At 59.5% G+C, this 57671-nt stretch carries 52 protein-coding genes (1 of these 52 cut by a window edge); 20 read left to right on the top strand and 32 right to left on the bottom strand.

The annotated features are described in order from the left end of the window. Positions 1-2: 2 nt before the first annotated feature. Genes BQ4436_RS08100 through BQ4436_RS08085 form a run of 4 tightly spaced genes read right to left on the bottom strand, consistent with a single transcriptional unit; the run spans position 3 to position 7830 of the window. The gene (locus BQ4436_RS08100) at positions 3-2639 is read right to left on the bottom strand and encodes an AAA family ATPase (RefSeq protein ID WP_070976281.1); all 2637 of its coding nucleotides are present in this window, start codon (positions 2637-2639) and stop codon (positions 3-5) included. Further along, on the bottom strand, positions 2640-3845 hold the full coding sequence (locus tag BQ4436_RS08095) for a metallophosphoesterase family protein (RefSeq protein ID WP_070976279.1): 1206 nt from the start codon (positions 3843-3845) through the stop codon (positions 2640-2642). Further along, positions 3845-4708 carry an SWIM zinc finger family protein gene (locus BQ4436_RS08090; RefSeq protein WP_070976278.1) on the bottom strand — a complete coding sequence of 288 codons (864 nt, stop codon included), beginning with the start codon at positions 4706-4708 and terminating at the stop codon, positions 3845-3847. Before BQ4436_RS08090 ends, BQ4436_RS08095 begins: the two co-directional genes overlap by 1 nt. Further along, entirely contained in the window at positions 4705-7830 is a 3126-nt protein-coding gene (locus BQ4436_RS08085) for a DEAD/DEAH box helicase (protein ID WP_070976458.1), read from the bottom strand. Before BQ4436_RS08085 ends, BQ4436_RS08090 begins: the two co-directional genes overlap by 4 nt. A 105-nt stretch (positions 7831-7935) precedes the next feature. Between BQ4436_RS08085 and putP the strand changes: the two genes are divergently transcribed. From putP to BQ4436_RS08070, 3 genes are read left to right on the top strand one after another with little or no spacing between them, the layout of a single operon-like run. Then, positions 7936-9522, top strand: coding sequence for a sodium/proline symporter PutP (putP, locus tag BQ4436_RS08080; RefSeq protein ID WP_070976276.1), 1587 nt, complete (start codon positions 7936-7938; stop codon positions 9520-9522). Positions 9523-9524: 2 nt separating this feature from the next. Continuing rightward, positions 9525-10160, top strand: a complete 636-nt coding sequence (locus BQ4436_RS08075; RefSeq protein WP_070976274.1) for an HNH endonuclease family protein — start codon at positions 9525-9527, stop codon at positions 10158-10160. A 30-nt stretch (positions 10161-10190) separates the two neighbouring features. Then, positions 10191-10676: a DUF2269 family protein gene (locus BQ4436_RS08070; RefSeq protein WP_070976273.1), complete on the top strand. Its 486-nt coding sequence runs from the start codon at positions 10191-10193 to the stop codon at positions 10674-10676. 3 nt (positions 10677-10679) lie between these two features. Here the strand turns inward: BQ4436_RS08070 and BQ4436_RS08065 are convergent, their stop codons facing one another. The 5 genes from BQ4436_RS08065 to BQ4436_RS08045 form a co-directional block, all read right to left on the bottom strand. Further along, a complete protein-coding gene (locus BQ4436_RS08065) occupies positions 10680-11582 on the bottom strand; it encodes a trypsin-like serine protease (protein ID WP_070976271.1) in 903 nt (300 codons plus the stop codon). Positions 11583-11621: 39 nt separating this feature from the next. Then, complete coding sequence (locus BQ4436_RS08060; RefSeq protein WP_070362655.1) at positions 11622-12440, bottom strand: trypsin-like serine protease; 819 nt, start codon at positions 12438-12440, stop codon at positions 11622-11624. 89 nt (positions 12441-12529) lie between these two features. Beyond that, the gene (locus BQ4436_RS08055) at positions 12530-14665 is read right to left on the bottom strand and encodes a DEAD/DEAH box helicase (RefSeq protein WP_070976269.1); all 2136 of its coding nucleotides are present in this window, start codon (positions 14663-14665) and stop codon (positions 12530-12532) included. Beyond that, positions 14662-15804: a HAMP domain-containing sensor histidine kinase gene (locus BQ4436_RS08050; protein WP_070976267.1), complete on the bottom strand. Its 1143-nt coding sequence runs from the start codon at positions 15802-15804 to the stop codon at positions 14662-14664. Before BQ4436_RS08050 ends, BQ4436_RS08055 begins: the two co-directional genes overlap by 4 nt. After that, complete coding sequence (locus tag BQ4436_RS08045) at positions 15801-16484, bottom strand: response regulator transcription factor (protein WP_070362658.1); 684 nt, start codon at positions 16482-16484, stop codon at positions 15801-15803. Before BQ4436_RS08045 ends, BQ4436_RS08050 begins: the two co-directional genes overlap by 4 nt. A gap of 113 nt (positions 16485-16597) precedes the next feature. On the opposite strand from BQ4436_RS08045, the gene BQ4436_RS08040 reads away from it, so the two are divergent. From BQ4436_RS08040 to BQ4436_RS08015, 6 genes are all read left to right on the top strand, one after another. Beyond that, entirely contained in the window at positions 16598-17569 is a 972-nt protein-coding gene (locus BQ4436_RS08040) for a DUF418 domain-containing protein (protein ID WP_070479474.1), read from the top strand. A gap of 15 nt (positions 17570-17584) precedes the next feature. Next, complete coding sequence (locus BQ4436_RS08035) at positions 17585-18469, top strand: trypsin-like serine protease (protein ID WP_070479472.1); 885 nt, start codon at positions 17585-17587, stop codon at positions 18467-18469. 84 nt (positions 18470-18553) lie between these two features. Next, positions 18554-19936 carry an amino acid permease gene (locus BQ4436_RS08030; protein ID WP_176754835.1) on the top strand — a complete coding sequence of 461 codons (1383 nt, stop codon included), beginning with the start codon at positions 18554-18556 and terminating at the stop codon, positions 19934-19936. A gap of 88 nt (positions 19937-20024) precedes the next feature. Continuing rightward, positions 20025-21074, top strand: a complete 1050-nt coding sequence (locus tag BQ4436_RS08025; protein WP_070362661.1) for a DNA cytosine methyltransferase — start codon at positions 20025-20027, stop codon at positions 21072-21074. A 9-nt stretch (positions 21075-21083) separates the two neighbouring features. Further along, complete coding sequence (locus BQ4436_RS08020) at positions 21084-21998, top strand: NaeI family type II restriction endonuclease (protein WP_070976266.1); 915 nt, start codon at positions 21084-21086, stop codon at positions 21996-21998. 142 nt (positions 21999-22140) lie between these two features. Continuing rightward, complete coding sequence (locus BQ4436_RS08015) at positions 22141-23139, top strand: L-lactate dehydrogenase (protein ID WP_070976264.1); 999 nt, start codon at positions 22141-22143, stop codon at positions 23137-23139. Between the two features lie 61 nt (positions 23140-23200). Here the strand turns inward: BQ4436_RS08015 and BQ4436_RS08010 are convergent, their stop codons facing one another. Both BQ4436_RS08010 and BQ4436_RS08005 read right to left on the bottom strand, forming a co-directional pair. Next, positions 23201-24013: a nucleoside hydrolase gene (locus BQ4436_RS08010; RefSeq protein WP_070976262.1), complete on the bottom strand. Its 813-nt coding sequence runs from the start codon at positions 24011-24013 to the stop codon at positions 23201-23203. Positions 24014-24022: 9 nt separating this feature from the next. Further along, entirely contained in the window at positions 24023-25231 is a 1209-nt protein-coding gene (locus BQ4436_RS08005; protein WP_070976261.1) for an MFS transporter, read from the bottom strand. A gap of 124 nt (positions 25232-25355) precedes the next feature. Between BQ4436_RS08005 and BQ4436_RS08000 the strand changes: the two genes are divergently transcribed. Next, a complete protein-coding gene (locus tag BQ4436_RS08000; protein ID WP_070976259.1) occupies positions 25356-25817 on the top strand; it encodes a hypothetical protein in 462 nt (153 codons plus the stop codon). 8 nt (positions 25818-25825) lie between these two features. On the opposite strand, the gene BQ4436_RS07995 is transcribed toward BQ4436_RS08000, so the two are convergent. Both BQ4436_RS07995 and BQ4436_RS07990 read right to left on the bottom strand, forming a co-directional pair. Further along, positions 25826-26425, bottom strand: a complete 600-nt coding sequence (locus tag BQ4436_RS07995; protein ID WP_070362667.1) for a hypothetical protein — start codon at positions 26423-26425, stop codon at positions 25826-25828. 54 nt (positions 26426-26479) lie between these two features. Beyond that, on the bottom strand, positions 26480-28045 hold the full coding sequence (locus tag BQ4436_RS07990; protein WP_070976257.1) for a carboxylesterase/lipase family protein: 1566 nt from the start codon (positions 28043-28045) through the stop codon (positions 26480-26482). A 102-nt stretch (positions 28046-28147) separates the two neighbouring features. On the opposite strand from BQ4436_RS07990, the gene BQ4436_RS07985 reads away from it, so the two are divergent. Together BQ4436_RS07985 and BQ4436_RS07980 are read left to right on the top strand one after the other, a co-directional pair. Continuing rightward, entirely contained in the window at positions 28148-29047 is a 900-nt protein-coding gene (locus BQ4436_RS07985; protein WP_070976256.1) for a hypothetical protein, read from the top strand. 560 nt (positions 29048-29607) lie between these two features. Next, complete coding sequence (locus BQ4436_RS07980) at positions 29608-33321, top strand: multifunctional oxoglutarate decarboxylase/oxoglutarate dehydrogenase thiamine pyrophosphate-binding subunit/dihydrolipoyllysine-residue succinyltransferase subunit (protein ID WP_070976254.1); 3714 nt, start codon at positions 29608-29610, stop codon at positions 33319-33321. An 84-nt stretch (positions 33322-33405) separates the two neighbouring features. Here the strand turns inward: BQ4436_RS07980 and BQ4436_RS07975 are convergent, their stop codons facing one another. Together BQ4436_RS07975 and BQ4436_RS07970 are read right to left on the bottom strand one after the other, a co-directional pair. Beyond that, positions 33406-34146 carry a type 2 periplasmic-binding domain-containing protein gene (locus BQ4436_RS07975; protein WP_141742279.1) on the bottom strand — a complete coding sequence of 247 codons (741 nt, stop codon included), beginning with the start codon at positions 34144-34146 and terminating at the stop codon, positions 33406-33408. 53 nt (positions 34147-34199) lie between these two features. After that, positions 34200-34751: a YflT domain-containing protein gene (locus tag BQ4436_RS07970; RefSeq protein ID WP_070976252.1), complete on the bottom strand. Its 552-nt coding sequence runs from the start codon at positions 34749-34751 to the stop codon at positions 34200-34202. A 60-nt stretch (positions 34752-34811) separates the two neighbouring features. On the opposite strand from BQ4436_RS07970, the gene BQ4436_RS07965 reads away from it, so the two are divergent. After that, positions 34812-35960 carry an Mrp/NBP35 family ATP-binding protein gene (locus BQ4436_RS07965; RefSeq protein WP_070479451.1) on the top strand — a complete coding sequence of 383 codons (1149 nt, stop codon included), beginning with the start codon at positions 34812-34814 and terminating at the stop codon, positions 35958-35960. Between the two features lie 11 nt (positions 35961-35971). On the opposite strand, the gene tatB is transcribed toward BQ4436_RS07965, so the two are convergent. Genes tatB through sigE form a run of 3 tightly spaced genes read right to left on the bottom strand, consistent with a single transcriptional unit; the run spans position 35972 to position 37412 of the window. After that, complete coding sequence (gene tatB, locus BQ4436_RS07960) at positions 35972-36391, bottom strand: Sec-independent protein translocase protein TatB (protein WP_070479449.1); 420 nt, start codon at positions 36389-36391, stop codon at positions 35972-35974. 10 nt (positions 36392-36401) lie between these two features. Then, positions 36402-36743 (bottom strand): zf-HC2 domain-containing protein, encoded by a 342-nt coding sequence (locus BQ4436_RS12580; RefSeq protein WP_070362675.1) that lies wholly within the window; start codon positions 36741-36743, stop codon positions 36402-36404. A 45-nt stretch (positions 36744-36788) separates the two neighbouring features. After that, positions 36789-37412 (bottom strand): RNA polymerase sigma factor SigE, encoded by a 624-nt coding sequence (sigE, locus tag BQ4436_RS07950; RefSeq protein WP_070362676.1) that lies wholly within the window; start codon positions 37410-37412, stop codon positions 36789-36791. Positions 37413-37514: 102 nt separating this feature from the next. On the opposite strand from sigE, the gene BQ4436_RS07945 reads away from it, so the two are divergent. Continuing rightward, positions 37515-38207 carry an O-methyltransferase gene (locus tag BQ4436_RS07945; RefSeq protein ID WP_070363543.1) on the top strand — a complete coding sequence of 231 codons (693 nt, stop codon included), beginning with the start codon at positions 37515-37517 and terminating at the stop codon, positions 38205-38207. Positions 38208-38279: 72 nt separating this feature from the next. Here BQ4436_RS07945 and glgC read toward each other — a convergent pair whose 3' ends face one another. Continuing rightward, entirely contained in the window at positions 38280-39503 is a 1224-nt protein-coding gene (gene glgC, locus BQ4436_RS07940) for a glucose-1-phosphate adenylyltransferase (RefSeq protein ID WP_070479448.1), read from the bottom strand. A 121-nt stretch (positions 39504-39624) separates the two neighbouring features. Between glgC and glgA the strand changes: the two genes are divergently transcribed. Continuing rightward, on the top strand, positions 39625-40782 hold the full coding sequence (gene glgA / locus BQ4436_RS07935) for a glycogen synthase (protein WP_070362678.1): 1158 nt from the start codon (positions 39625-39627) through the stop codon (positions 40780-40782). Between the two features lie 24 nt (positions 40783-40806). Further along, positions 40807-42195, top strand: a complete 1389-nt coding sequence (locus BQ4436_RS07930) for a GH32 C-terminal domain-containing protein (RefSeq protein ID WP_070479446.1) — start codon at positions 40807-40809, stop codon at positions 42193-42195. A gap of 21 nt (positions 42196-42216) precedes the next feature. Here the strand turns inward: BQ4436_RS07930 and BQ4436_RS07925 are convergent, their stop codons facing one another. From BQ4436_RS07925 to BQ4436_RS07900, 6 genes are read right to left on the bottom strand one after another with little or no spacing between them, the layout of a single operon-like run. Further along, positions 42217-43080 carry a methyltransferase domain-containing protein gene (locus tag BQ4436_RS07925; protein ID WP_070976250.1) on the bottom strand — a complete coding sequence of 288 codons (864 nt, stop codon included), beginning with the start codon at positions 43078-43080 and terminating at the stop codon, positions 42217-42219. A gap of 32 nt (positions 43081-43112) precedes the next feature. Then, a complete protein-coding gene (locus BQ4436_RS07920) occupies positions 43113-43280 on the bottom strand; it encodes a DUF3117 domain-containing protein (RefSeq protein ID WP_070362681.1) in 168 nt (55 codons plus the stop codon). Next, positions 43252-43608 carry a hypothetical protein gene (locus BQ4436_RS07915; protein ID WP_070362682.1) on the bottom strand — a complete coding sequence of 119 codons (357 nt, stop codon included), beginning with the start codon at positions 43606-43608 and terminating at the stop codon, positions 43252-43254. Before BQ4436_RS07915 ends, BQ4436_RS07920 begins: the two co-directional genes overlap by 29 nt. 9 nt (positions 43609-43617) lie before the next feature. Continuing rightward, positions 43618-44391, bottom strand: coding sequence for a glucosyl-3-phosphoglycerate synthase (locus BQ4436_RS07910; protein ID WP_070479444.1), 774 nt, complete (start codon positions 44389-44391; stop codon positions 43618-43620). After that, positions 44391-45227, bottom strand: a complete 837-nt coding sequence (gene folP / locus BQ4436_RS07905) for a dihydropteroate synthase (protein ID WP_070362684.1) — start codon at positions 45225-45227, stop codon at positions 44391-44393. Before folP ends, BQ4436_RS07910 begins: the two co-directional genes overlap by 1 nt. A 3-nt stretch (positions 45228-45230) precedes the next feature. Then, entirely contained in the window at positions 45231-46034 is an 804-nt protein-coding gene (locus BQ4436_RS07900) for an LOG family protein (protein ID WP_070362685.1), read from the bottom strand. A 115-nt stretch (positions 46035-46149) separates the two neighbouring features. Here BQ4436_RS07900 and BQ4436_RS07895 point away from each other — a divergent pair, with 115 nt between their 5' ends. The 3 genes from BQ4436_RS07895 to BQ4436_RS07885 all read left to right on the top strand — a co-directional run bounded on the left by BQ4436_RS07895 (position 46150) and on the right by BQ4436_RS07885 (position 49979). Then, complete coding sequence (locus tag BQ4436_RS07895; RefSeq protein WP_070362686.1) at positions 46150-47088, top strand: 2,3,4,5-tetrahydropyridine-2,6-dicarboxylate N-succinyltransferase; 939 nt, start codon at positions 46150-46152, stop codon at positions 47086-47088. A 93-nt stretch (positions 47089-47181) separates the two neighbouring features. After that, positions 47182-48612 carry an amino acid permease gene (locus BQ4436_RS07890; RefSeq protein WP_083329502.1) on the top strand — a complete coding sequence of 477 codons (1431 nt, stop codon included), beginning with the start codon at positions 47182-47184 and terminating at the stop codon, positions 48610-48612. After that, positions 48609-49979 carry an amino acid permease gene (locus BQ4436_RS07885; protein WP_070976247.1) on the top strand — a complete coding sequence of 457 codons (1371 nt, stop codon included), beginning with the start codon at positions 48609-48611 and terminating at the stop codon, positions 49977-49979. Before BQ4436_RS07890 ends, BQ4436_RS07885 begins: the two co-directional genes overlap by 4 nt. 13 nt (positions 49980-49992) lie before the next feature. On the opposite strand, the gene BQ4436_RS07880 is transcribed toward BQ4436_RS07885, so the two are convergent. The 7 genes from BQ4436_RS07880 to typA are packed head-to-tail and all read right to left on the bottom strand — an operon-like array spanning position 49993 to position 56872. Next, entirely contained in the window at positions 49993-50529 is a 537-nt protein-coding gene (locus BQ4436_RS07880) for a GtrA family protein (RefSeq protein WP_070362689.1), read from the bottom strand. A 30-nt stretch (positions 50530-50559) separates the two neighbouring features. Beyond that, positions 50560-51666, bottom strand: coding sequence for a succinyldiaminopimelate transaminase (gene dapC, locus BQ4436_RS07875; RefSeq protein WP_070479440.1), 1107 nt, complete (start codon positions 51664-51666; stop codon positions 50560-50562). A 6-nt stretch (positions 51667-51672) separates the two neighbouring features. Continuing rightward, positions 51673-51999, bottom strand: a complete 327-nt coding sequence (fdxA, locus tag BQ4436_RS07870; protein ID WP_070362691.1) for a ferredoxin — start codon at positions 51997-51999, stop codon at positions 51673-51675. A gap of 13 nt (positions 52000-52012) precedes the next feature. Further along, positions 52013-52390, bottom strand: coding sequence for a hypothetical protein (locus tag BQ4436_RS07865; protein ID WP_070479438.1), 378 nt, complete (start codon positions 52388-52390; stop codon positions 52013-52015). Further along, entirely contained in the window at positions 52387-53262 is an 876-nt protein-coding gene (mshB, locus tag BQ4436_RS07860; RefSeq protein ID WP_070976245.1) for an N-acetyl-1-D-myo-inositol-2-amino-2-deoxy-alpha-D-glucopyranoside deacetylase, read from the bottom strand. Before mshB ends, BQ4436_RS07865 begins: the two co-directional genes overlap by 4 nt. Then, the gene (locus BQ4436_RS07855; RefSeq protein WP_070479431.1) at positions 53246-54925 is read right to left on the bottom strand and encodes an ABC transporter family substrate-binding protein; all 1680 of its coding nucleotides are present in this window, start codon (positions 54923-54925) and stop codon (positions 53246-53248) included. Before BQ4436_RS07855 ends, mshB begins: the two co-directional genes overlap by 17 nt. Before the next feature lie 30 nt (positions 54926-54955). Continuing rightward, the gene (gene typA, locus BQ4436_RS07850) at positions 54956-56872 is read right to left on the bottom strand and encodes a translational GTPase TypA (RefSeq protein ID WP_070362695.1); all 1917 of its coding nucleotides are present in this window, start codon (positions 56870-56872) and stop codon (positions 54956-54958) included. A 181-nt stretch (positions 56873-57053) separates the two neighbouring features. On the opposite strand from typA, the gene BQ4436_RS07845 reads away from it, so the two are divergent. Next, on the top strand, positions 57054-57671 hold the 5' portion of the coding sequence (locus tag BQ4436_RS07845) for an Rv1157c family protein (protein WP_070976243.1). Its footprint extends 72 nt past the window's final position; only the first 618 of its 690 coding nucleotides appear in the window; the start codon lies at positions 57054-57056; its stop codon lies off the right edge, out of view.

Here is a 57671-nt window from a genome sequence, read left to right as displayed (position 1 = left end):
CATCAACTAGTCTTCAGCTGCTCAATTTCGTAACGGTTGTCGCTGGCCACGCCGTCGTAACGGTTGGGATAGCAAGTCAGCACAATGACCTGAGCATGCTTGCCCACCCTATTAAACAGTGCATTCATCAGTTGCAGGCGGTGCGGGTCTGTTGCCCCGAGGGCGTCGTCAATGACCACAGGAACCGGCGAGGTGCCGTCGCGGGCAACAAGCTCCGCTATCGCGAAGCGGGTCAGCAGTGCCAATTGCTCTTGCGCACCACCGGATAGCTCCTCGATCGGTAGTGACACACCCGCAACGTTTCGTCGAGTGATTTGTAGCTGGTCGTCTAGCTCAAATTCAACATCTCGGCCGAACAACGCCCCCGCGTACCCTTCGAGCGCCGCGGCGAACGGTGCCGCATAGCGCGCATTCGCTTCTTCGCGGTAGCGCTGCAGTGTGTCGTATAAGAGTTTGGTTGCCTCGGCGCGACGCTTCGTGCGGTGGTATTCAGATTCGGCAGCATCGAGGGTTGCTTCAGCGCGGTCGACTTTTTCTGCGATGCCAGAGGCCATCTCGAAATAGCTTTTCAGCTCCGCGATGCGCTTGTCGGCCGCTGTGTAGCGATCCTGCAGGTTCACTAAACGGGTCTGTGCACTCTCGAGGAGTGCCTGTGCCATATCAACATTCGCGTCCTTAGCCGCCGCCGTCACTTCATCCAGCGTGGCACGCGCGGTGCTAAGGCTTTCTGCAGCGGTTTGCTGTGCCTGATCCAACTCTTCGGATGTGATGCGTTCCTGTTCCACGCGCAGCTCTTCATCTGCGTTATGCACAGCTTCATCGTACGCAGAAAGCTTCGTCTCCAGTACCAGCAGCGCTTGTTGCGCTTTGCGGTCTTGGTGAGGTTCCAGCGTGGCGGCAGCTACTTCTGCGTCATGCTGTGCCGCTTGCAAGGCTGCCTCCGCCGCTTCGAACTCGCGCTCCGCTGCTTCGCGTTCCAACACCGTGGGGTTGTCGCCTAGGGTCGCTGCGTGTTCCGCGCGCAACTTCTGCAGTCGCACGTGGCGCTCCTGGAGCGCAGACAGGTCTCTGCCTGCGAGAATATCTTCTCGACGCCGCTTCGCATCCTCCACGTCCTGAGCAAAGGCTCGGTGCTCGTCACGCTTCGCACGCACTTCCGCAACGTCTTCGCAACCGAGCTCCGCGAGCACCTCTTCAAGCGCACGCTCGGCTGCCTCCACCGCGCCGTGTTCACCCACACTGTTGGCACCCGCGCGGTACGTGAGGTGGAATTCGCCGAATTGGAGGGTGGTGGCGTCGAAAAGCTCGATGGTGCGCTCCCCATCGACGTGTGTGGGAGCGTCATCGTGGACGAACGTGGCGTCTTCGGCACGCACGGTCAGCTTTGCGGTCGCCGCGGCTCGGATGGTGCGTTGGATTTTCACCTCGCTTGCAGCTTCCTCAGCACGAGTCACGTCCGCGTCGGTGATAGGTCGGACGGGTGATTCGGAAACAAGCTTTTGATATTCAGTCTGTGCGGCCTCGATCTGGTCAAGCACTGCTTGCAATTCTGAAAGCTCCTGCTGGCACAGCGCGTACTCCCGCATGGCACGGGTACGACGTGCGTTCTCACGCGCTTTCGCCAACTCGGTTTGGCGCCGCTTTAAGGCATCGGTGAGTGAGGCAATGGTTACTACTTCCTCATCGTTGGCTTGCTGCGCGAGAGCTCTCTTCTTCTCGAGCGCGACGTGTTGCTCACGTAACTGCGCAAGGCGCTGCTCAAGCTTTTTCCTGTTCTCCACGTCTTGTGCGGCGCGTTGTGCTGTAAGCTCCGCGTATTTCACGGCTTCTTGCGCAGCCTGACGCTGAGCGACGACCTCTTCGGCATGTTTTGCGTCGACTTGTCGGGCTTGGAGGTCCTGCTGCGCTTGAGGCAGCTCGTCCTGAATCTGCTGCATCTGTTGCTGCAGTCGCTCTACTTCTACGACTTCATCATCAAACTTTCGCTTCTGATTCACCAGTTCCTCATGCTGCTGGCGTGCGTCTTCGACTGCTTTCTGAAGCTTGTCGTATTCGCCTCGCGGGCGACCCGTGGGTGTGAAGAACGCTGCATATTCGTCGCTGACACGCTGCATGAGCGCGGTGTCATCGTAAGCAGCCTCCTCGGCGCTGAGTCCGGCATCCCCGTCAAGGGTCCGCACAACACTTGGGATGCCCGCTGCGCTGATCCCTGCCGCGAACTGCCCCTGGCGCAGGAAGAGCGTCGAGGCGAGCTCCTGGTCAAGGTTTTCCGCGAGGATCCGCGCAAGCTCGTCGTCAGCCTCGCGGCCGGTGTACTGGCGCAGCTGCGGTCTGGTGATGTTGAGCTCCGAGTACTTCCCCTTCCCCCACTGTTTGGCAATGGTGAAGCTGTAATCGCCAACCGTCGCCTCAAGCTTTACCGCAGGCGAAACGTCCCTCCCGATCGGAGTGAGCACACCAATCTTCTTGCCTCCGGCAGTGTGGCGTTCGTTGAGCACTGTCGTCAGCGCGTCAAGGATGGTGGATTTGCCTGCTTCGTTATTGCCATGGATCACGATTACACCGGTATCTGGCAGGTCACGAAGCTCTAGCCCCTGAATACCACGGAAGTTTTCAATGGTGATCGAATGGATGCGCATTTAGTTCACTTCCTTGGAGAATCGGAACAGAAGGTTCACAGCGTCACGTGCTGTCGCAGAGCCTTTAGCATCATCATGCGCGGATGCCTGGGAAATCAGGTCCCGCATCGCCTCGGCCGCGTACCCGCTCAGCGGAAGGTTTTCGAGCTCTTCATCGCTGGGCGCCAAGTGCAGGCTCATGAGCCGGTCACGCTCGTACAACGCAGCGAACACCGGCTCAAGCCGCCCGATCGCCTGCTCAAAGGTCGCCATCGCCGCAAGGCCAAGCGTGCCGCGGACGGAATACTTCACCACAGTGCGGTCCTTGTGCTCGTAGCGTTCAAGCTGCTCCACTATCTTTTCGACGTCCCCTTCCTCACTGACCTCCCAGTCCAGTGCCTCAAATGTCCACGCTCCCGTCGCAACCGGCTCGACGTTCACAGTGCAGTCTTCCGCGGAGGACTTCGTAATCTCGACGACGAGCGCGTTACCGGAATCAACCTCGCCGCCACCACCAGGACCACCGATAGCAAAGTCGTGGAAATCGGTTGTTTCCGGGCTGCCCGAGAACCACACGCGCCCACTCGTGCCGAGTGACTGCGTGGAGTGCGTATCCCCCAACGCGACGTAATCGATCACCCCCGAGGCCAGCTTCTCCTCCAGCAAATCCAGATCGATGAGCGCTTCGGCCTGTTCTTTGCCGTAGCCGTCTACTTGGCCGTGGCCAACGAGGACTCGAATCGTATCCGTCGGCTCCAAGTCACGTACGGCACGGGCACAGAGGTCCTCAGAGGAGTATCGGGCTTTGAGAGGCGCGCCGACAAGCTCAACGCCAGGGACGACCTCTACGGGATCGAAGGAATCGAGCACGTGCACATTCTCAAGGTCATCGGTGGCGTGGAAAATGGAGTCCGCCACCAGCGGGTCGTGGTTGCCCGGGAGCAAGTACACCGGCACTGGCAGGCGCTTCAGCACCTCGAGTGCTCGACCAAGCGTCTCCCGTTCGAGCGCGTTGTGCTCAAACACATCGCCGGCGATCACAATACAGGCTGCATCATGCTCCGTGGCTACTTGGCCGAGACGTTCAACGGCGCGCAAGCGGGCGTCGTCAAACCTCGATTGGGCTTCGGAGCGCAGAAACTTCCGAGTCATGCCAAGCTGCAGGTCAGAGGAGTGGATAAATCGAAACGTGTTCACATACTCACTACTACCAAACGGCTCGGACATTAGTCTTCGGTTTCAGTCAGAGCGTAGAACAGATCTTCGATATCGGAGACAGCCCGCAGCTGGTCGATGTTGGTAAAGGAAATCGTCTGCATCGCCTTGTGCAACATCGTGATGTCAGAATCTTCGATCATCGGAGCGACTTTCGGGGTAGGCAAATCAGGTAACGCGCCGCCTTCCCAAAAGTCCGGCTGCGGGCGCGGTGTAGACGCCGTGACTTCGCCCGGCGCGTCAGGCTGCGCTGCCTCGTGCTGCACAGTCGGTGGCGCCATGCCGGTCAGTCGCGCAATCGAGCTATCCCGGAGTTGGAGAATGAATTCGTGGTGTTCGCTCATGCGCTGTGCCGCCTGATACCCCACTGCGACGATGTGTTTGCAGGCTACGGCGGGGTCGGGGCAGCTACAGTGCAGCCGAAACTCCTCAGGACCGTTGGCGATCAAGGTGTCCAACGCCTCATCGGTGTAGACGCCATTGCGCGCTTTCATTAATGCCGCGGAGTCGTGCGCAATGTCGGACAGCAGGCCACCGATGTCAGCAGCGGTGCGCCGTGGTAGCTCAATGACGGTGTGAAACGGCTCGATTTGTGAGCCGGTCACAACCGCATCGATCCCACCCAACCGTGGATAGAGCTCGGCGACGTGACCGCCGTTGGCGTACGCAATGCCCCGCTTGATGCGACCAGCATCGCTGTATCGCACGACTGCTTCCCAGATCCTGCGGCCTGCGGCATTCCACGTCGCAGGAACGTCTTTGTACCGCGATCGAGTCTCAGAAGCTTGCTTCGCCTGCTTCTGTTCCGGGGAGCGCCGACGTGCGCCGAAGTTTGCATAAATAACGTTGTCTTCGCGTGGTCGCTGAGTGCTCATAGGTTGCGCTCGCCTCCGTTTCCTCGGTAGCTCATCAGCTGTGCCAGATCGTCAGCGTCGAGTTCCGTAATCCAGCCTTCGCCCTCGCCAATCACTGCACCTGCCAGGTGCATCTTGCCATCCAAGATGTCCTGGATCGATTCCTCCATGGTTCCGCGCGTAATCATCTTGTACACCGTGACGTCTTTCTTCTGGCCAATGCGGAACGCACGGTCCGTCGCCTGGTTTTCCACGGCGGGATTCCACCAGCGGTCAAGGTGGATCACCATCGATGCAGCAGTCAGGTTGAGTCCGGTACCGCCTGCTTTGAGGCTCAGCAGCATCGCGCGCGGCCCGTTCGGCTCCTGGAAGTGCGCAACCATAGCATCGCGCGCGCTCTTTCCTACCCCGCCGTGGAGGAACGGGATGAGCTCACCGAGGTAGTCGCTCAGGTATGGCCGCAGAATGTCACCAAACGCTTTGTACTGGGTAAAGATCAACACTCGTTGGTCGGTACGCACTGCCTCATTGAGCAGCTCCACAAGGCGGGCGACCTTGCCGGACCTGTGGTGGCCGTCGGCAAGTACTGGTGATCCATCGCCCAGGAAGTGAGCCGGGTGGTTGCAGATCTGCTTGATGCGAGTGATCGTGGCAAGCACGAGACCTTTACGCGCCATACCCTTGCGTTCCTGCAGTTCGCGCTGCATGCGGTCAACGAGTGCTGTGTAGAGCGCCGCTTGCTCTGTAGTCATGTCCACTGTCAGTACATGCTCTGCCTTGTCCGGCAGGTCGTCGATGATCGCGGTGTCCGTCTTCAGCCTGCGCAGGATAAACGGCGCGGTGAGGCGCTGCAGGCGCTCCCCCATCTCGTCGGCGAGGCCCTCGTCCCGGCGCGACTCAATTGCCCGAGCGAAGTGGTTGCGGAAGAAGGACTGCGAGCCGAGGATGCCGGGGTTCACAAAGTCGAGGAGACTGCGCAGCTCGGAGAGCTTGTTTTCAATTGGAGTGCCTGTCAGCGCGATACGGTGGCGAGCTGGCAGCGCTCGCACGCTTTTCGACGCCCTCGTCCCCGCATTCTTAATCGCCTGAGCTTCGTCGAGCACCACATGGTCCCATTCGATCGAAGACAAGTCGATCACATCGCGCGATGCGATCCCATAGGAAGTGATGGTGACGTCATGCTTCTTGAGAGCCTCGCGCAGTTCCTCCCCCTTGTATCGGGCACTGCCGTGGTGGACATATATAGAAAGGTGCGGCACGAACTTCGCGGCTTCGCGTGCCCAGTTGCCCACCACGGAGGTCGGCGCAACAACGAGGGTTGGTCCGGTGCGCTGCCCGCGTTCCTCTTCGACGGCAAGCAGGGTGAGCAGCTGAAGCGTCTTGCCGAGTCCCATGTCATCGGCAAGCACGGCACCTAGGTGGTTTCGGGACATGTAGTAGAGCCAATCCACGCCACGACGCTGGTACTCGCGGAGCTCAGCATGCACGGTTCTTGGGATGTCGACTCGCTCCGGCGCCGGGCGGTCCATTCCGCCGACCAGGGACGTAAACCACCGTGAACCGGTGAATTCGAGTGGCGAGTCTGGCCCACTCTCCAGCGCAAGCTGACGCAGCTCCTCCGCGGTTACCGCGCCGTGCTCCTCTGACGCTTCGAGTTTCTGGTACTCCTCCTCGAGCTGGTCGGCGCGGGCTGCGAGCGCTTCGGCGTCATCTGCTCCCGCATCAGTTGCAAGCTGCGCAGTTGTCCGGGCTTCTTCTGCTTCACGCTTGGCCCGCGCAAGCGCCGTCCCGTGGAGCTTCTCCATGTACCGCTTCGTGCGCTCGAGGTGTCGTGTATCGGCGAGCACCCACTCGCCGCGCAGTTTGATCAGCCCAGACTTCGACTCGACGAGCCGCTGCATTTCGTCATCCGTCAGTTCAGTTCCGCCGATGCTGACGCGCCAGTCGTAATTGACCAGCTGGCCGAAGCCAAGCCGGGTCACCGCGGTTGCGTCGTACGGGTTCTTCGCTTCCGAAAGATGCAGCTTCGATGTTGTCTCCGCAGTTGTCCAGGCGCGTGGCAGCATCACCGCGTAGTTCGCAAGCCGAAGCTTGCTCACCTCAGTCTCCACGAACTGCACAATCTCTTCCGCTGACAGGTACACGTCCCAGTCGCCATCGAGCGCAGAGCCCGGCGTTGTCGCGGCACGTCGGTGCGTCGATGGATCAATCAGGTCGGAGACCCTGATGGCGTCGCGAAGCACGGAGTGGAGCTGCTGCACCGTATAGGCGTCATACTCCGACAGCCGGATGGGCCGCGGCGACTCGTCCCCGGAGCGCACGTTCACCCGAATCGGCCACTGCGTGAGCGCTTCATCGCCCCCATCTTCTGTGTCTGCGGGCTGCTCCACGATGAAGACCAGTTGGAAATTCGTCGCAGTGATTGAGCCGTTCCACTGGCTCATCTGTCGCGAAAACGCGCTAGAGCCTCGCCGTAACGGCGTCCCGTGAAGCAACGACTGTACAAAATCGTGCCACGGAAACGGGCGCTCACCGCGCAGCATAGGGGAGTTACGCAGCTGGGCAGACGCGATCCAGTGCACAAATGTGCGCGAGCAGTCTTCGTCGAGCCGTCGGTTGTTCTCCGTAAGTACGCCTGGCGCAGCCGCAATCATGTCCGCGAGCCAACCGCGTTCCTCCACCCCGGTGCCGAGCTGCCACTGCGCGAACCACTGAAAGTCCTGAGACGGCACGTGAATCGACACCCTCCCAGCCTGCACAAACCGCTCCAGCCCGAGAAACATCTGGATGAGCCACAAAAGATCCGGAGCTACCGACGCCCGCTGCTGCTCCGTGAAACCTTCCGGTGCCGGAACGTCTGGGTCCAGGAGGAAGGACATTGCTCGTAGAAACTGTACTGCCTCATCGGGGGCGAATGCTGCCGTCGGCACCCGGAGCCGCAATAGTTTGCCTTTCGGCGTGCGCAACATGACCTTGCCGCGGTGGCGGAACTTGACCCCTTCGAGCAGTGTGTGGACCGGTTTGGGGAAGGTCCCCTTCGGCACTTCGTCGAGTGTGATGATTTTATGGCCAGCCACCTGCTCGACCCAGACCTGCAAGCCAGAATCTGGCAGCCACAGCCCGTGAAGAAGGAATTTTGGCAAGCCCACCCTTATACCATCCTTGATTTCGCTACATCGACTACGGTTCTAACGGTAATCTTTAAAACTCTACTCGCTTATTTTTTCTATTGCTTTAGGGAGGCAAACATGGCCGATAGCTTCTGGCTTGTCCTTGCCATTGTGTTGTATTTCGGTGTCATGGTTGCCATCGGGTTTTATTCGTGGATCCAGACGAGCAAGTATGACGACTACGTTCTTGGCGACCGTGGACTGCACCCATTCGTAGCAGGCCTATCCGCGGGCGCATCAGATATGTCGGGCTGGCTGCTGATGGGGCTGCCGGGCGCATTGTTCGTTTCCGGCATGAGCGAGCTGTGGATCGTTATTGGACTCTTGGCCGGGTCGTGGGCGAACTGGAAGTTTGTCGCACCACGCCTCCGCGCTTATACGGAAGTATCAAATAACTCGATTACCTTGCCGTCCTTCTTCGAGAACCGCACCCGTGACTCCTCACACGTCCTGCGGTTCGTCGCCGCCGTGATCATTATTTTCTTCTTCACGTTCTACGTTTCGTCAGGCATGGTCTCGGGTGGCCGTTACTTCGAATCCACTTTCCATGGTGACTACCTCACAGGCGTGCTCATCGTCGGTTCGATTACTGTGCTGTACACGTTCATCGGCGGCTTCCTCGCTGTGAGCTATACCGACGTTGTCCAAGGGGTCTTGATGTTCTTGGCGCTGGTCACGGTGCCACTGATGGCACTGCTCTCGCTCGATACCCCCTCTGATATCTTCTCGTTCGCTTCCCACAACGCCTACGGCCCGTGGGAGGCCGGCAATCCGGACTACTTCAACATGATCGCCGGTGTCTCGTTGGCAACCATCATCGGCAACTTGGCGTGGGGCTTCGGCTACCTGGGACAGCCACATATTGTTACCCGATTCATGGCGCTGCGCTCCCCGGCTGAGGCAGCCAGCGCACGCCGGACCGGAATCAGCTGGGTCACCATCTGCTTTGCGGGTGCGGTGTTCACCGCGCTCGTATCGACGGTCTTCTTCGCTGAAACACCGCACAGTGTCACTGACCAAAGCGGCTTCGAAACCATCTTCTTGGACCTAGCCCGCATCCTCTTCCACCCACTCATTGCAGGTATCGTCCTTACAGCGGTGCTCGCGGCGATTATGTCCACAATGTCCTCCCAACTATTGATCACCTCCTCCGCGCTTATTGAAGACATCTATCGGGCCGTGGCGAAGCAGCGTCCAAGTCAGACCGTGCTGCTCGTGCTCTCGCGCACGATGGTGGTCTTGGTTGCAGCGGTCGCGATGGTGCTGGCAATCAACCCATCGGACACGATCCTGGGCCTGGTCGCGTTCGCGTGGGCAGGCTTCGGCGCAAGCTTCGGTCCCGTTGTAATTGCATCGTTGTACTGGCGTCGTCTCACTGCCCCGGGCGCCATCGCTGGCATGATCGCCGGTGCAATCACGGTATTCGTGTGGGGCTCCTCCGACACGCTGTCCGGCATCATCTACGAAATCGTTCCGGGTATCGCATTCGCGACGATCGCGCTTGTCGCTGTCTCCTTGCTGACCAAGCCGAAGCAGGGCGTCGAAGACGAGTTTGACCATGCTCTTGCAGTGACAAACTTTGCGCTCACCACTCCGGACGCAACGTTCGCTGACGCGCTCAAGGCGACTGCGGGAACCGAAGGGGCCTCCCACGCGTCTAACTAGACGTGCGTGTTTACCTCACTCTGCTACTTATCCTGACCATCGCGTACGCCCCGTTTCCAACGGGGTTTTCGCGTATCGACGCCCCCACGACTCGCCAACGCGTTACTATCATCGGCTACGAGCGGGACAACTTCGGACCAGGCTGGCAGCGCCACGCCACCGGATGCACGACCCGCGAGCACGCCATGGCGTACGCGTTTGAGCAGCCTAATTGCAACGTTCCGCACCGGCAGTGGGAACCGGTTGACGTTATCGATCCGTACACCCGCGAACGCATCAGACCTAAGGATGTGGAGCTCGACCACCTCTTCCCCCTCTCCGCAGCATGGGACATGGGTGCTTTCGCCTGGAGCGACGAGCAGCGACTCCGGTTCGCGAATGACCCCCACAACCTCATCGTGACCTCGAGCAAGGCGAACCAACAAAAATCAGACATGCTACCGAGCGAGTGGATGCCTCCATCGATCCCGCAGCAGTGCGCATACGCACGGCAGCTAGCACGCGTTGCAAACATGTACGACCTGCGCGTAACCACCAATGACCTTCGCACAATGCGCCGTGCATGCAAGGGATGGCGAGGCGTCGCCGCCCACCTCATTGGAATTGGTATGTTCCCTACCACCAATTCGCCTAGGTGATGGTGGACGTATCAAGTACAGTGGTTGCCTATGACTACTCTGTTAACTTTCCTTCACGTCGCAGCCGCCATCTTGCTGCTGGGCCCGATCGTCGTATCCACCTCGATGTTCCCGCGCCAGGCCGCCGAGGCACAGGCGGGCGATGCGGCCGCTGCCGGTCGCGCGTCGATCCTGTACCGCATCTCGCGCACTTACGGCATCGCGTCCTCACTCGTTCCGCTGCTCGGTGTCGCCATCCTCTTCGGCGACTGGGCTGCGTACAATACGAACTACTTCCTGCACACCTCTATCGTGTTGGCAGTCATCGCCTGGGCACTGCTGCTTTTCGTGGTCATCCCGACCCAGCGCAAGATGGTCGGTACACTCGGCGAGCTGGAGCCCGCCGAGGCCGACCCAGCCGATGTCACCGCGAACTTTGAAAAGTCGAAGGCTAAGGCTTCCGCGTTCGCTGGTGTCTTTAACCTTTTGTGGTTCATCGTGTTGGTGCTGATGTTCTTGCCAGCACCAACTGTGTAGTTACTAGAACTTTATCGACGACGCCAGGCTAAGCAACGCCAACACGATCGGAACAACGATCGCGGCAATCTCACCCGGTGTCATATCGCTGGAGCTTTCGGACTTCGACGAGGAGTCCCGCTCCGAGCTCTTATCAGAGGACAGCAGCCGGTCGTAGAGACCGGCTTCATTTATGCCAGCAGCTCCAAAAACCAGGTCCGACGCCTCGGACTGACTCACCCTCTTCCCCTCAACAATCGGGGCGGCCCACAGCCAATCCTTTCCGTTAATCTTGATGCCATTTATGCTGGCGAAACCTGCATTGCCGAATGCTGGGCCGGCTGACAGCACCCCTGCAAACTTCTTTGTCCCGTCCTGTTCCTCGACCCAAATCGGTCCACCGGAGTCGCCTGACTGGGGTGAGCCCACCGTCGCAGAAAACCCTCCCCCACCACGCGCAGCGCGATGGAACTTCCCACACGTAACGTCGTTCGTGCCCATGTGAGATGTTTCCCCATGGAAGCACGTTTTCACGCCACGCTTGATCGAAGTGATGTCGGCCTTTGCGTCACCGGAGTAGATGTTTTCGCCCATCGACACGCCCCGGTCCCACTCGATCCAGGCAAAGTCGTTCGAAAATGAATGATCGTATCCAGGCGAGAGATGCAGCGTCCCGATGCTCTCCGTAGTGGGACGATCAGTTTTCCTGTCGTATAACGCGATACGAGCCCCATCGTGTCCACAGTGCGCAGCGGTGTAACTGACACCAGCTTCATGATCGTTAAATCCCAGCGTGCACAGACCACTACCGGTATAGATAGCATCACCCTGGGTCGGCTGGATTGGTGCCGCGGTAGCGCTTGGCACGAGGACTGCAGTCGAGAATGCTGCGACGGCCAGCGAAGATATGAATTTCTTTGTCAACATACTTCTATACTGGCACAGTTCTGCAGGAATGCTAATGAGCTAGCTGTAATTCACTACGCCTGGTAGGAACCCTGCGAGTGCACTGAACCCGTCAGTCACAGCGCCACGAACCGCATCAGCAGCCGGGCCAACGGCCGAGCCCGAAGCCGGCATCATGAGGTTCTGCGCATACAGGCCCAACAAGCGTGACTCAGCGACGCGAGGCCCATCAGTAGCGTGCACGCCAACGACCAGGTCGCGCGAGCCCAGCAGCGGTACCTTTTGTGCAACCCACTGCGAAGAAACAACGCCAACAAATCCGCGGCCCGGAATCCACAGCGGGCCACCGGAGTCGCCGGGACGGGTCATGGGCGCTTCAACGAAGAACGTATTTCCTTCTGCTCCGCCGAAGCGACCGCACGTGGGGGCGCCCGTCGGCCGGTTCGAGGTTTGCCCGAAGTAGCACACGCGCTCACCGACGGCGATTGTGTTTGGGTTTACCCACGCGTCACCGGAGAACCGGTTGCCGCCGATCTGCACCGGCGCGTCCCACTGGATAGCGGCCCAGTCATTGCCAAGGCGGCCGTCGTACGCCTTCGAGCGATACAGGGTGCCGAGCTGTGGCGAAGCAACCCTCGCGTTGTGGTCCACGATGCGCACACGCGCACCGTCCGGTCCGCAGTGCGCCGCAACCAGGCTTCGCCTGCGAGACGGTTCATTAAATCCGACGGTGCAGTAACCGCCGCCTTCAACCATCACGGCTCCGCCCTGCTCTACTCGCTGCAGGTTCTGTGCCTGCGCAGTTGGCAAGTTCGTTACGACGCCCACTCCGAGCGCAAGCGCCCACCCCAGCGTGAGCAAACGGCGATTCAACTTCATGCCTGTGCAGTCTACTGCACAACCAAGCAATGAAAAACGCACCCGTCGAGTAGTCATTACTCAGCAGGTGCGCTCAGGATCAAGGGCGATTAGTCCCAGTTGCGGTCATGCCCGCGTCCACCGCGGCGATCGTCACGGTCGTAACCGCCACGTCCCCGGCCGCGTCCACCGCGGCGATCATCGCGGTCGTAACCGCCACGCCCGCGCCCGCGTCCACCGCGGCGATCATCGCGGTCGTATCCACCACGCCCGCGCCCACCGCGTCCGCGCGGAGGTGCACCGTGATCACGCTGAATATTGATCAGCTGACCGGAAATACGGGTATCCGTCAGGCGATCAAGGACCGCGCTGTCCAGGTTCTTCGGCAGCTCAACCAGGGTGAAGTCCCCGCCGATTGTGATGCGACCAAAGTCCTTGGAGCTCAAGCCCCCCTCGTTGGCGAGCGCGCCAACGATTGCACCCGGGCGAACATGCTGGCGCTTGCCAACATCCAGGCGGTAGGTGTCGAAGTTCTCCGAATCGTGGTCGAAGCGGCTGCGGCCTCCACGACGGTCATCACGGTCCCGCCCGCGGCCACGGCGGTCGTCGCGATCCCACCGATCACGGTCCCGCCGATCGCGACGGTCCTTCGGTGGCTCCTTCATCAGGAACTCGTCACCCGCCAAAGCCTGCGTTGCCAAAGCAGCGGCGATGTCGTCCATCGGCACGTTGTTGGCAGCGGAGTATTCGCGAACCATGGACCTAAACACCTGCACCTCGCTCGCCTCGAGCGACTCGGTGATGGAGTCCATAAACTTCGTCTTGCGGCTCTCGTTGACTTCGTCGACCGTCGGCAGATCCATCTCTTCGATGGTCGCGTTGGTTACGCGCTCAATGGAGCGCAGCATGCGACGCTCACGCGGAGTGACAAAGAGGATCGCCTCACCGGTACGGCCTGCACGCCCGGTGCGGCCGATGCGGTGCACGTATGACTCGGTGTCATTCGGGATGTCGTAGTTCAGCACGTGGCTGATGCGCTCAACGTCCAGGCCACGAGCAGCGACATCGGTAGCGACCAGGATGTCAAGGCGGCCGTCGCGAAGCTGATCGACGGTGCGCTCACGCTGCTGCTGAGCGATGTCACCGTTGATCGCAGCTGCGGAGAACCCGCGGGCACGCAGCTTCTCAGCCAGCTCCTCAGTCTCCTGCTTCGTACGCACGAAGACAATCATTGCCTCAAACTCAGTGACTTCAAGGATTCGGGTGATCGCATCGAGCTTGTTGCGGTGCGCCGTGAACAGGTAACGCTGGGTGATGTTCGTATTGGTGCGCGTCTTCGACTTCACCGTGACTTCGGTCGGGTTATCGAGGTACTGCTTCGAGATACGGCGAATAGCGTTCGGCATCGTCGCAGAGAACAGCGCAACCTGCTTCTCTTCCGGTGTGTCCTCCAAGATGCGTTCCACGTCTTCCTGGAAGCCCATGTTCAGCATCTCGTCTGCCTCATCGAGGACAAGGAAGCGCAGGTTGGAAATGTCCAACGAACCCTTCTCCAAGTGATCGATGACGCGGCCCGGAGTACCCACGATGATCTGGGCACCGCGGCGCAGACCGGACAACTGGATACCGTATGCCTGGCCACCGTAAATCGGAAGCACGGAGATCCCGCCAAGGTGGTCTGCAAACGACTGGAAGGAGTCTGATACCTGCAGCGCAAGCTCACGTGTTGGCGCGAGGATCAGTGCCTGCGGGTAGCGCTCCTTGCGGTTGATCCGCGAAAGGATCGGCAGCGCGAACGCGGCCGTCTTACCGGTACCCGTTTGCGCGAGGCCGACAACGTCGCGGCCTTCCATCAACAGTGGAATGGTTTCAGCCTGAATCGCGGATGGCTGCTCAAAGCCAACCTTCTTCACGGCATCCACGACTTCTTCAGGCAGATTCAGGTTCTCGAACCCGTTCACTGGCTCTTCAGCGGTCTCGTCTGCCTCTGTGGCCTCGTCCGCCTCGCTCCCAGCGAGGTCCGCCACGTCGCCACCGACGACGTCGGCAAGGCTCAAAATCTGCTCAGTCTCATTAGTTTCGGCATTGGCTGCGTCTTGCGCAGCGCCGGTTTCCTCAGAAACTCCCGCATCCCTGGTGTCCTCACGTGCAGCATCCGCTGCGACATCCTGCGGGTTTTCCTGATTTTCCGACACATTCATATCCGGCTCTTTCTCGCCGCCGGTGGCGTTTTCGGAAGTGATCATTGTTTCCCCACAGTACGCCACCCTGCAGTGATTTTCCTATTCGCCACTGGCAATGTCATCCGCGCCACGAGTCCGCCACCAACTTCAGCGCTTCGCGCCTCGAGCGCCAGCTCCCCGTGGTGCGCTCGCGCAATCGTATCAACCAGCGCCAGCCCTAGTCCGTGCCCCGGACGCGCACCAGCAACGCGCGCATTCGCCCTGCTAAATGGCTCTACGAGCTGGCTGACTGTGGCAGGGTTCAACACGTCCCCATCATTGACGACGCCCACTTCGACCCCATCACCGGATCCAGTCCGGCAAACACGCACCAGCACAGTCCCGTCCACGCCGTGGATACGAGCATTCTCGATGAGGTTTTGGATCGCGTGGCGCAATAGTACAACGTCGCCGAGGACGTGAATGTCTGGCTCGATGGTGGCGTCGATACCTTCGGCGCTCGAGGCGACAGTGGTAATGAGCTCTGAGATGTCAATGTCGCGCGCCTCGAGTACTTTGGCCTCGGCCTGGCTGAAGTTCAGCAGCGACGTGACCATCTCCGCAGACGACGCATTCACGGTGCGGATGTCGCGGATGGCGTCGCGTAGCTCCTCTGCAGGTGCATTCGGGTCTAGTAGCGCGACATCTGCGATGGTCTGAATGGTAGCGATCGGGGTTTTCAGCTCATGGGACGCGTTTGATGCAAAGCGTTGCCGTGCCGCGATGGAGTGCGCGAGGGACTCCAGCATCGAGTCGAGTGCGTGCGCGAGGTCAGCGACATCGTCAGCGGGGCCTTCGTAGTCGAACCGCTGATCAAGATCGCCAGCAGAGACCAGACGTGCAGTCGCCGCGATGGTACGTACGGGTTTGAGCAACACACCCGCGACGAACCAACCGATGGCGCCGGCGAGCGCCGTCAGCACGCACAGCGCGACGAGCGAGGCGCCGAGCATCACGTTGAGCACCTCGTGTGAGATGGGCACGGAGCCATCAATAAATGCTCCGTCACTGCCGGGAACGCCCCCGACGCCCTCGATGACAGCTTGCACAGGTACCGGAGTCAGGCGCAGGTAGAGGTACACCACCGCAGTCAAACTCAGCCCTGCGGTAAAAACCGTTGCCACGAACAACCACGACGTACGCGCGCGAAGTGAAAGCCTCATTGGTACGGCTCCTCCGCAACGTAGTAGCCAGCGCCGGGCATTGTTTGCACAATCCAAGGCTGCCCCAGCTTGCGCCGCAAGTGCGAGATAGTGACGCGAATCGAATTGGAGAACGGGTCCGCGTTCGCGTCCCATGCCTCTTCTAAGAGCTGCTCCGCGGAAATAACGTGCCCCTGTGCTCGCATCAGCGTTTCAAGCACCGCGAACTCTTTCGGCGACAACGCAATCGACGCGCCGCTTCGGTGGACTTGGTGAGTGCCTCTGTCGAGGATGACGTCGCCGCACGTGAGCGTCGAGGTTGTTTCAGGTGCGGCTCGTCGCAACAAGGCTTTGACGCGAGCCAGCAACTCGGGCAGCTCGAACGGCTTGGTCAGATAGTCGTCCGCCCCAATCTCGAAGCCTTGGAGACGATCCTCGAGCGTTGCGGACGCCGTGAGCATCAGCACCCGCGTGTTTGGGTACAGCTCACGGACGGTTGCACAGACGTCGTCGCCGTGAACCTCGGGGATATCTCGGTCGAGCACGATCACATCTATCGGTTGTGATTCCAGGCGGTCGAGCGCGGAGCGGCCGTCGTAACGCACATCAACGAGCATGTCCTCACGGCGCAGTGCTTTGCCTAACGCATCGGCGAGCAGCGTCTCGTCCTCAACGATCAAAATCTTCGGCGGTGCAGCCACAACAGCCCCTTCCACGTTGGAGTTCTTGTATTCTGCTGTGATTCTAATTGGGGCTTCTTACGGGGTCGCAATGTTAACGCTCTCGCAACATCGCCCTGCATAGCGTGAGGAGCATGTCAAAGACTTCCACACCGGATCTGCGAGTTCACGGTATTGATTACGCGCGAGCCGTAGCACTCGCAGCCATGATCTTCGCGCACCTCACCCATCCTGCTGGCGTCACGGGTCAGTTGCTCTACGGCTTCCCCGCGGCAACGTTCGCGTTCCTGGCTGGCATCTCGATGGAGCTGATGGCCCGGCGCGCCCAAGCGGTAGGCGGCGAGGCTGTCGCGCGCTGTCGCCATGGCTTTTATGTTCGTGGGACGCTACTGATTGTGCTGCATGTGCTCCTCGTGCCGTTCGCTGGCGACATCGAGGTTGTGCTCCTTGTCTTTGGCATCTGCTACCTCTGCTTAGCGACGCTTCCCCACTGGCCAACTGCGCGTTTGGGCTTACTGCTTGCGGGGTTGCTCTTTGCTTCGGCTGCAACGACGGCGCTCGGGACAGTTGTTGCACTACCGGCCGCAGTCTTCGGTGCCCCCTACCCTGTCTTTTCGTGGGCGGCACTCATGGTTGCGGGCATGGTGTCGTGGCGTGTCATCCTCCACCACCCATGGCGTCGTTGGGTCACAGTCATTATCGCGGCGGCGGTGCTGCCTGCGGTGATTGCAGCTCGGCTGCACCTCAACACGGCAGGTGCTGGCCTATTCATCGCCGCGATCGATCCGAATGGGCACACCGGGGGACTCATTTCAGTGATCAGCGAGTGCGCCGTCGCGACTGGTATCACTGCGCTGTGTCTCATCCTCGCACAGTTTGTTCCGTTTGGTTGTGACATGGGCCGGATGCCTCTGACGGTGTACTGCGCACACGTTGTCACGGCCAACGGCCACAGCGGGGTGGTATACGCAGTACTCACGCTGGCAGTTGCTTTCGCCTTCGCTGTGCTGTGGCGCAGCTTCTACGCCCGTGGACCACTCGAGGCCGCGATGCGCATGATCGTGGCTCGCGCAACCCGGACCGATCTTCCTCCGCTCCAACACTAAAGAAAAGGAAAACTCATGAAACTGCACACTTCCACTCGTATTCTTAGCTCCTGCGTCGCTGCCGCGCTCGTAGCACTCCCGGCAGCACCTGCATTGGCAATGCAGTCCGATACGTTCGCTGAGCCTTCGGCAGAGTCCAACGCAGTAGTCTCCGTCCGCACCGCGGACGATGACCCAGACACCGGCGTGTGCACAGGTACCGCCATTGCGTCCCACTGGGTTATTACTGCGCGCCATTGTATGGACCACCTGCCACAAGCTGGTGGGTCCGTGCGTACTGGCCAGGGTGATAACCAGAAGTTTTATGACGTCGATAAGTGGATGACCACCCCGAAAGGCGATATCGCGCTGCTGCACACCTCTGAGGACCTCGGACTCGATGCTTATCCTGAGCTTGCTAGCGATATCCCAGCTGCAGGCAGCGACGCTACTTTCTACGGCTGGTCCTCTGATGGCTCTGGTGCCGGACGCACCCTTCCGTACGCAGACGCTACCGTCGACGGCCCAACCCCGATGATTCTGTTTGACGGCACCGACGGCGTCGAAGCCACCATGAAAGGTGGGGCAGCAACCCAGCCCGGTGATTCCGGCGGCGCGCTCTTCAGTGAGGGCAAGGTCGCAGCCATCGCGTCCGCATCACTGTTTATGGATCCAGACAACCCGGACTCCGCTGAGGAAGGAGTGAGCCCGAAGGTTGCGTTTGCGCCAGTTGCTTCGCAGGCGGACTGGATCCGTGAGCAAATCTCCGCCAAGGAAGACTCGGCCGAAACGACCCCCACAGAAAATGACGGCGGTACGCCGACGTGGATGCTCATCACTGCCGGTGCCGCCGTCGTTATCGCACTGGTAGTTGCCGCAGTTGCACGCTCACGGAAGCGTGATGCTGATACTGCACAGTAGCGCTGCCTGAAAACGCGACCGAACTCACAGAATTACCTGTGAATAATTTACAGAGCAGCGTAATTAAACGTTATGATGTCTGCCATGACTTCCCGCTCGTCGAAGCCCAAGGGGCTTACACACCGCCATATCCACTTCATCGCCCTCGGCTCGGCGATCGGCACCGGGCTCTTCTACGGCTCCGCCGGCGCGATTCAGGCCGCCGGCCCCTCGGTGCTCCTCGTATACTTACTCGGAGGGGCCGTCGTCTACTTTATGTTGCGCGCCCTGGGCGAGATGAGTGTGCAGCACCCGGTTCGTGGGTCGTTCGCGGTGTACACCAGGGAGCACCTTGGTGGCCTGGGCGGGTACATTACCGGGTGGATGTTCGCATTCGAGATGATGATCGTCTGCCTTGCGGACTTGACTGCCATCGGCATTTATATGAAGTTCTGGTTCCCGGACACCCCAGCATGGGTATGGATTACCACTACCCTGCTGGTCATTGGTGCGGCGAACCTCGCATCCGTGCGCTGGTTCGGCGAGCTGGAGTTCGCATTCACGCTCATTAAGGTCGTCGCCGTAATGGCGATGATCGTCGGCGGTGCTGCCATCCTCGCATTTGGTTTGGGTACCGACCCAGAGACGACCGGAATCTCTAACCTCTGGAACGACGGTGGCTTCTTCCCGAACGGCATCGAAGGCATGATCGCAGCGTTCATCCTCGTACTCTTCGCCTTCGGCGGAACTGAGATCATCGGCGTCGCCGGCACCGAAGCAGACGATCCGGACCGCTCGATCCCGAAGGCCGTCAACACCGTACCGCTGCGCATCCTTCTGTTCTATGTCCTCGCCATCCTGGTTATCTTGATGCTCAACCCGTGGCGTGCAATGACTGGTGAAGAAAGCCCCTTCGTTCAGATCTTTGACACACTTGGCGTGAACTGGGCCGCTGCACTGCTCAACTTGGTGGTCATCACTGCTGCCCTTTCTGCAATTAATGCAGACCTGTTCGGCACTGGGCGCGTTCTTACTGGCCTGGCGAAGGAAGGCCTAGCCCCGAAGATCATGAAGCGCACCATCCGCGACATCCCAGTAATGACGACCATTACCCTGTTGCTCGTACTCATCATCGGCGTGGTGCTCAACGCGCTCTATCCGAACATCTTCGAGACCATCGCAGCGCTGGCCACCTTCGCAACCGTGTTTGTGTGGCTGATGATCCTGCTGGCACACGTCGCATCTCGCCGCAACATGTCCGCGGCAGAGCGCGAGACCTTGAGCTTCCCTGTACCGTTCTGGCCCTACGGGCAGTGGTTCGCGATCATTTTCATCTTGTTCACATTCGGCATCATGGTGTGGCTGCCGCAGTATCACATGGCGCTCGCCGTAGGCGTCGCATTCGTGGTAATCATGACTGTGCTCTACTTTGTCACCGGGCGCCCAAAGGCAGTTGCGGCAGCGCACGTCACTTACGAGATGAAGTAGCACATAATTTCGAATAAAAGTATCCATTGTCTGCTGTGCACGCTATCCTATGCCTACATATTCCAAGTTTTAGCCAGAAGGAGACGCGATGCGCCTGTCTACGGTTACTTCCGAGCCCACGTTGACCTCTATCGAGATCTGCGCTGGCGCTGGAGGCCAAGCACTTGGGCTCGAGCAAGCAGGTTTCCAGCATCTAGCCGTGGTGGAAATCGACAACTGGGCAGCAGAGACACTGCGAGCCAATCGCGGCTGCGACCATCCCCATCCGTGGCCAGTACACGAAATGGATGTACATGACTTCGACGGCACCGTATGGCGCGATCAGGTCGATCTCTTTGCAGGTGGCGTTCCGTGTCCGCCCTTTTCCATCGCGGGAAAACAGCTCGGCGCAGACGACGAGCGTGATCTGTTCCCGCAAGCCCTACGACTGGTAGGAGAAATCAATCCAAAAGCCGTCATGCTGGAGAACGTCCGAGGCCTTGGCCAAAAGCGGTTTGATTCCTACCGCAATGAAATTGTCAGTGAGCTCGATCGGATGGGTTACACCACCTACTGGTCACTGTTTCAATCGGCAGACTTCGGTGTCCCCCAACTGCGCCCACGGTTTATTTTGGTAGCCCTGAAACACGAGTTTGCCGAGTACTTCGAATGGCCGACCCCGAATATGCATCACACATCCGTTGGTAGCGCACTTCGCCACCTAATGGGAGAAAATGGCTGGCCGGGAGCGGACGCATGGGCAGATCGAGCCGATACGGTAGCACCGACGCTCGTTGGCGGATCAAAGAAGCACGGTGGACCAGACGTTGGCCCGACTCGAGCAAAGGCAGCATGGAAGAAGCTCGGCGTCCGAGGAACTTCGATCGCAGACAGCGCACCAGGCCCCGACTTCCCTGTCGATGACCCGGACAACCTTCCCCGCCTTACCGTGCGGATGGGCGGCGTTATCCAAGGGTTCCCTGAAGATTGGGATTGGCAAGGTGGCAAGACCGCCCAATGGCGCCAAGTCGGCAATGCATTTCCGCCACCGGTTGCGGCTGCAATCGGAACCGCAATCAAGGACGCACTACTTTCCTGCAATGCCGTAACGAAAGCTCCCGAGGTGGCCCCACAACTGGCGCTTCAAACGCACGCATAGGATCTGCTCATGACACACAACCTTGATGGCGATTTTTCTCATCAACTCGCCGAGCTCTTCCGTAACGAGTTTCCCGACGGCGAAGCAATGGGAAGAATATTTCGACAAACTTTCGACCAGGCCTATGACGGCCAGCACACGGGCCGGTTCGACCCAGCGCAGCTAAGCAAGACAGAACTTGCCCACATTGGATCGTTGGTTGAAATTAACATTCGCCGAGGGTTTGACGGCACTATCACGGACGGCGACAAGATGGACTTCAAGATCCTCGGCCATGAAGTTGACTGTAAATACTCCAAGAACCCCTACGGCTGGATGATCCCGATGGAAGCAGTTGGCCACCACGCCATGCTCTGCCACGCAAGTGAGGTTACTTCCACTTTCCGAGTAGGCTTCGTCAAAATCACCGACGACATCCTCACCGCAGGTGGAAACCGTGACCGCAAGCGAACCATCATGGCAGCAGCACGCAACAAAATTGCGTGGGCCTGGTTCGATCACCCGTACCCGAATAACGTGCTCCTCCATGCGGATGAGGAAACTGTCGCCAAAATTATGGAATTGCCTTCTGGGCAACAGCGCCTCGACATGTTGTTTCGCTCAATCCAGCAGGTGCTCATTCCGCGCGGCATCATTTACACTGTCGCTCAGCAGAAAGACCCAATGAAGCGCATTCGATACAACGGCGGATCAAGGTCACGCCTCCAGGAGGAAGGCATCTTGATCCTTGGGGACTACCGGCGCCACCAAGCTATCGCAGAGGCCCTCTGCCTTCCGATTTGCAAGAATGGCGATAGCCTCGCCGTACGAGTAACTCCAGCTGAACCGCATTTTGTTGGTCCTGCAGTAGATATCGAAGGTCAAACTTGGCGAATCGCCACGGGCGCCGACCCACTCCATCGTGCGCCACGCCTCCCCTTTTAATACCCCAAAGCCATCAATGCCCGGTTGTGCCCGCCTATTTCCGTTATCTTGGTTACATATTTCGATTGGTATTCCCATTGTGGCGGAAAATCTGCAATGATGGGTAGCGGAACATAGTTTTACTGGATTCAGGAGAGATCATATGACTATCACCAATCCGTCCACCCCGTCGAACAACATCACGCCAGGCAACAAGATTGTCTTGATTGGTGCTGGTGATGTCGGCGTCGCGTTCGCATACGCAATCCTCAACCAGGGTATTTGCGACCACCTCGCAATTATCGACCTGAACGAGAAGAAGACGTGGGGTGAGGTCGAGGACCTCAACCACGCAATGCCGTACTCAGGCCACAACACCAAGATCACGGTCGGCACCTACGAGGACTGCCGCGACGCGGCGCTCATCGTCAACTGTGCAGGTGTTGCACAGCGCGACGGCGAAACCCGCCTTGAGCTCGTGGGCCGCAATGTGAAGATCTTCGAGTCCATCAACAAGGAAGTGATGGCCAACGGCTTCAACGGCATCTACCTGGTTGCAACCAACCCTGTCGATGTCCTGACCTACGCCACGTGGAAGCAGACCGGTCTTTCCTCCGCACAGGTCGTGGGTTCCGGCACCATCCTGGACACCGCACGCTGGCGCTGCAACCTCGGCAAGTACTTCGGTGTTTCCGCAAGCTCTGTCCACTCCTACATCATCGGTGAGCACGGCGACACCGAGCTGCCTGTCGTGGCATCCGGCTCCGTCGCTGGCGTTTCGCTACGTCGTCGTCTGGAGAAGGAAGCAGAAACCGATCCGAAGATCTACGAGCGCATCGACGCGATGTTCGTCGCAACCCGCGATGCCGCCTACAAGATCATCGAAGCCAAGGGCTCCACGTCCTTCGGTATCGGTGCTGGCCTTGCCCGCATCACCCGCGCAATCCTGATGAACGAGGACGTCGTACTGCCAGTCTCTGCTCTCCTTGAAGGCCAGTACGGTCAGGAAGACATCTACATCGGCACCCCGGCTGTTATCAACCGCAACGGTGTCCGCGAGGTTGTCGAGCTGCACCTTGAAGATAGCGAGAAGGAAAAGTTCGATCACTCCGCCAACACCCTTCGTGGCGTGATGGTCGAAGCTGGCCTCACCGAGGCATAAGCCTTTCCCATACCCTTCGATTGCGCCCGCCGGACACACCCCGGCGGGCGTTTTGTCTGCGTTAGTCCTCCGCCCGGAGGTGCCTCGTTACGTCCAGAGCATCATCGCCGCGTGCAAGAGCGTCAAACGTGGCGCAGCAGGCGTCGAAAAGCTTGACGACGTCCTCTTCGTCTACATCCGCGGTGTCGAGCACCAGCGCGTTCGGGTCATCATCTTCCTCGGCAGGCGCGAGCGTCACACACTGCCCACCAGTCTGGATATCACCTAGCGCGACCTGGGCCGCGAGAAGCGAAACGCCAGTAACCGCGGTGGCCCCGACTTCTGCCAGCGGTGCGCACCGTTGCACATCTACCTGCCCCAACGTTTCCGGTGCTGCACAGACGGTGATCGCCACCGGGGTGTCCTGCAGCACCACATCGGAGGCTTCTCGGTCGAGTAGAAGGCTGGATTCAGACACAACGATGTGCTCAAGTGCGTCGAAGTACTCGGGGTAGCGCCGTGAAAACTCGGCGAGGTTTGTCAACGGGCCCGTGCAAATCAAACACAGGTCCCGTGTACCTCGCGCGCACGCGTCGGCCCACAACAGGTCCCAGTCATTCGCGACGTAGCGTTCTGGGACTCGGGCGTCACCCAGTCCAGCATCGCGCGTCGGTTGATGTTTTGGCGCGTCGCAACCTGCTGCGACCGCAACAGCGGGCAGGCCGCAGCGTGCCAACACCCACGCAGCATGCTGGGCACATTGCGCAGCTGAGGCGCTACCGCTTGAGGTTGTCACGCACTCCAATTCAGCCTGCCCACGATGGTGCGCAGCAACGACATATGCCAACGCAAGCGTGTCCTCGACCCCTGGGACGCAGTCAATAATAATTCGCACCGTGCTCCTTTACGCAGTGGACCTGTGCAGAGATTCCTTACCGTACATTGCCCAGAGCAATAGAGCGACCAGAGCAACTACTCCGCAGGCGCCAAACGCGATAGCAAAGCCGAACACCTCCGCCAGAAAGCCGATCACAATCGGTGCCGCAATCTGGCCGGAGTCCTGCACCATCTGATAGGTAGAAATTACCTTGCCACCCGAGCGGTCATTGCCGATGATGTCAGCTAACGTCGCCTGCGAGGCAGGACTCATCAACCCACCGCCAACACCCGCACACACTGAGACCAGCAACAGCACCCACACTGTCGTGGCGAGTCCGAGTGTGCCCGTGAATATTGCCGAGACCGCAAGACCTGCGAGAATGCAAGGACGACGTCCGATTCGGTCAGCCAGCCGACCAGAAAACTGCAGCGTGACGCCCGTGCCCAGCGCGAACGCAGTCAACGCAAGTCCGGATGCCGCGCCACCATTTGCAAATATCGCCGCAGCGAACAGCGGAAGGACCGAAACGCGCGCACCGAAGTTCACAAAACCATTTGTAAAGGCGACGGCGAGCAACGCACGGTACGTGGGTTGCTTCCAGGCTCGGCGCAGTGGCATTGGCGGCCGCTGTATTCTCGGTGTCTCTGGCTTGTGTTGCCGAGACGTAGCAACCCACACGATAGTTGCCGCAAGACCGACACCAACACCGTAGACTGCGAACGGAATTCGGTATCCAAGGAAACTGAGTCCAGCGCCGATGATTGGCCCGAAGATGTTGCCAAGCAAGAATGACGATGCATAAAGTGCATTCGCTCGCCCACGAATGCTGGGAGGAATCACGCGAACGATGAAGGCCTGTGCGGAGAGCGTAAACATCGTGGATCCGAAGCCGGCGATAAAGCGCAACGCCAAAATATGCCAGTACGCCTGAGCAAACGCCACGGCAAACGTTGCAGTCGCAACAATGCTCAACCCGGTGAGGTACACCGGCCGTGATCCGAGCTTATCCACCAGCGCGCCCGCGCCTGGCGCGCCAAGCAAGCGAGCTGCTGCAAACACGGAGATCACCGCTGCAGCGGCCGCCATGGACACGTTGAAGCTGGCGGCGAATTGTGGCAACACCGGGGCGATGAACCCGTAGCCGAGCGCAATGATAAACGCTGCGGTGCACAGCACCCATATCACTGATGGCAGCTTTGGTGACGCGCCGCCCTTATATGTTTGTTCCGTCATACCAGCGACAACACTAGTCTTTCTTCGCGTTCGCGTCCCATTACGCAATAACATTAGCACGGTTGTTCGAATCCATGGGTGATTTGGCCACTCCATGTCTAGCTGCTCTCGTACGCTTCGAAGCATGTTCTACGAATCAACGATTGCTCAAGAAATTATTCATCGCTTTGACGACACCGTCCAAGCCCTCAGCGCCACAGTCAAGCACCCTCGCTCTCTTGCACGACCGACTGGCTCGTGGCGCCCGCCGGTCATCGCATTGCCGCGAGTCATAGACAAGCAACACATCAACCTTGCGCTTACGCGGCGGAGAGTCGGCCCGCGGGCTCAGGCGATGGTGCAAGGTTACGGAGCGTCTGCGCGGCCCGCGTACATCATCGAAGCACGATTCACCGTCCAGTCGGGTGCGCCGGTCAACCCCGCGGTAGCTGAGGGCTGGATGCGCGCGCTCTACCCCGACGCGACGGAGGACATGCTTCATCTTCTGCCACACCCATACGCGGCAACGTATGTCTGGCTAGTCGACGGCCACTTCGATCCCGTCCGCTCTCCTTCATCCCTGTTCGCCGGACTGAACGTAGCGTAACCGGCTGGCTACTGCCCCGGTTCGTCGTCAAGCGGAAGCATCTGGCTCTCCCAGTCTTCAGCCTGGTCAGCAACCAGATTCAAGACATCAAAAAGCCTGTCGATGTCGGTGAAGCTACCCAAGTTAAGTTCTTCGGGATCTGCTTCCTCATCGTCTCCAGGAACCACAAACTGCACGTGGGCAGTGGCTGTGGCGTCGATAACTTCGACCTCCACGTGGACTTCAGCCTCTGTACCAACTTCTGCGAAGACGAGTTGATGGTTTTCGGCGTCCGGAAAGAATTCAAGCCCGGCGATACGTTCATCTGCAGCCTCGAGCAGGCTGCGGAACACGGTAACCACCTCGTCAGTGGCTATATGCTCAGCGACAGCGGACACAGCATCTTCGGCAGAAAATATAACTGCGACCAATGCTGCTTCAAAGTCCTCATCGTCTTCATCAACGTCAGCAGCCGCGATATACACGTTCGCCGCTGGCAGTTGCTCGTCGATAACAACGAACTGGATCTCAATCTCGGGGGTGATAGGAACAAACATCGTGTCGTCGTGCACACGAGACTCAATACCTTCACGGTCTAGAGCCGCGGCAATGTCTTCTAAAAAGCTCACGAAGAATCCTCTACTCTTCCTCATCGTGGTTGTCACCGGCGGACGATGCCAAGCCTACTGTTCTGGCCCCATGATGCGCATCCACGCTTCGCGGCCCTGCCAGCTACGCATGTCAAAAGCCTCCCATGCCCGGCGTTTGTGACGTTTTGGGTCGTACACGATTGACGGATGTTCGTTGATGATTGCGGTCGCGCGCCCGGGGTGGTCGTCGCCACGAAAATCGTAGCGGGGCCAGTTCGGCCCTGGTTCGCCGGTATGAAAGAACGACCCCCAGTTGCGCTGCATCACTTCAACTACTGCTTCAAACGCAACGGTGGAGCCAAATCGGTCGATCTTCGATGAGCGTGTACCTTCCCGATCGCCAAACACCGCCATCAGGTCGGCTGTGTGCATTGCCCCCAACCCGAGCCGCCGCATTGTCGCCGATGCATATTCAAAGCGGTACATCCAAGTCGGAGCCACCTTACGGTGCTCCCCTGCAGCGATCACCGACGGTCCCCAGAACACGGCGTCTGCGAGAAACTCGGCGAAGTCCGTACGCTGGCTCACGTCGCTATACGCCTGGATGACCGCTGTCGCGTTCTGCGCGTCATATGCCTCGAGCAAGCGGCGTGCTGCACGCTGACGGGCTTTCGTCCGCTGATACAGAGCCTTTGCAAAGCTGGCCTCATCCGCATTGGTCCCGATGATCAACGGCACCGACGCCTGTTGCCCGGCGCGGAACATGTCCAGCGGGTGAGCTGGCAGCGTGGTGCCATCGACCGTCGGCATGAAGCTCAAATTCAGTTCGCGCAGCTCGCGGCCAGTAAACAGCATGGACTGCCCCACTCTAACCAGTTCCTCGGCCGGTACCTCCCGGAGGTGCTCGAGGGTAGATAGTCGCGATAGCCCCATGCCGTCAAGAAGTGTCGACGTCCACATCGCGGCCTGTGCCTTCGTATGAACGGAAGAAAGCGGAGTGGACTGGGCGATTGCCCGGTGGAACAACCCCCGAGCCGCCGGGGCGCACATCATATGGATTACTGAAGCTGCCCCGGCTGACTCGCCCATGATGGTTACGTTATTCGGATCCCCTCCGAAGGCCGCGATGTTTTCGTGCACCCACTGCAGCGCGAGGATCTGGTCCAAAATGGCGGGGTTGGCAGCGCAGTCCTCGCCGATACTGCGCAGATCCAAGTACCCAAGCACCCCGAGGCGAAAGTTTAAGGAGACATAGACGATATCGGTGGCATTAGCCAGAAAGTGCCCCTGGAGTACTTTCTCATGACTCGATCCGCTTACGAACGATCCACCATGAAAATAGATGACGACGGGGAGTACGTCGTCCGTATCAGGCCGAACGATGTCTGCGTGTAGGCAGTCCTCGGTGCCGATTACTGTGTCTTTCCACCCGAAATCCGTCTGCATCGCAGGTGGCCGATAGTTGGTTGTGGTGCGCACACCTGACCACGAAGGCGCAGGCTGTGGGGCCCGAAATCGGTTCTCACCGCCCATATCTGCACCGTAGGGTACCCCGCGCCAAGTGCGAACCCCGGTTTGTGGATCAATAGTGCCAGCAACGATTCCCGAGGTGGTCTGCACCTGGAGGTGCTCCTGCGGATTGTTGCTGTTGAGATGCATGCCTTTTAGCCTAGCCCGGAATTCTGTCTATTCTCGTGGAGTTTCTAAGGCGGGTACGATGAACGCTCGTACCAATAATTAATAAGGAGAAAAACACACAGCATGTTAGAAAAGTTCCGCAAAGACAAGCACGAAGACGACGAAACTGTAGTCGAAACTATTGAAGACGCCCGTGCTGAAGACTTAAGCTCCCTCGAGGAGGAAGCAGGCCCAGCAGGCCGAGCGTTTATCGCAGCAGTAGATAAGGCTGTCCATCTTCAGTCCGGTGCCATTCGGGCTTACGTGAACTGGCTTCGCCGTCAACACCCGGAGCAAAGTCCTGCGGAAATCCAGCACACGATGGACAAGCATTTTAAAAACGTAGTCTCCGCAACAGGTGCAGGCGTGGGCGCAGCAGCCGCGGTGCCTGGCGTAGGGCTCGTCACCGGCGCAGCAGCCGTTGCTGGCGAATCGGTAGTCTTCTTAGACCTTGCCGCGTTTTACACCCTCTCCTCCATGTACTTGCGCGACGTTAATATCGAAGACAAAGAGCGCCGACGCGCAGGCGTGCTCACGGTCATGATGGGCGCCCAGGGCGTTGCGATTGTTGACACGTTGCTCGGCGCGGACCGAGCTCGGCCGAGGGAGTTGGCGTCGAAAAATGTCCTGACGCGCTTTGCTGGCCCGGGCCTCGCCGAAGTCAATGGCATCCTGTCTCGTGTGGCCATGAAGTCGTTTACGAAGCGGTTCCGCCGCGCATGGATTGGCAAGATGCTGCCTCTGGGGCTCGGCGCGATCGCGGGCACCGCCGCCAACCGCAAGCTTGCCGACCACCTGATGGATAACATCGCCGTCGCCCTCGGCACTCCTCCCTCCCAATTCTTGAGCCCTCTTCCGGAAAAGCCTGACCAGGAGGCGGCCGGCCTCAGCGCGAATCCAAAGAACCTTCTGCGCTGGGTACTCCGACTCTTTGGTGACGACGACAAAGTACGCGACACCAATCAGCAAGAAATTACCAAATAGCTTCGGCTCCGAAGTTCATTCCCGCCTCCCCCAAAACTGAGGCGGGAATCACGCACTTCCATCTTTCGCCTACCCCCGGTAGCACCTCTGCTTTAGTTGGAGAACCACACCCTGCGCCACCGCCGAAGCACAGCGCCCCCTCAAATACGCGAGCCTGCTTTGGCCCCACCTTCTTGGTCCCCCCGAGACTGCACACGAGCGCTTCTCGACAGCTGCCACCGTGAATGCTGCTCGACGCCCACTCTGTACTTCCCCGCACGCCAGGCCAAAGTCGACGGGCCCGCCTCACCTCTTCAAGAGTTCGAAATCAATCAATCACGAGCAAGCAACCGTTCAAATACTTGTTGTCGAATGAGGACGTATCATTGATAACGGTTCTCATGAGACCCTTCTCACTCAAAACGGAAGATATGCCCATTTGTGGTGTATCAACCGCTAAAGGGGGTAGATCTCACAAGTACGAGGGCTTTTCGGGAATGTAAGGTAGCACTACCTAATCCCAGACAATTAAAGTCGTTGAAAAGTTACATACAACCCAAGAAGAGAGGCGAGCACCTGCCGTGAGCAGCGAAGATACGTTCGGCCAGAACGACTGGCTGGTTGAGGAGATGTTCCAGCAGTACAAACAGGATCCCAACTCCGTTGACGCGGAGTGGCGCGATCTTTTCGAGAAGAAGGGCACCCCGCCGACGGTGACAAACACCCCGGCACCAAAAGGTTCCTCGAAGACTGCGACGAGCGTCACCAGCTCCACGAGCGCTCCTACCCAGGACGGCCGTCAAACCCAGGTAGACCGCGCAGCCGCCGAAGCAGCTCCAAAGCGCACCAAGAAGCCGACCGCTTCCCCGTTGGACAAGCTCGATAGTGTCAAGGTCACTCCAGGCGAGGAACAGCTCAAGGGTGCGTTCCGCACTATCGCGAAGAACATGAACGAATCGCTCGAGGTGCCAACCGCCACCACCGTGCGCGATATGCCGGTCAAGCTCATGTTTGAAAACCGCACGTTGATCAATGAGCACCTCAAGCGCACTCGCGGCGGCAAGGTTTCGTTCACGCATATCCTTGGCTACGCAATCATTCAGTCCACCAAGCTCCACCCGGACATGAATAAGAACTACAAGGAGGACGGCAAGAAGTCCTTCGCAGTTCAGCCTGAGCACATCAACCTGGGTCTAGCAATCGACCTGCCGCAGAAGGACGGGTCCCGCTCCCTGGTCGTCGCTGCGATTAAGGAGTGCGAGAACAAGTCGTTTGCGGAGTTCGTCGAAAGCTACGAAGACATTGTGCGTCGCGCGCGCGACGGCAAGCTCACGATGGACGACTTCTCTGGCGTAACCATTCAGCTGACCAACCCGGGTGGCATCGGTACCCGCCACTCGATTCCGCGTCTGACAAAGGGCCAGGGCACCATCGTTGGTGTCGGCGCAATGGACTACCCTGCAGAGTTTGCAGGTGCCAGCGAGGACCGTTTGGCGGAGCTGGGCGTCGGCAAGCTTGTGACACTGACCTCCACCTATGACCACCGCGTCATCCAGGGTGCAGAGTCTGGCGAGTTCCTGCGCGATATTTCGCAGCTCCTCGTCGACGATAAGTTCTGGGATTCCATCTTCGAGTCCCTCGAGATCCCGTTCCTCCCGATGCGCTGGGCGAAGGACCTGCCGAATTCCGGCGTGAACAAGGACACCCGTGTCATGCAGCTCATCGAGGCGTACCGCTCCCGCGGCCACCTCATTGCTGACACGAACCCGCTTCGTTGGCGCCAGCCGGGCCTGCAGCAACCGGACTCCCGTGACCTGCTGATGGAAACCCACGGCCTGACGCTGTGGGACCTCGACCGCACGTTCCACGTAGGTGGTTTCGGGGGCAAGGAAACAATGACGTTGCGCGAGGTGCTTAGTCGCCTACGTGCTGCCTACACCCTGCACGTCGGTGCTGAATACACCCATATTCTCGACCGCGATGAGCGTGAGTGGCTGCTCGAGCGCATCGAGGCTGGCATGCCGAAGCCGACGAATGCTGAGCAAAAGTACATCCTGCAGAAGCTCAATGCTGCTGAAGCATTTGAGAACTTCCTCCAGACGAAGTACCTCGGCCAGAAGCGCTTCTCCCTCGAGGGTGCCGAAACACTCATCCCATTGATGGACGCGGTGATTGATACCGCCGCTGGCCAAGGCCTCGACGAAGCTGTCATCGGCATGCCGCACCGTGGTCGCCTGAACGTGCTGTTTAACATCGTGGGCAAGCCTGTCGCAACGATCTTCAACGAGTTCGAGGGCAACATGCAGTCCGCACAGCAGGGTGGCTCCGGCGACGTGAAGTACCACCTCGGCTTCGAGGGCAAGCACATCCAGATGTTCGGCGACGGCGAGATCAAGGTCTCGCTGGCCGCGAACCCGTCACACCTCGAGGCTGTTGACCCAGTGCTCGTCGGTATTGCCCGCGCAAAGGCGGACACGCTGCGTGAAAACGGTGTTCGCGACGACAATCCAGTAGTTCCGATTATGCTGCACGGCGACGCCGCATTCGCTGGCCTCGGCATCGTACAGGAGACGCTGAACCTGTCTCGCCTCCCTGGCTACTCCGTTGGTGGCACCGTCCACATCGTTGTGAACAACCAGATTGGTTTCACCACTACCCCTGACTCTGGCCGCTCCTCCTACTACGCCACCGACCTGGCCAAGGGCTTCAACTGCCCAGTGTTCCACGTCAACGGCGACGACCCGGAGGCAGCCGCCTGGGTTGCTCACCTGGCAACCGAATACCGCCGCGCCTTCGGCAAGGACGTCTTCATCGACCTCATCTGCTACCGTCTGCGCGGCCACAACGAGGCAGACGACCCGACCGTGACGCAGCCAGTGATGTACGACCGCATCCACTCCCACGACTCGGTGCGTACCCGCTACACCAAGGACCTCATCGGCCGTGGCGACCTCACGCAGGAAGAAGCCAAGATCGCGGCACAGGACTTCCACGATCAGCTTGACGCAGTCTTCTCCGACGTCAAGTCCGCTGAGGGCAAGCCAAGCGAGCAGACCGGCATCACGGACTCGCAGAAGCTCACTCGTGGCCTGGACACCTCGATCAGCGAGGATACGTTCAAGCGCCTTGCGGATTCGTACGGCAAGCTGCCTGAGGAATTCGAGCCGAACAAGCGCCTGAACAACGTGCTCAAGAAGCGCGGTGGTTCCTTCGAAAACGGCGACATCGACTGGGGCTGGGGCGAGCTGCTCGCTTTCGGTTCCCTTGCAGAGCAGGGCAAGTTTGTCCGCCTTGCAGGTGAGGACTCACAGCGCGGTACGTTCACGCAGCGCCACGCGGTGCTCTACGACCCGAATAACGGCACTCCGTACAACCCACTCGACGCAAACGCGGAAGAGCAGGACAACGGCGGACGCTTCGAGGTGTTCAACTCTGCACTGACCGAATACGCAGGTATGGGCTTCGAGTACGGCTACACCCTTGGCAACAAGGACGCTGTCGTCGCATGGGAGGCGCAGTTCGGCGACTTCGCCAATGGTGCACAGACCATCATCGACGAGTACTTGTCCTCCAGCGAGACTAAGTGGGGCGAGCTTTCCAGCATGATTGCCCTCCTGCCGCACGGCTACGAAGGCCAGGGCCCGGACCACTCCTCCGCCCGTATCGAGCGCTTCCTCCAGCTGGTCGCCGAGGGCTCGATGACGATTGCCCAGCCTTCTACCCCGGCAAACCACTTCCACCTGCTGCGCCGTCAGGCGCTCGGTGAGATGAAGCGCCCGCTCGTCGTCTTCACCCCGAAGTCGATGCTGCGTAACAAGGCGGCGGTCTCGCAGCCTGCAGACTTCATCGAGGTGGACAAGTTCCAGTCAGTTATCGACGACCCCGAGTTCGTACAGCGTGGCAACGTCAAGGTTGACGGCGCAGATCACGACAAGGTCACCACGATCTTGCTGTGTTCCGGCAAGATCTACTACGAACTGGAGAAGCGTCGTAAGAAGGATAAGCGCGACGATGTCGCCATCATCCGTATCGAGATGCTGCACCCGATTCCATTCAACCGCATCCGGGATGCGTTCGAGAACTACCCGAACGCGAAGGAAATTCGCTGGGTTCAGGATGAGCCCGCTAACCAAGGCGCATGGCCGTTCTACAACGAGCACCTGCGCACACTGATTCCGGATATGCCTGAAATGGTCCGCGTCTCTCGCCGTGCGCAGTCGACCACTGCAACCGGCGTGGCGAAGGTCCACCAGGAAGAGGAGAAGACTCTGCTGGATGAGGCGTTTGCGAAGTAAGTAGCGCTTACACGCAATGGCGCCCCAACCGCTTACTGCGGTTGGGGCGCTTCCCTGTTGAGGATTCACTCATTTGGCTTGCGCCTAGGGAGTAGCTGTCGCCTCGGCTTCCCCGCCGTTGGCATCTGGGTTTTCAACGTTGATGCTGGCGTATTCACGGAGCCAATCCGCAGTAACAACGCGCGGTTCTTTGCCCTGCGCGACTTCCTCGCTCATCTCTTCCAACTGCGCTGTGCTGAGCACGCGCGTCATCGCGTTGATGCGCCTGACTTCCTTGCGAGCAAACTTTGATTTGTAGAACAGCGGGATGACGCTGTTAGGAAGGTGCTCGAGCTCCACGTGCGACGCACAGCCCTGCGCAGGGGAAGGGTCAACCGATTGGATGTTGCCGGGCAGCGCACCCGCAAGAAGAGCGAACGTCGCTTCTGACGGATCCGCACCGTCGAGACGATCGTGCGCTATATCGTTGTCGAGCTCCTTCGCTCCGTGTGCGTCTAGCGCTTGCAACAGAACACCAGAGCACGCAACGACCATATCGACGTCTTCTTCTTGCAGCAGTTCGGCTGCATTTCGGGAGTACACGTCATTGAACGGGACTACCCCGGCAGGATGTCCCATCGCTGTAATGATCTCGTAGTAGATCTCCCCCAGCACTACCTGTTCAGGTTCTGAGGTATCAATTCCGATTTTGACGATGTTGCCGCGGGATTCGCCGTTGACAAACTTCACCGGTGAAAGCGAGTCATCTGTGCAGCCAGTCAACCCGCCGACAAGGCTCGTTGCCAGTGCCGCAGCAATCAGTGTACGGAGAGGACGCAGGGACACCATAAATACCTTCTTCGTAGTGTGCTCAGACGAGCCTGGAAAACAGAGTTAGTCTAGCGCGCTGCGTTGTCTTCGGAGGCGTCGCTATCGGTGGCCGACGGCTCAGTTGGCCGTCCAGTGACGCGCTGTGGGTGCATTGCGGCGATCATGTCGCGGGCTCGACGCGCAGCGTCAGGTGCGCAAAGCACATCGTATCGGCGTGCGACGATGCTTGTCGCTGAGGCGAAGTCACGCTTTCCACCTGTAAACGCGTAAGCGATAGCTGCGAAAATTGCTCCGAACACGCCACCCATCGCGACGCACGAGGCGAAGATGCCCCACCCACCTTCTTCCGCGAACAGCGAGAAAATGATGCCGATGAACATGCCCATCCACAGGCCCGATAGTGCGCCGCCACCAAGTACCTTGCCCCACGTGAGGCGGCCCGTAATACTCTCAACCTGCATCAAGTCCACACCGACAATTGTGAGCTTCTCTACCGGAAATTCCTTGTCCGACAGCGTGTCAACTGCTTCTTGTGCCTCCTGGTAGGTATTAAAACTGCCTACCGGCCACCCTGTTGGCACTTCGCGCGCTACCAGGCGGTTGTTGTTGAGTTGGGCCATTCGTTGTCACTCCTCTGCTCGTATGAACATCCAGCTTCTCTGACTATACTGAAGCCCGTTATGGCAAACGCAGAACTCATTTCAGAATTCCAGGTCCGCGAAGCGCTTGCTCGCGTTGACGATCCCGAAATTGGAAAACCCATTACCGAACTCGGGATGGTGGAGTCCGTACGTATCGACGGCCCCAACGTCACCGTCGGCATTTACCTCACCATCGCGGGCTGCCCGATGCGTGACACCATCGAGGGCAACGTCCGCGCAGTCGTAGAGGAAATCGACGGCGTGGAGAACGTGACAGTCACGCTTCACACTATGAGCGCGGAGCAGCGTCGCGAAATGGCCTCGAAGCTGCGTGCACAGCAGCCCGGGCCCGACATCCCTTTCGCTGACCCGTCGTCGCGCACCCGGGTGTTCGCGGTAGCTTCAGGCAAAGGTGGCGTCGGCAAGTCCTCGATGACAGTGAACTTGGCCACTGCAATGGCAGCACAGGGCCTCAGCGTCGGAATTGTCGACGCCGACATTTACGGGCACTCCGTCCCTGGTCTCCTCGGCTCTTCCGACATGGGGCCGACTGTGGTCGAAGAAATGATCATGCCACCGATCGCACACGGCGTGCGCCACATCTCTGTGGGGCAATTTGTGGAGGGCAATGCCCCTGTGGTTTGGCGTGGACCGATGCTCACCCGCGCAATCCAACAGTTCCTGTCTGATGTGTACTGGGGCGATCTTGACGTACTCTTCCTTGACCTTCCACCGGGGACCGGCGATGTGGCGATCACAGTGGCGCAGCTGATTCCAAATGCCGAACTGCTCATTGTTACCACTCCGCAAGCAGCCGCAGCTGAGGTCGCTGAGCGTGCCGGCACAATTTCTCAGCAGACTGAGCAGCGAATTGCTGGCGTCATCGAGAACATGGCCGGGATGGTCATGCCTGACGGCTCCGTCATGAATATCTTTGGTGAAGGTGGTGGCCAGCAGGTTGCGGAGCGCCTGACCGCGCTCACAGATAGTGACGTGCCGCTGCTAGGTTCCATCCCGTTGGATCCGAAGCTACGAGAAAACGGTGACACCGGAACCCCTGTCGTCACAGCAGAACCAGACTCCCCTGCCGCTGCGGCGATCCAGGAGATCGTCACCAAGCTGAAGATTCGCCGTAACTCACTTGCTGGCAAGTCCCTCAACCTTGGTGTGAAGCACACTGACGAATAGATCGGTGGGAACTAGGTAACGTCAGTCCAGGAGAATCCCCCTCCACTGGGCTGTCCCCCGTCCTCCGGCCCTTTCTTTGCCCGGGACTGTGGCTTTGATGGTTGGCGAGCCAGAGGCGCATCGTCTTCCATCATTTTGCGCGGATCAAAACTTTCGAGAAATTCCTCGTCATCTTCGAAGAAAAACTTCGCCATCGCGCGCTTTGGCCCCATCGACGCATACTGCGACACCGTATCCAGTGGCTTGCGTAGCTCCTCAAACTCCTCGAGCTCACCGTTGAGCTCCCGCTTCGCGTTGTTGATCGCCTTGCGCGCAGCGTAAATGGCTGCGCGGACATCCTCGATAACGCTTGGGAGCCGCTCCGGACCAATCACAATGAGGCCGATGATCAGGATGAAAAAGACTTCACCCCAGCCAATACTGGAAAACACGGATCACATCCTACTCTCGGTGCCGCAGCGCCCGAAGCGTGGCGTCAACGGCGGCCACAATCGGTGATCGTTCCTTGTGATGAGCATCTTCACCGCAAGGCTCGGCAGGTTGCATCTCGTGGCACAGGCCGCTGAGCTTCGCCACCAGCGAATCTGGGGCTCGCAGGTCGTCATCCTTGCAGGCCTTTACACGTGCGGACGCTCGCCGCTGCACAAGAACATCTTGGAAGCACTCTGGGCACTCCAACATATGTTTCATAGCGCGACGGCTTGCAGAGCGCGAAAGTTCACCGTCTGCGAAAGCTGCAATTGCTTCAGGGTTCAAATGCTCAGTGGAACAAAACGCTCGCATCGGTAACGCTCCTTTCGCATCCGTAGTCAACCACTATCTCGCGCCCTAGCGTAGTCGAATTAACTCTTCGGTGGCGACGTCATGCCGCGCCTGCTCCTCGAGCGATTCACGCAGCTGAGTTCTACCGCGATGGATGCGTGAACGGACGGTACCCATCTTGACTCCAAGCGTCTCAGCGATTTCTTCGTACGTCATACCGACGACATCGCAAAGCACCACGGCAACGCGGAAGTCCGGACTCAATTCATCGAGTGCGTGCTGCAGGGCAGGATCGAGGTGCGCGACGTTATACGCCTGCTCCGGAGTCATATCAGTGCCGGGAACGCGCTCATAGTCTTCCGGGAGTGCTTCCATCCGGATCTTCGCCCGGTGGCGCACCATATCAAGGAACAGATTCGTTGTAATCCGATGAAGCCAGCCACCGAACGCACCCGGTTGGTAACTCTTTAAGTTACGGAACACGCGGATGAAGGTTTCTTGCGTAAGATCTTCCGCGTCGTGCTGGTTACCTGAAAGACGGTACGCAAGGCGATACACACTGTCGGCGTGCTCTGCGACGAGCTCAGCCCACGAAGGCATCGCCCCCACCCCAGCATCAAATGCAGCCGTACCGCGCAAATCTTCGGGCGCGACGGAATCATGTTGGGCGGCAGCATCATCAGGTTGCATGCTTCATATTGTGGCAGATTGAAATCGCATTCACCAAAGGAAAATTCGTAAAGGTTACTGCATGCGCGTAGCACACACGCTGTGAGGACAGTTCTGGTTATGATGTTGGCTGTGAGTGCGACCGCTTTTGATCAGTTGACAAATTACATCCATCAGTCTTTCACTGATGCCGAGCAACAGCCGTTCCCTGCTGCTTTCCGCGAAGCGTTGAAGTACGCCAGCGTAGAAGCGCAGGAGAACGGAGTCCGTGCGCCGTCGGTCATCGTCGGCACGTTACTTTCGACGCTCGCTGCAGCCTGCCCAAGTGGTCAGTCGCAAGGCGCAGTCGCCATCACTCCGGCTGCGGGCGTCGTCGGGCTCCACCTGCTGCGTGGTCTTCCAGAGCGCGCATCGCTTACCTGCATCGAACCCGAGGTCACGCTACAAACCGGCGCAAAGGAGGCATTCCGTGCCGCCGAGTACCCAACCTCCCGCACACGTTTCCTCACCGCGCGCCCGCTTGAGGTTATGGGCAGGCTTGCGAACGACGCCTACCACCTCGTTTACGCGGATGTCTCGCCGATCGAGTTCACCGCGGTTATTGATGCCGCCTGGCCGCTCCTCAGCGAGGGCGGCACGCTGATTCTCGCCGACTCTCTGCTGGACGGTACCGTCAGCGATTCGACACGCAGGGACCGCGAAACCGAGGCAGCACGAGAGGCAGATAGGTACGTGAGCAGCCTCGCCGCCGACCACGGAGCGCTCGTAGCTCGCCTGCCTCTCGACGGTGGCCTGACCATCATTACGAAGCGCTAGCTCTACGTACGCACGAACAAGGCCCGCTCGAACTTCGCTGAGCTTCGAGCGGGCCTTGCCTATGAGTGTCAGTTATTCCTGAACCACCTGATTTTTGCCGACGACCACTACGCCGTTGTCCGAAACAGTGTAGCGTTTGCGGTCCTTTTCAAGGTCGACGCCAATAATTTCACCGTCAGCTACATAGACGTTCTTATCGAGGATGCAGTGGCGGACCACCGCCCCTTTACCGATGCGCACACCTGGCATCAGCACAGAACCTTCAACGGTCGCGCCTTCCTCAACACGCACATCCGTGGAAAGCACTGAATTGCGTACGGTAGCGCCCGAGATAATTGATCCCGACGCCACCATCGACTCCTGTGCGATACCTCCCACGACAAACTTCGCTGGTGGAAGGTTGCCGTCCTCTGTGGAGTGAATCGGCCACGTCGAGTTGTACAAGTTGAACACTGGGTACGAAGAGATGAGGTCCATGTGCGCCTCGTAGAAAGAATCAATCGTACCGACATCTCGCCAGTATCCCTTGTCGCGCTTTGTCGCGCCGGGCACTTCGTTCTGCGAGAAGTCGTACACATTTGCTTCGCCCTTGCGCACGAAGTACGGGATGATGTCGCCACCCATATCGTGATCAGAGTCCTCGTTCTGCTCGTCCTCGAGCAGCGCTTGAATCAGTGGTTCCGTAGAGAATACGTAGTTACCCATCGAAGCGAACGTCATATCCGGATCGTCCGGGGTTCCTGGTGGATCCGCGGGCTTCTCCAAAAACTCGGTGATGGTGCCGTCCTCTTCGGACTGGATGCAGCCGAACGCCGTAGCTTCTGATCGAGGCACGCGGATACCGGCCACCGTTGCAGCCTTGCCTGACTTGATGTGGTTCTCCACCATCTGCGAAGGATCCATCCGGTAGACGTGGTCTGCGCCAAAGACCAGCACGTAATCCGGCTTATCGTCGTAAATGAGGTTGAGCGACTGCACAATCGCGTCTGCAGAGCCGTTGTACCAGCGCTTGCCACGACGTTGCTGCGCCGGCACCGATGCGATGTACTGCGGAGTCGGGCCAGATACGTTCCAAGCCGTCGCCACGTGCCGGTCCAGCGAGTGCGACTTGTACTGTGTCAACACTGCGATTCGCATGTACCCAGCGTTGACCAAGTTCGACAGAACAAAATCAATTAATCGATAGTTGCCTCCAAAAGGAACGGCCGGTTTAGCTCGGTCCGCGGTCAACGGAAACAGGCGCTTCCCTTCGCCACCGGCAAGGACAATTGCAAGTACTCTAGGCTGACTTCTCACGCTTCCGAGCCTATTGAAAACTTCGTGACCTTGCAGCCTTTTGCCTCCTAAAGTGGGCAGCGCTACATTTCAGTTTTTGCTTTCCTGCACCGACGTGAATTCGTCACTATGCTCGGGCGGTATGAGAGTCGGAATGATGACCAAAGAGTATCCTCCCGAGATTTACGGGGGAGCCGGAGTCCACGTCACAGAGCTCACTCGCTTTATGCGGGAGATCGTTGACGTCGATGTTCACTGCATGGGCACTCCCCGCGACATGAAGGACGTTTACGTCCACGGGGTTGACCCTGCCCTTGAAAACGCGAACGGTGCCATCAAGACCTTATCGACGGGCCTTCGGATCGCCCACGCCGCCAACAATGTTGACGTGGCTCACTCCCATACGTGGTACGCCGGGCTCGGTGGCCACCTCACAGGCCTTCTCTACGACATTCCGCACGTTGTCACTGCGCACTCTCTCGAGCCTGACCGCCCTTGGAAGCGCGAGCAGCTCGGCGGTGGCTACAACGTTTCCTCGTGGAGCGAGAAGAACGCTTTCGAGAATGCGGACGCAGTCATTGCCGTTTCCGCGGGTATGAAAGAAGCCATCCTTCGTGCCTACCCGAGCATCCCGGCGGACAAGATTCACGTCGTACTCAACGGCATCGATCCGGCAAAGTGGTACCCCACCGAGGGAACCGTCCTGACAGACCTCGGTGTAGACCCGGCGAAGCCGATCGTCGCGTTCGTCGGTCGAATCACGCGCCAAAAGGGCGTCGCGCACCTCCTCAAGGCGGCGTCGCACTTTGAGGAAGACGTCCAGCTCGTGCTGTGCGCAGGTGCGCCTGATACACCGGAGATCGCCGCAGAGACGAAGGGGCTCGTCGAAAAGCTACAATCTGAGCGCGATGGTGTGTTCTGGGTACAGGACATGTTGCCGGCAGAAAAGATCCGCGAGGTCTACTCCGCAGCCGACGTCTTTGTGTGCCCGTCAATCTACGAGCCGCTTGGCATCGTGAACTTGGAGGCCATGGCATGCGAAACCGCTGTTGTGGCATCTCGCGTGGGTGGCATCCCGGAGGTCGTCGTGGATGGTGAGACGGGTGTGCTCGTTGACTACGACAAAACGCAGCCGGAAGCCTTCGAGCGGAATCTCGCCGAGGCAGTCAACCGGGTGGCTGGTGACAAGGATCTCTCCCGAAGGCTGGGCCAAGCTGGCCTGACGCGCGCCCGCAATGACTTCTCGTGGAAGACAATTGCGCAAGACACCGTCAAGATCTACGAACAACTCACGAAATAACGCAGGGGTGAACACCACTTAACGATGAGTACTTTCCGACCAGAACTTCACGTCACCGCAGACAGTGGCATCCTCGAGGGGCCAGCTGGTGTCATTTTCGACGGGCGCGAAGGAGAAAACAATTGGCATATTTTCTACCAATACCGCCCCACACCCGAAGCCCCGAGCCGCTGGGGCCACAACGTCAGCGACGGCGACCCGTTTAGCTGGGTCGAATGCAACGATGCCATCGTCCCCGCCGGTGGCGAATCCGCGGTTCGAGCAGGTGCCGTAATTGGTGCGCCGGAAGGCATCTACCTGTACTTCACTTCAGCAACTGCTGCTGGCAACACCATCCAGCTCGCCCACGCGCCTGAGCTGGAAGGGCTGTGCGATGAACTCCTCGAAGATACAAACGCCACACCTGGCGTGCAGCGACTTGGCGATATCGTCGAGGACACGCCTGAGTACAACAACTTCCGCTCGCCCTGCGTCGTTCCTGACTGGAAAGATGACGAGCGCGAGGAGCACGATGGCTGGCTCATGCTGGCGATCACGGGCAGCGTCGATACGCCGAAGCCAGTCGTGCTTCGCTCTATCGATGGCGTTGAGTGGCGCTTCGAAGGACCTCTCACTTTTGATGGCGACCCCGGAATCGACCTCGATGAGACGCTGGTAGCGCCACGTATTTGCAGGCTCCGCGATGAAGTTGATTCCAAGATCTACGACGTCTTCTTCTTCACGCTTGAGCGCGGTGGCAAAGACCGTTCGGCCTACATCATCGGCAAGCTGGAGAACAACACGTTCCGGGTAACCACACCTGCACAGGCGCTCGATTTCGGGCACGATTTCACTCGCCCCCGCAACACCAACTACCTCCCGGTTGCGATGGACCCGGCGCAGCGCTACCAAGGCACCTATCTCTTTGGCTTTATGACGCCCTCTGGCCGCCAAGGGTCCCCGACGAAAGAGCCGAACTGGGAAACCGAAGGCTGGGCAAATACGCTCACACTGCCACGCTATGTCACGCTCCAGGATGGTCACCTGTACCAGGTACCTGCGCCAGGGCTCCCCGAGGCGGTGAGCACGACGCGCGGCGCCCATTTGTGGACTGCGCTATGCGAGATCTCCGCAGGTGGCAGTGTCGTCGCTGAGATTGTCGACGGTAATGGTGAGGTCGCAGCTCGGGTCACCCATGCTGGCGACAAGCTCACCGTCGATCGATTCGATGGCCAAGTTGCGGAAGCCGAAATCGGCGAGGACGAGGAAGATACCATCACGGTTATCGTGGACGGTTCGACGCTCGAGGTCTATGCCGACGGCGGTGCAGTAGTGATGTCCTCGCGCATCTGGCCGGAGAACGGATGCATCGGCATCCGCTCCCGCGCAAAGGGCGACGCCAGCATCTTGAACGAGTGGCGTCGTAGTCGCTAGGTGCTTCCTGAGCGGAACGGCTTACGCCTTGCGCAGGCGCACGAGCTGTGCATGCGCGGTTACGGTCATGTGATCCGGCAGGGCGTCAAGACGACGCGCCAACTCGCCCCGCTCAATGTGGCGGGCGGATGGGCTCATTCCGACCTGGGCCGCGATAGATTCGCGGTCCAAACGCATCGGGAAGACAAGTTCCTTTGGGTCTTCGGCCAGCTCCAGGTGGCCCTCTGACTGCTCGACGAGGCGGTCCAGCTTGCCGGGCTCGACGCCTAAGATACCGAGGGGTTCACGCAGCTCATCGAGGTGGCCTTGATCCGCAATGAGCGCTACAACCTGGCCGTCATCCGCAAGCACGCGAGCGAATTCTGCTGGGTTACGCGGGGCAAACACCACGGTAATCGCGTGGATGCTCCCGGTCGCAATTGGAAGCTGTTGCCGCACATCGGCCACAATCGAGCCGATTCGCGGATGTGCCTTTGCAAGATACTTCGCAGCTGGAACCGAGATATCAAGTCCGACGCCGCGCGCGCCAACCACGGAGTCCAGGGTGTGCGACAGGTAGTAGCCGGTCCCCGCGCCAACCTCGAGGATCGCCGGGTGGTCTTCCTCAGGCGCGCTGAGGTCAAGCACGTGTTCTACGTGCTCCGTCATCGCTTCAACGAACGGGGCGAAGTGCCCCTGCGACAAAAATGACTCGCGGGAGAGGACCATCTCCAACGAGTCACCGACATGTTGCAGACCTTTTCCGCTCGCCAGCGTAACGTAGCCCTGCTTCGCCACATCGTACGAGTGGCCACTTTCGGAAACGAGGCGTGAAAACTCCTCTTCACCACAAAGAGGAGTAAGGTCTATAGGATCTGCCAGCACATCAATTATGTCTTTGAGCATGCTGGATATATTACCTTAAGTTTAGAGAATTCTTATCCTACGGCTTCAATCAGCAGATTTCCGAGCTCAGTTGCCTCTTCCTTGCTCATCTCGATGACCAGGCGGCCGCCCCCGTCGGACGGAATTCTCATGACAATCTTCCGGCTTTCTTCTGCGGCTTCCATTGGTCCATTACCGGTGCGCGGCTTCATTGCTGCCATCTGTCGCTTCTCCTTCAGTCAAAACGTTTGTATCCAATACTACGCTGTTTTCGGTTAGCTGACTGATAGTCGGAGCAAAGCCGTACTTTTCACCGAGTGCGGTAAGCAGGTCATCGACCTGGTCCATCCGGTAGCCACGGTGCACCACTTCAAGGTGCACGTCTCCAATGTTGCCCTCCTCAACTGCGAGCCGGTTCGCGGACTTGACGTCCTCGGTCTCCATCATGGGTGGCAGCTGTTCGCCGCGCCCAAACAGCTGGCTAAAGAGCAAGAAACCAAGCACGCAAAAAACGGCAATGGCGATAATCAGGATGATCCAAGAAAGCATGTCATCATACTAGCGTTCAGCGCTCAGAATTTCGCACCAGGGCGGCCGTTGCCTCGTCTTCTGTTCGGAACCTAGCTGTCCGGATACCAACGCCCTGTCGAGAATTGTCGACGCCACCACGTCCGCCATCGGCCCCAGCTCCTCAAGCGGGCGGTTGCGGTGTACGCGAGTTCCAAGATCCGCTTCCGCAATAGCATTGCGTCCATACCTGGCGAAGGTGTCGATGAGCAGCCCCGACTCAACGCCGTATCCCGCCACGAACGGCAGGCGCAGCGCTGTATCTCGCCGTATTGCATATTCGCCGGCCAGTGGCTGACCAATATCACTCAATGCTGGGAAAAACCGTCGTAGCAAAGGCTTTGCAGTCAGTTCCGTGACACGCCCGCCGCCAGAAGGCCGCCCGTCCAGGGATCTTTTGTAACGAGCTTTCACAAGGTGGATCTCCGGGGTCTTGAAGGGCTCGATGAGTGCATCAATCCACCACGGCTCGAGGGAGGTGACGTCGGCGTCGATAAACACGACGAACTCTCCGCGCGCGGCCTTCACACCGCGCCACAGTGCTTCGCCCTTGCCTTCCTGCGGTTCAATCGCGCTGACCTCGCGCCAGTTCACCACACGAGCCCCCGCCCTGGCGGCAAGCGTCGCGGTGTCGTCGTGTGAATCCGAGTCGATGACCAGTACTTCCCCATCGCGCCGAACTGCATCTGCAACGCAGCAGCGTCGCACAACGTGTCCGACGGTTGCGGCCTCGTTCAGCGCCGGGATGACCACACTGACGCGCACTACGCAAGCCCCCGCACGGTATTGATCGGTGGCATATGTCCCTGGATGGCGGCGGTCATTCGGATCACGTCGAGGGTTTCGGCGACTTCGTGGACGCGAAAGGCTGCGACACCGCGTGCGGCGGACCACGCTGTCGCTGCGAGCGTCCCTGCGACTCGCTCGCCAACTGCACGGTCGAGCGTCTCGCCGACGAAGTCTTTGTTGCTCAGCGCCATGAGCACTGGCCACCCTGTTGCGACGAGCTCGTCGACTCGGCGCAGCAACTCCAGTCCGTGGAAGGTGTTCTTGCCGAAGTCGTGCGTTGGGTCGATCATCACGAGATCTTCGGGCACGCCGCAAGCAACGGCGCGCTCGGCGAGCGCTGTGGTTTCCCGGATGACGTCGGCGACGACATCGTCGTAGTGGACGCGGTGTGGGCGTGTGCGAGGTACCGCACCGCCGGTGTGGGAGCAGACGTACCCAACGCGATGCGCCCCGGCGACCTCGACAAGCTCGGGATCGTAGCCAGCCCAGGTGTCGTTGATTAGGTCCGCACCCGCCTCGATTGCGGTCTGTGCGACGTCGGCGCGCCAGGTGTCCACGCTGATGCGTATTGACGGGTGCCGGAGGCGGATGCCCCGGATGACAGGGACGACGCGTTCGATCTCCTCTGCGGGGTCGACTTCGTCGCCGGGACCTGCTTTTACCCCGCCGACGTCGACAATCGACGCTCCCTGCGCGATCACCGTATCGGCTCGATCCAGCGCTTGCTCTATCGCGAACGTTGCTCCTTTGTCGTAAAACGAATCTGGCGTCCGGTTGATGATCGCCATAACCTCTGCGATGCGGCCAGGCATCTCTTAGACGTCCTCGTTGTGAGCATCTCGCAGGCGCGCGTCTGTCATCACCTTATGTGCGTGCACGATGTGCGCGATCGCGTCGTCGACGGAGTCGGTGACGTAGAACAGGGATTCATCGCCCGGCGAGATGAGGCCGCGGCCGAGCAGCTGCTCCTCAATCCACGCAACCAGGCCGGACCAGAACTCGGTGCCCATGAGCACTATCGGGAAGTTGGTAACCTTTTGGGTTTGCACCATCACGAGCGTTTCGAACAGCTCGTCCATGGTCCCGTACCCGCCCGGCAGCGCGATGAACGCCTGCGAGTACTTCAAGAACATTGTCTTGCGCGCGAAGAAGTAGCGGAAGTTCAGGCCGAGGTCGACCCAATCGTTAAGCGTTTGTTCGAACGGCAACTCAATGCCGAGCCCCACCGAGATGCCGTCGGCATCGTGGGCACCGCGGTTCGGCCCCTCCATCAAGCCTGGACCGCCACCAGTGATGACCGCGTATCCCGCCTCGACGAGCGCCTTGCCTACCTCGCATGACAGCGCATACTCTTCCGTGCCTTCGTTGAGGCGTGCGGAGCCAAACACAGTGACCGCCTTCGGCAAGTCGCTCAGTGCGTCGAAGCCTGCGACAAACTCAGACTGGATTCGCATCACACGCCACGGGTCCGCGTGCTTCCAGTCGTGGTCGCTGTAGCCCAAGGACTCCAGGAGGCGACGGTCGTGCGTCGTCGGCTGTTCGGTGTCCTCGCTTCGCAGCATGATTGGGCCGCGCAGTTTTCGCTCCTTGTCCGGTCGCGGTGACTTGTGAGGTGCCATGGGTCCTTCCTTCCTCAAAACACGTTGAGTTCGACTCTGCCAAAAACTTATATGCTAGGCCAACCCCTCCCCCGCTTGTCGTCCGAGTCCGGCCCTTTGTGACTGTGCGTTTAAGATGACAAGCATGTTACAAGGAGCGCAGGCCACAGGTATTGCCAATATTTCGCTGGACGGTACGGTACTCGACACCTGGTACCCTTCCCCTTCACTTATCGACGACCCCTCCGGCCTCACTTCCGGATCCCGCAGAGTCAGCGCGCACGAACTTGGGGACGCATTCCTCAGCCTGGTGGGCATGGACTCGGACCGGCTCGTCGAGCACGTGCCGGTGCGCACCACAATCGCGGACCTGTCCCAACCCCCTGTGGATGCCCACGACGTATATCTTCGGCTCCACCTGCTCTCCCACCGCCTGGTGCGCCCCTTCGAAGTCAACATGGAAGACTGCCTCGAACACCTCGAGCCGGTGGTATGGACGAATAAGGGTCCATGCTTGGCGGATAACTTCGAATTCGTGCGAACTCGCCTGCGTAGCAGGGGCAACATCCACGTCTACGGCATCGAGCGGCTTCCCCGCATGGTCGACTACGTGGTGCCGACTGGGGTCTCAATCTCCGAAGCGGAGCGCGTCCGCCTCGGGGCCTACTTGGCTCCGGGAACGTCCGTGATCCGTGAGGGCTACGTCTCACACAACTCCGGAGCTCTTGGACCGGCAAAGATTGAGGGGCGACTCTCCTCCGCTGTCACGGTTGGTGAAGGTACCGAGGTTGCGTTGTCGGCGGTGCTGATGGCTGCGCGCGGCAGCGGACATAACCGGATCCCGCTACGAGTCGGACGCAATTGCACGCTTCACCCCGCATCGGGTGTAATCGGGGTGGATCTCGGGGACAACTGCGAGATCGGTGTCAATGTGATGCTGGAGCCGTCGACAATTATCTACGACACAAGAAATGAGACACATATTCCAGCAAGTGAGATTGCTGGTCAGAGTGATATCAGCATCCACCAAGAGCCGGCAAGCACCACGCCCGTACTGCGCGCGCGAAGCAGCTAACGCTCTAGTTTTACGGGCCGAATTCGCAGAGCACGGGGCGACACAACTGCGAATGATAGGCATGAATGTACATGAGTGTTTAAGGTAATTGCCATGTCTTTGAAAGCTTCACCGGTTGTGGCCCCAACTCGGGCGTCGACATCGTTACAGCGCGGACTGAAGACCCGGCACCTGACCATGATGGGCCTCGGCTCAGCAATTGGCGCCGGGCTCTTCCTTGGCACTGGTGTGGGTATCGCCGCAGCAGGCCCCGCTGTCATCATTGCGTACATGATCGCTGGCGCAATCACCGTGTGCATCATGCAGATGCTCGCGGAGATGGTTGCCGCGCGCCCTTCTTCGGGCACGTTTTCTACCTACGCGGAGCAGGCCTTCGGTCCGTGGGCAGGCTTTGCCATCGGCTGGCTCTACTGGTTCATGATGATCATGATCATGGCCGTCGAGATCACCGGCGCTTCCGCCATCATCGCATCATGGCTCGCGGTGTCTCCGTGGATCCCGGCGCTGACAGCGATTGTTATCTTCACGGCGATTAACTTCGCCGCAGTGCGAAACCTCGGCGAATTCGAGTTCTGGTTTGCCCTGATTAAGGTCACCGTGATTTGTCTCTTCCTCGCCCTCGGCGTGGCGCTGTGGCTGGGGCTCCTGCCGGGAACGTCGTTCGTCGGCACGACGAACATTGCCGAGTTCGGGTTCATGCCGAACGGCTGGGGTGGCGTCGCCACGGCACTGCTCGCAGTTGCGTTCGCATTCGGCGGTATTGAGCTGGTCACCATCGCGGCGGCCGAATCCGAAGACCCCGAAGTTGCCGTGCACTCTGCGATCCGCTCCATCATCTGGAGAATCGGCGTCTTCTACATTGGATCAGTGTTGCTTATCGTCTTGCTGCTGCCATACGAAGACATCGGTGGGGCGAACGACGCTTCCGAGTCCCCGTTTACCGCCGTGCTGCACTTGGCAAACATTCCGGGCGCGGTAGGCATTATGGAAGCCGTCATCGTCATCGCGCTGCTCTCCGCGTGCAACACACAGATCTACGGTTCTTCCAGGTTCCTCCACAACCTGGCCCTGCGCGGCGACGCCCCCGAGGCTTTCGCACGCACCGACCACCGCGGCGTACCGATGCGCGCCGTCGTGCTCTCCGTGTTCTTCGGCTTCGTAGCTGTCGCACTACAGTACTGGAATCCCCCTGGACTGCTCGCATTCCTGCTCAACGCGGTAGGCGGCTGCCTGATCGTGTTGTGGTTCGCCATCACATTCTCGTTCCTGCGCATTCACCCGCAGCTAGTGAAGCGCAACGAGATCACGCACGTTCGCATGTGGGCTCCAGGAGTCTTGCCGTGGGCAACGGTTGTACTGGCGGGAGCCATCGTGGTGCTCATGCTGACCAACCCTGACGGCCGCTTCCAAATGTTCGCGGTAGCAGTCGTCGTGGGCATCATTTCAATCGCTGGTGTCCTCTGGACCCGCACCGACACTTTCCAACAACGCGCTAAGGACGCCGCCGAGAGGAACATCCGATGACAACTCAACGCAACACTGAATCCGACGACGCCACGCTGGGCACCGGCCTCAAATCGCGTCACCTAACCCTGATGGGTCTGGGCATGGCGGTAGGCGCCGGTCTCTTTCTCGGAGTGGGCGTCGGCATCCGGGCCGCAGGCCCCGCCATCTTGGTCGCATACGCGATCGCAGGCCTGATTGTTATCTCGGTTATGCGCATGCTCGGCGAGATGGCTGCAGCCCGCCCGTCTTCCGGCTCGTTCGCGACGTACGGGCGCCAGGCGTTCGGCCACTGGGCCGGCTTCCTGTTGGGCTGGCTCTACTGGTTCCTCCTCATCATGGTTGGTGGCGCCGAGATCACCGGCGCAGCCGCAATTATGTCTGGCTGGTTTGGCGTCCCCCAATGGGTTCCAGCGCTGGTCACAGTGGTATTCTTCGCTGTCATCAACCTCGCGCAGGTGAAAGGCTTTGGCGAGTTTGAGTACTGGTTCGCCATGATTAAGGTCGCCGTCATTATCCTCTTTTTGGTCATCGGCGCCGCGCTCTTCCTCGGCATCCTCCCCGGCCACGACTTCGTCGGCCTGGACAACGTCCGGGAGTCGGGCTTCATGCCGAACGGCTTCGCCGGCGTCGCCGCTGGGCTGCTCGCCGTGGCGTTCGCCTTCGGCGGTATCGAGGTTGTCACCATCGCGGCGGCAGAGTCGGAGAACCCCGCGCAGGCCGTCAAGCGCGCGGTCAACTCCATTATCTGGCGCATCGCGCTCTTCTACATCGGAAGCATCATCGTCATCATCTTGCTGATCCCATATGCTCAAATCGACGGTGCCGACTCCGCAGCAGATTCACCATTTACCCAGGTGCTCAGCATGGCAAACATCCCAGGCGTGGTCGGGTTCATGGAGGCCGTCATCGTGCTGGCGTTGCTCTCCGCGTTCAATGCCCAGATTTACGGCACGTCTCGCCTCGCCTACCAACAGGCGCTCGAAGGCGACGCGCCGCGCTGGCTTCGCGCCACGAACAAGAACGCCGTCCCAATGAACTCCGTATTGGTGTCGATGTTCTTCGCCTTCGCCGCAGTCGGCTTGCAGTGGTGGAACCCACCAGGGCTGCTCGACTTCCTCATGAACGCCGTCGGTGGCTGCCTCATGGTCACGTGGGTAATGATCACGCTGAGCTACATCCGACTGCACCCGCAGATCAAGAACTCCGCAGTGCAGGTACGCGGAGCGACCTGGGTTCCGTGGGCAACGCTGATTGCCCTCGTGGGACTCACCATCCTCATGCTTTTCGACGCCTCCACCAGAGGCCAAATTATCGCGGTCCTCATCGTCTCCGCGGTATTGATCGGCGCATCTTTCCTGGTGCGCCCATCCAAGGAAAGCGTCTAACGGGCAAGCACAACTAGGAAGACGCGGACGTTTTCGGAGCTGTTTTCGGCTTCGAAAACGTCCAAATTTTATTAATGATGTAGTTCACCGGTGTCGCGATCAGCGTCGCCAGGCCCTGCGACCAGTAGGACTTCGTGCGAAGACCGGTGGAGTCGTCGAAAATGCTGTCCGGCAAACCAATTGGGGAGTTCGGGTTCATAAACAACGTCAAGAACACCAGCGAAACAACGAATGCCATCACGCCGGTGGTGAGGAACGGGAAAAACCCGCGGATCCACGAACGCCGCTGCGGGCCCCGGAAGGTCCACGACCTGTTGAGCTGGTAGTTCCATGTGTTCGCCACGAGAAACGCCACGGTAGCAAGCACGTGATACCAGCGGACGTTAAAGCGGGTGCCGAAAAGGTTGAAGAAGATGTCGCCCTCATGCAGATTGAAGCCGACTTCGATCGCTTTCTTGGTGAGGTAGAACACCAAAAGATTGACCAGGACGCCGGAGCCTCCCACAATGCCGAAGCGCAAAAACTCGCGCAGGCTTCGAAGCGCACGCATCCCACGATGCTCTGTTGGAGTGGTCACGTGTTACTCCGAGAGTCGCTGTGCGGCCTCAGCGATGGCCTCGTCGGAAGCCGTGAGGCCAACTCGAACATGCTGCGAGCCGCCAGGGCCGTAAAAGTCCCCTGGCGCAACGAGGATTCCACGCTGCGCGAACCAGTCGAGCGTCTGGCGGGCATCTGCGCCTTCCCTGCGTGTCCACAGGTACAGCCCGGCCTCGGAATGCTCAACGCTGCACCCTGCCGCGAGCAGCGCGCGCAAGAGTGTCACCCGACGGTTGGCGTAGCGAAGCCGCTGGAGTGTTTCGTGCTGATCGTCGCGGAGTGCAGCCAGCGTTGCTGCTTGGATTGGTCCTGGCACCATCATTCCGGTGTGCTTGCGCAACAGCAGAAGTTCTTGCACCAGCTTCTCGTCACCAGCGATGAAACCGACTCTGTAGGAGGCCATATTCGATGTCTTTGACAGCGAATGCAAGACCAAGAGGTTGGTGTTGTCACCACCGCTGACCGCCGGGTCAAGCAAAGATACTGGCGCACGCTCTTCGTCCCACGCCAGACCCATATAGCACTCATCTGAAACGATGATCGCGCCGGTGTCCCGCGCGTAGTCAACCCATACGCGCATCTCCTCTGCGGAGAGGACGCGACCGGTTGGGTTGCTCGGGGTGTTTAAGAATACTAGGGACGCACCATCGACTGGAACGTCAGATCGCACGACCTTGCATCCCGCTATGATCGCGGCCACCTCGTAGGTTGGGTACGCGATCTCCGGGATCACCACTATGCCACCGCGCAGGTTGAGCAGAGTTGGAAGCCACGCGACAGCCTCCTTTGTGCCGATGACGGGAAGCACAGCGTCTGTGTGCAGGTCCTGAATGTTGTATCGGCGCTCCAGCGAGTCGGCAATCGCTTGGCGTAGTTCCGCCGACCCCTGCGTCGGCGGGTAGCCAGGCGCAGCGGCATGCTCAGCCAGGGCAAGCTGGATGGAAGGGTCGACTGAATCTACCGGTGTCCCGACCGAGAGGTCAATGAGTCCGCCGGGATGGCTGGCTGCCTTCTGCTTGACATCGAGGATGGTATCCCAAGGGAACTCCGGTAGCTGCTCCTCTAAGCCGGCGCGATGGTGCGTGCTCATGCAGGTTTAACCGTCCTGGTTCTGCGGTGGTAGCGCCTCCACGAATGGGTGGTCGAAATCCTGTGGCCCAAGCTTTGTCGCCCCGCCTGGCGATCCGAGCTCGTCGAAAAAGCCGACGTTTGCGTCGTAGTACTCGGCCCATTCCTCCGGGGTGTCATCCTCGTAAAAGATGGCCTCTACCGGGCAAGCTGGCTCACATGCACCGCAGTCGACGCACTCGTCTGGGTGAATGTAGAGCATGCGCTTGCCCTCATAGATGCAGTCGACTGGGCATTCTTCGACGCAGCTGCGGTCCATTACGTCCACGCATGGTTGAGCAATCACATAAGTCATGCGTTCCAGTATGTCACTTTCGACCGAAAAGGGGCCAAACGCCCCCACCCAAACCCGCAAAAAGGAGCAGCAGCGTCAGCGGGCTCGCGGGGAGCACGACCGCTCCCCGCGCCGGGAGAGCGATAAGCAGAACAAAGAAACCTACCACCCAAACAATGAGTGGAACGAGCTTGACCAGCAGATGATCTGACCACAGCGCCGCAGTCTTCGTGAGCACCGCATTAAAGAGCGCAGCGATGACTGCCGTAAACGGCACCGCGATTCCAACAATACGTGTGTCCAAGTTGACAGCTTCTAACAAAAGTGAAATGAGCGCGCCGACAGAAAGCCAGATGAGACCTGCTGCTTTCTCGCCGCGGGCAATGTCCGCCTTGAAACGGGTTTCAGTCATCGCTCAAGTCCGCTGAGCACATCCGACGTGTCGACGACCGCTTCGCCACCGCCCAGTTGGAAATGCTCCCACGGCTGAATCGGCTGCACAATCAAGTTGGACAGCGCGTAGTACATGACTGGCCCCTTGCCCAGCACCGCGTGCGGGTTCGTCGCGCTGGTCCGCCCGTCCGCAACCCAGATTTGTGTCGCATGCGCCGCCATCGCAGCGATTTTGGCGCTGTACGCCTCAACGTCCAGGCGCACCGAAACATCGACGCTGTCCACGCCGTCGAGCTCGCCAGGCTTTGGCAAGCGCCAGCCTTCAGGCGCGACCTCAGGCAAAAGTGCGTCGGTTTCCTCCCTCTTGCGCACTGCCCACAGGATGCGCGGGATATCAAACTCCTCAGCGGCCTCGTGCACAATCTCGTGCGCACGAATATGATCCGGGTGCCCGTACCCACCGTCGGGACCGTAGGTCAAAACGAGGTGTGGACGCTCCCGGCGCAGTACTTCCAGCAACGCGTCGACTGCGCGACGCCCGCTATTGACAAATGCACGTGGGTTCTTGCTGGCCTCCAACCCCGCCATCCCACTGTCACGGAAGCAACCAGCGCCACCAAGGAACTCACCGCGGACGCCGATCGCCTGGAGCGCGCCGTGCAGCTCCGCAATGCGGAACCCGCCTAGCTGATCACCATGGTCATTCGTCAGCAGTTGATATGGCTCTCCAATGACCTCGCCTTCCTCCCCTAACGTGCAGGTCACCACTAATACGTCTGCGCCGCGTCGCGCGAGGTCAAACAGCGTTCCGGCCATGGTGATGGACTCGTCGTCGGGGTGCGCGTGCACGGCGAGCACCCGGTAGCCCTGTAGGTCACGGGAGTTGTGCATGATTAATCCGATCTCCTTCGTTTCGTTTCGGTTGCAGGCGCCACGAAGCGGCCGTCGATAAGCCTGCTTTCCAGTTATTCAAATCTGCATCCGGCCCGATGATGCCCTCCCCGAGGGCGATAATACGACGCTCGCGCGCAATCGGCATCCATAGTGCCTCTTGCTCGAGCACCTCATTGACCGCCTCGGTGGCCTGCTTAAGCCCGTACGAACCGGCCAAGATTTCTTTCGCAAGCCCCACCGACTGAGGTTCACAAAAACCGGCGAGGTTGCCTGCACGAGGGGCGCCCGCGACGCAGTCCAAGCGACTCGCAGCATCCGGCAAATTTTCCGGATCGTGTTGCCACGCCACCAAAACATCGACGGTATTTTCCTCGAGACCTGAGCGAATCAGCGAACCGAAATCCGTCGCGACAACTCGTGCCGACACTCCACGATCGTGCAGCATGTCCGCCATCGATCGAGCCGCTGCTACCGCTGCAGGATCTGCAAGATCGGCACCAATGCGTATCGCACCGTGAGCCGCAACGTGTTGATACACCGCGTGCGGCTCATGCGTGCTCACTTGACCGTGCTTTGCAACCGAAACATCAGCCGTGCGGTCCAACGCAATGCTTGCAAGCAGCGGAACGTCGATCAGCGAACGAAGCTCCGAACGAACCTCAGGCGACATCCCAGACGTCGCAGAAAGCACAGCGCCTAGCACCCGTGGCGTATCGAGCATCCGCGTCTGCACACCCGGTACCAGGCTGAGCACGCGCCCGGTCGTCTCGCTAGGAACTCGATCCACAAACACGAGTTGGCCCGTGCGCAGCTGATCTGCAATCTGGGTGGTCCCGCGTACCGCGTGCAGCGTCAAGATATCTATCTTGGCAGGATTGGCCGCCCAAAACCTATCATTGCGGTTCAGCGTAATCGTTCCACGACCGCGGTCTACCCCGCGTACCATGTACCGGCCAGCAGAAACCGGGATCGTGTCGCGCAGCGCCACCCCGAAATCAGAGCCGTCGGCTGCGAACACATGCGCCGGCAGCAAGTGGTCGAAAAGGCCACGCCAATCCGCGACAGGCTCAGCGAAGTCAACGTCGACGACCTTGCCCGTCGCGCCACTGACACGCACGGCATCGATCGCGCGATACCCGGCCGGGTTTCGCACCCCTGGTGTGTCCCGCATCCCCCGCCACAGGTACACAAAGTCCGCACCGGTCACCGGCGTGCCATCAGACCATTGCGCGGTCTCGCGAATGATGTAGCGCACCGTCATTGCACGCGGCGATTCTGAGAGCACCGTCGCCCCATTGAGCAGTGCGGAATTTCTCACCCCATCATGAAATGCGCTGGGAAGCACCAGATTCGCCACACTCTTCACAACCGCAGATTCATCAGCGATAAGGTGCGGGTTCAGCCCGTTTCGGAGCGAATCCACACCAACCTCCACCTGGGAGCGCACGCGAGTCTTGCCCTCCGGTCGAGCGGAAGTAGTCGTGGAATCCTCTTGCTCATACATCTCACGAGCAGCAACATCGTTCGGATCAACGAGAGGCGGCGGGCCAGGCGACGCGGCGCATGCAGAAAGCGCAACCACGCCAGAGCACGCAAACAGCGCCACGCCGACTCGCAGTGATCGCGAGCGACGTGGCGCTGAAAAGATGTGCGGATTCATCGCAGTAGATACTACCGCACCAGTGCGTAACTACTTATTGCGCTGCTTTGCACGTGAACGGGCACGGCCACGCTCCGTGGAGTCGAGGATGATCTTGCGCACTCGCATCGCCTCCGGAGCGACCTCAACGCACTCATCCTCGTCACAGAACTCAATCGCCTCATCCAAGGACAGCGTACGGGCCTTCGCCAACGTGACGGTCGCGTCGGCGGTTGCGGAGCGCATGTTCGTCAGCTTCTTTTCCTTCGTGATGTTGATGTCCATATCCTCATCACGGTTGTTCGCACCAACGACCATGCCCTCGTAGGTCTCTGCACCAGGCTCCACGAAGAAATCGCCACGGTCCGCGAGTTGCGTCAGCGCGTACGCGGTGACCTGGCCAGAGCGGTCAGCGACCAGCGAACCGGTCGGACGGCCCTTGATCTCGCCCGCCCATGGGCGGTGCTCAATCGAGTAGGAGTTCGCAATGCCAGCGCCACGGGTCTCGGTCAGAAACGTCGTACGGAAGCCAATCAGGCCACGAGCCGGAACATCGAACTCCATGCGAACCCAATCGCCGGAGCCCGTGTTGCCCATCGCCGTCATCTGGCCCTTGCGGGCCGCCATCAGCTGGGTAACAGCGCCCTGGTGTTCGGAGGGGACGTCGATAACCATGTGGTCGTACGGCTCGTACACCTTGCCGTCGATCTCCTTGGTCACGACCTGCGGCTTACCAACGGTCAGCTCAAAGCCTTCACGACGCATCGTTTCAATCAGCACGGTCAGGGCCATCTCGCCGCGACCTTGCACTTCCCAGGTGTCCGGACGCTCGGTCGGCAACACCTTGATGGAGACGTTACCGATGAGCTCCTGGTCCAGGCGCGCCTTGACCATGCGGGCGGTCAGCTTATCGCCACCGTTGCGCCCAGCCATCGGCGAGGTGTTCACACCGATCGTCATAGAAATTGCGGGATCGTCAATCTTGATGCGTTCGAGCGGCTCAATGTGGTCGACGTCGCACAGCGTGTCACCAATCATGATTTCGTCGATGCCCGACACTGCAGCGATGTCACCCGCGACGACGCCGTCCTTCGCCGGAACTCGGTCGAGCCCCTCGGTGACCAGCAGCTCGGCAATCTTCACGTTCTTCACGTGCTGCTCACCCTCGGCGTCATAGTGCACCCAAGCAACAGTGTCGCCCTTCTTGACGGTGCCCTTGTACACGCGAATCAGCGCGATACGGCCCAGGAACGAAGAGGAGTCAAGGTTCGTGACCTGCGCCTGCAGCGGTGCGTCGATCTCAGCGGAAGGCTCCGGCAGCACGTCGTAGATGACGTTGAACAACGGGAGCAGATCATCATTGTCAGGCAGATTACCGTTGCCTGGGTTCTCGAGCGAAGCCCGGCCAGCGCGACCCGACGTGTACAGCACAGGGAGCTCGAGCAGGTTCTCCGCGGCCTCTGCTGCCTCCGGATCCTCCAGCCCCGCACCAAGCTCAAGCAGCAAGTCCTGGGCCTCTTCAACGACTTCGTCAATGCGGGCATCCGGGCGGTCGGTCTTATTTACGCAGATGATGACCGGCTTCTTCGCTTCCAACGCCTTGCCCAGCACGAAACGAGTCTGCGGCAGCGGGCCTTCGGAGGCGTCGATAAGCAAGACAACGCCGTCAACCATGGACAGGCCACGCTCGACCTCACCACCGAAGTCGGCGTGACCCGGCGTATCGATCACATTAATAACAAGGTCTGTACCGTTCTTGCCCTTCCCCTTGCGGCGGATAGCGGTATTCTTCGCCAAAATGGTGATGCCACGCTCGGACTCGAGCTCGCCGGAATCCATCACGCGGTCACCGTGTTCGCCGTGGTCAGAGAATACGCCGGACTGCTCCAGCATTGCGTTGACCAATGTAGTCTTGCCGTGGTCAACGTGAGCGACAATCGCTACGTTTCGAAATTCAGGATGCGACACTGAAACCGGTGCTCCTTCGCATAGGTGGAAATAACGGTTAAATGCTACTCGCAAAGCACAAAACATGCACCTTGTAGCCCGCTCCTCACTTGACCCTGTTACAAAAGTGACTATTGTGACTAGGGTTATGGCTTTTCGACGGCCACCCTACCTGTCATGCGAAGGAAAGTTAGGTCACCACGTGCGCCCCTCCCACTTCACGCGTCGCGCCGCGATCCGCCTTACTACGCTCTGCGCTGCGTGCGCCCTCGTTACTGCACCACTCGCGAGCGCTCAACAACCCAGCATCCCGTCATCTCTCTCATCCGCGGTTGATGGACTCGGACGCCCCACGAACAACACCGTTGCTCGTGTCAACCAATTCGCAGATCAACCCTTCGTACCGCCACAGGTAGCTAACGCACTGCGCACCGCCGTAAACTTCTTCGCCGGTACAGGCGAACTTGGCGGCCCGCCACTGCCAAAAGACGCACCGGCGTTTACGCAGTTCTACTGGCCGACGGTCTCTAGTAACTGCATCGGTCCAGGCCTGCACTCCACGGCCTCCGCGCTCGTTGTACCTGGACCCGCACCCGCACCAGCCCCAGGCGCCAAAGCTGGGGAAGCCACATTCGTGTTTACCGCCCTCGGTACTCCACCAGCGGCAGAGCGTCAAGGCCTCATGAACGCGTACTGGATCAACCTCAACTCGGGCAAGACCGGTGTAACGCCGCTTGCGAATAATCAGATAAACCCAACAGGACCAACCACCCTGTCCGCAACCGCAAAAACAGGGCCCGGCAAAGTCCTCGCAGTGATC

This window comes from Corynebacterium sp. MC3 (assembly GCF_900099485.1).
GTDB lineage: Bacteria > Actinomycetota > Actinomycetes > Mycobacteriales > Mycobacteriaceae > Corynebacterium > Corynebacterium pseudogenitalium.
Note: the sequence above shows the minus strand (reverse complement) of the source record. Positions and strands in the feature narration are given on the sequence as shown.

Coding starts and splice junctions, on each gene's coding strand:
- BQ4436_RS08035 (WP_070479472.1), top strand. CDS start 17,585: ATGAAACTGCACACTTCCACTCGTATTCTTAGCTCCTGCGTCGCTGCC.
- BQ4436_RS08050 (WP_070976267.1), bottom strand. CDS start 15,804: ATGAGGCTTTCACTTCGCGCGCGTACGTCGTGGTTGTTCGTGGCAACG.
- BQ4436_RS08015 (WP_070976264.1), top strand. CDS start 22,141: ATGACTATCACCAATCCGTCCACCCCGTCGAACAACATCACGCCAGGC.
- BQ4436_RS07885 (WP_070976247.1), top strand. CDS start 48,609: ATGACAACTCAACGCAACACTGAATCCGACGACGCCACGCTGGGCACC.
- folP (WP_070362684.1), bottom strand. CDS start 45,227: ATGCCTGGCCGCATCGCAGAGGTTATGGCGATCATCAACCGGACGCCA.
- BQ4436_RS07990 (WP_070976257.1), bottom strand. CDS start 28,045: ATGCATCTCAACAGCAACAATCCGCAGGAGCACCTCCAGGTGCAGACC.
- BQ4436_RS07945 (WP_070363543.1), top strand. CDS start 37,515: ATGTTGGCTGTGAGTGCGACCGCTTTTGATCAGTTGACAAATTACATC.
- fdxA (WP_070362691.1), bottom strand. CDS start 51,999: ATGACTTATGTGATTGCTCAACCATGCGTGGACGTAATGGACCGCAGC.
- BQ4436_RS07880 (WP_070362689.1), bottom strand. CDS start 50,529: ATGCGTGCGCTTCGAAGCCTGCGCGAGTTTTTGCGCTTCGGCATTGTG.
- BQ4436_RS07890 (WP_083329502.1), top strand. CDS start 47,182: ATGTCTTTGAAAGCTTCACCGGTTGTGGCCCCAACTCGGGCGTCGACA.
- BQ4436_RS08020 (WP_070976266.1), top strand. CDS start 21,084: ATGACACACAACCTTGATGGCGATTTTTCTCATCAACTCGCCGAGCTC.
- BQ4436_RS07865 (WP_070479438.1), bottom strand. CDS start 52,390: ATGACTGAAACCCGTTTCAAGGCGGACATTGCCCGCGGCGAGAAAGCA.
- BQ4436_RS08100 (WP_070976281.1), bottom strand. CDS start 2,639: ATGCGCATCCATTCGATCACCATTGAAAACTTCCGTGGTATTCAGGGG.
- BQ4436_RS07965 (WP_070479451.1), top strand. CDS start 34,812: ATGGCAAACGCAGAACTCATTTCAGAATTCCAGGTCCGCGAAGCGCTT.
- BQ4436_RS07920 (WP_070362681.1), bottom strand. CDS start 43,280: ATGGCAGCAATGAAGCCGCGCACCGGTAATGGACCAATGGAAGCCGCA.
- mshB (WP_070976245.1), bottom strand. CDS start 53,262: ATGCACAACTCCCGTGACCTACAGGGCTACCGGGTGCTCGCCGTGCAC.
- BQ4436_RS08060 (WP_070362655.1), bottom strand. CDS start 12,440: ATGAAGTTGAATCGCCGTTTGCTCACGCTGGGGTGGGCGCTTGCGCTC.
- BQ4436_RS07855 (WP_070479431.1), bottom strand. CDS start 54,925: ATGAATCCGCACATCTTTTCAGCGCCACGTCGCTCGCGATCACTGCGA.
- BQ4436_RS08030 (WP_176754835.1), top strand. CDS start 18,554: ATGACTTCCCGCTCGTCGAAGCCCAAGGGGCTTACACACCGCCATATC.
- BQ4436_RS08070 (WP_070976273.1), top strand. CDS start 10,191: ATGACTACTCTGTTAACTTTCCTTCACGTCGCAGCCGCCATCTTGCTG.
- BQ4436_RS12580 (WP_070362675.1), bottom strand. CDS start 36,743: ATGCGAGCGTTTTGTTCCACTGAGCATTTGAACCCTGAAGCAATTGCA.
- BQ4436_RS08005 (WP_070976261.1), bottom strand. CDS start 25,231: ATGACGGAACAAACATATAAGGGCGGCGCGTCACCAAAGCTGCCATCA.
- BQ4436_RS07970 (WP_070976252.1), bottom strand. CDS start 34,751: ATGGCCCAACTCAACAACAACCGCCTGGTAGCGCGCGAAGTGCCAACA.
- dapC (WP_070479440.1), bottom strand. CDS start 51,666: ATGAGCACGCACCATCGCGCCGGCTTAGAGGAGCAGCTACCGGAGTTC.
- BQ4436_RS08040 (WP_070479474.1), top strand. CDS start 16,598: ATGTCAAAGACTTCCACACCGGATCTGCGAGTTCACGGTATTGATTAC.
- BQ4436_RS08000 (WP_070976259.1), top strand. CDS start 25,356: ATGTTCTACGAATCAACGATTGCTCAAGAAATTATTCATCGCTTTGAC.
- BQ4436_RS08025 (WP_070362661.1), top strand. CDS start 20,025: ATGCGCCTGTCTACGGTTACTTCCGAGCCCACGTTGACCTCTATCGAG.
- BQ4436_RS07925 (WP_070976250.1), bottom strand. CDS start 43,080: ATGCTCAAAGACATAATTGATGTGCTGGCAGATCCTATAGACCTTACT.
- BQ4436_RS07985 (WP_070976256.1), top strand. CDS start 28,148: ATGTTAGAAAAGTTCCGCAAAGACAAGCACGAAGACGACGAAACTGTA.
- BQ4436_RS07895 (WP_070362686.1), top strand. CDS start 46,150: ATGACAAGCATGTTACAAGGAGCGCAGGCCACAGGTATTGCCAATATT.
- BQ4436_RS08055 (WP_070976269.1), bottom strand. CDS start 14,665: ATGATCACTTCCGAAAACGCCACCGGCGGCGAGAAAGAGCCGGATATG.
- BQ4436_RS07930 (WP_070479446.1), top strand. CDS start 40,807: ATGAGTACTTTCCGACCAGAACTTCACGTCACCGCAGACAGTGGCATC.
- sigE (WP_070362676.1), bottom strand. CDS start 37,412: ATGCAACCTGATGATGCTGCCGCCCAACATGATTCCGTCGCGCCCGAA.
- putP (WP_070976276.1), top strand. CDS start 7,936: ATGGCCGATAGCTTCTGGCTTGTCCTTGCCATTGTGTTGTATTTCGGT.
- BQ4436_RS08090 (WP_070976278.1), bottom strand. CDS start 4,708: ATGAGCACTCAGCGACCACGCGAAGACAACGTTATTTATGCAAACTTC.
- BQ4436_RS07900 (WP_070362685.1), bottom strand. CDS start 46,034: ATGGCACCTCACAAGTCACCGCGACCGGACAAGGAGCGAAAACTGCGC.
- BQ4436_RS08095 (WP_070976279.1), bottom strand. CDS start 3,845: ATGTCCGAGCCGTTTGGTAGTAGTGAGTATGTGAACACGTTTCGATTT.
- BQ4436_RS08065 (WP_070976271.1), bottom strand. CDS start 11,582: ATGTTGACAAAGAAATTCATATCTTCGCTGGCCGTCGCAGCATTCTCG.
- BQ4436_RS07915 (WP_070362682.1), bottom strand. CDS start 43,608: ATGCTTTCTTGGATCATCCTGATTATCGCCATTGCCGTTTTTTGCGTG.
- glgA (WP_070362678.1), top strand. CDS start 39,625: ATGAGAGTCGGAATGATGACCAAAGAGTATCCTCCCGAGATTTACGGG.